This is a genomic window from Nocardioides baculatus (assembly GCF_016735675.1).
Taxonomy (GTDB): Bacteria; Actinomycetota; Actinomycetes; order Propionibacteriales; family Nocardioidaceae; genus Nocardioides; species Nocardioides baculatus.
The window spans coordinates 392720-449575 of sequence record NZ_JAERSG010000005.1 but is presented as its reverse complement, the minus strand read 5'-3'; the positions used below and the strand labels follow the sequence as shown (position 1 = coordinate 449575).

Sequence of the window (56856 nt, the reverse complement as noted above, 5' to 3'; positions counted from 1 at the left end):
GAGGTCGAGACCTTTGCGACCAACGTCCTCACGATCGTGGTGCCGAAGGGCAACCCGGCCGGCATCGAGTCCCTCGACGACCTCGAGGGCTCGACGTGGGTGCGCTGCGCCGACGAGGTCCCGTGCGGCAAGGTCGCGGTGGCCGTGCTCGACGCCAACGGCATCACCGCCGAGCCGGCGAGCCTCGAGGAGGACGTCCGCGCCACCCTCGACAAGGTCGTCTCGGGCGAGGCCGACGCGGGTCTGGTCTACGCGACCGACGCGGTCGCTGCGGGTGACGAGGTCGAGGCCATCGAGATCCCGGGTGCCGAGGACGAGCTCACCTCCTACTACGCCACGACCCTGGCGCAGTCCGAGGACGCCGACCTTGCAGCAGACTGGGTCGCGTGGGTGACGTCGGAGGAGGGCCGGGCGATCCTGCAGGACGCCGGCTTCGGCAGCCCGTGAGGGACAGGCTGGGCAGGCCGCCCGCGCTCCTGATGGTGCCCGCGGCCCTCGCCGCGCTGCTCCTCCTCGTGCCGCTGGTGGCGATGGTCGCCAGCACCAGCTGGACGGACCTCCCCGGACACCTCACCTCGCAGGTCGCGCTCGACGCCCTGCGGCTCTCCCTCGTCACGTCGACGGTCGCCATCGTCTTCTGCCTGCTGCTCGGCCTGCCGCTGGCGTGGCTGCTCGCGCGGGTCGACTTCCGCGGCCGCGGAGCTCTTCGCGCGCTGGTCACGGTGCCGCTCGTGCTCCCGCCGGTGGTCGCGGGCATCGCGCTGCGCAGCGCCTTCGGCCGCACCGGCCTCCTCGGTGAGCCGCTGCTCGACTGGACGGGCTTCGCCTTCCCCTTCACGACGTACGGCGTGGTGCTGGCGCACGTCTTCGTCTCGATGCCCTTCGTGGTGATCGCCATCGAGGGCGCGCTGCGCTCGGCCGACCCGAGGTACGACGACGCCGCCGCGACGCTCGGCGCCACCCGCTGGACGACGTTCCGCCGGGTCACCGTGCCGCTCGCGCTGCCCGGTGTCGTCGCCGGGACCGTGCTGGGGTGGGCGCGCTCGCTCGGCGAGTTCGGCGCGACGATCACCTTCAACGGCAACTACCCCGGCACGACGCAGACGATGCCGACGCTGATCTACGTCACCCGGCAGGCCGACCAGGACGCCGCGCTGTCGCTGAGCCTGGTGATGCTGGTCGTCTCGATCGGCGTGCTCATCGCGCTGCGCGACCACTGGCTCGGTACGCCGTGAGCGCGCAGCTGGTGGCTGACCTGCGGGTCGCCGACCGGGTGCAGGCCGCCTTCACTGCCGAGCCGGGTGAGGTCCTGGCGATCATCGGGCCCAACGGCGCCGGCAAGAGCAGCCTGCTCCACGCGATCGCCGGGCTCGTCGACGTCGAGGGCTCGGCCCACCTCGGTGGCACCGACCTGCTCGCCACTCCGGTCCGCGAGCGGCGCGTGGGTCTGGTCTTCCAGGGCCAGCTCCTCTTCCCCCACCTCACCGCACTCGACAACGTCGCCTTCGGGCGTCGGGCGCGCGGCGAGGACCGCCGGTCTGCCGAGTCGGTCGGCCGCGAGTGGCTGGAGCGGTTCGGGATCGCCGAGCTCGCCGACCGCCGGCCGCGTGAGCTGTCCGGTGGGCAGGCGCAGCGGGTGGCGATCGCCCGCGCCCTCGCGACCGACCCGGACGTGCTGCTCCTCGACGAGCCGTTCACCGGTCTCGACGTCTCCGTGCAGATGGCGCTGCGGATCGAGCTCGGCCAGCACCTGCGCGACTTCGCGGGCATCACGCTGCTCGTCACCCACGACGCGATCGACGCGCTCACCCTCGCCGACCGGGTGCTGGTCCTCGACCACGGCCAGGTCGCCCAGGTGGGCCGGCCGGCCGAGGTCGCCGCCGAGCCGCGCACGCCCCACGTCGCCCGGCTCGTCGGGCTCAACCTCGTGCCCGACGGCGACGACCTGATGGCCTTCACCCCGGACGCGGTGACCGTGTCGCTGGCCGAGCCCGAGGGTTCGTCACGGCTGCGCTGGAAGGGGCAGATCGCGACGCTGGCGCCGCACGGCGACGCCGTACGCCTGTTGGTGCACGCCTCCCCCGACCTGCTCGCCGACGTCACCCCGGCAGCCGCCACCGAGCTCCAGCTGGTGCCCGGCTGCGAGGTCTGGCTGTCGGCCAAGGCGACGGCCGTCAGCCGGTACGGAGCGCGCGAAGCCGGCCGATAACCTGTGCGCCATGACCGCCAGTGCGCCGCAGCCCGAACGCAACCTCGCCCTCGAGCTGGTGCGGGTCACCGAGGCGGCCGCCATGGCAGCCGGTCGCTGGGTGGGCCGCGGCGACAAGAACGACGCGGACGGCGTCGCGGTCGAGGCGATGCGCTACATGATCGCCACCGTCGAGATGCGCGGCACCGTCGTGATCGGCGAGGGCGAGAAGGACAACGCCCCGATGCTCTTCAACGGCGAGGAGGTCGGTGACGGCACCGGACCCGAGTGCGACGTCGCCGTGGACCCGATCGACGGCACGACGCTGACCGCCAAGGGCATGAGCAACGCGATCTCGGTGCTCGCTGTGTCGCCGCGCGGGTCGATGTACGACCCCAGCGCGGTCTTCTACATGGACAAGCTCGCGACCGGGCCCGAGGCCGCCGACCACGTCGACATCCGGCTGCCGGTGAAGGAGAACATCGCCCGCGTGGCGAAGGCCAAGGGGCTCTCGATCCACGACGTCACCGTCGTCGTCCTCGACCGGCCGCGCCACGCCAGGCTCGTGGAGGAGATCCGCGAGACCGGGGCGCGGATCAAGTACATCACCGACGGCGACGTCGCCGGCGCGATCATGGCGGCCCGCCCCGACACGGGCGTCGACCTGATGCTCGGCGTCGGCGGCACGCCCGAGGGCATCATCACGGCCTGCGCGATGAAGTGCATCGGCGGCAAGATCCAGGGCCAGCTGTGGCCGCAGGACGACGACGAGCGCCAGCGCGCGCTCGACGCCGGCCACAACCTCGACCGGGACTTCGTGCTGGGCACCGACGACCTGGTGACCGGCGACGACGCGTTCTTCGTGGCCACCGGCATCACCGACGGCGAGCTGATGCGGGGCGTGCGCTACCGCGGCGACCACGTCGTCACGGACTCGCTGGTGATGCGCTCGCGCAGCGGCACGGTCCGCTCGATCACGGCCGAGCACCAGCTCTCGAAGCTACGCAATCTCTCCACGATCGACTTCGACAACTGACGCGGCCACCGGGCGGAGCGCTGCCGACACGACCGCGATGACGGCGGGGTCGAACGCCATGCCCACGTGGGACGAGCGCACCTCGACCGCACGGGCAGCCGGGTCGATGCACGCACGCCAGTCGACGATCCCGTCGCGACGGGAGTAGATCGCGGTGAAGTCCACGTCGCCCGGCAGCGTGGCGCGGGCCTGCGTGAAGCTCTCGAGCGCACAGTTGCCCGCCACGCAGTCCTCAGCCATCACGTTGCGTACGCCGGCCCGGTTGAGGCGCACCAGCAGGTCGACGCTGCGCGCGAGGGACGAGTGGTGGGCACCGGGGGCCAGCATCGGGCTGCCCATCGTGACGATGCCGGCGACGAGGTCGGGGCGGCGCGCCGCGACACCGCGAGCAAGCATCCCGCCGAGGCTGTGCCCGACGATCCGCACCCGCGAGCCGCGCCGCTGGGTGATCTCCTCGAGCCGCTGCTCCAGCTGGGTCGCAGCGGCGAGCGTGCAGCCGACGTTGGCACGGATGTCGGCGCGGTAGGTGCGGAAGCCCTGGTGCCGCAGCGACCTGCTCATCGGGCCGAGCGAGGAGTCGCCGGCCAGGAAGCCGGGCACGAGCAGCACCGGCTCGGCGACCCGGACCGGCAGCGAGCCATAGGGCGTACGACGTCGCGCACCACGCGCGCCGAGGGCCTGGACGGCGTAGCGACCGGCCTCGGTGAGGACCGATCCCTCGCGCAGGACAGCCCCGACGGAGGGCTGCGAAAAGCCCTCCGGCGTCAGGAATGCCGCCATTGTGCGCTGGGTCACAGTCATCGAACCTAGCCCAGACCCCTTGTGGAATGGGGGACATCCCCCACATCCCGTTTTCCCCGAGGCCCTTGTCGTGTTCACTGGAGGCATGCCAACCCGTCGAGACACCACCGCGGCGCCCGTCGTCTCCGACGAGCTCGTCGCGCCCGTCGGCAACGAGGTCGAGCTCTGCTACCAGACCTTCGGCGACCCGGCGGACCAGCCGTTGCTGCTCGTGATGGGCCTCGGCGGACCGATGAACTGGTGGGACACCGAGCTCTGCCTGATGCTCGCCGACGCGGGCTTCTACGTCGTGCGCTACGACAACCGCGACACCGGGCGCTCGACCCGGATCCGGGCACGGGTCAAGCGCAGCCACCTGGTGCGGGCGTTCGGCGGCCGCAGGGTCAAGGCGCCCTACTCGATGTCGGACCTCGCCGGCGACGCCGTCGCGCTGATGGACCACCTCGGCCTGGAGTCCGCCCACGTGGCCGGAATCTCGATGGGCGGCATGATCGCGCAGACCGTGGCCGTCGAGCACCCGAAGCGCGTGCGGTCGCTGACCAGCATCATGTCGACCACCGGCAAGCGCTCGGTGGGCTGGCAGGACCCGCGCCTGATCCCCTCGCTCATCGCCCCGCGCAAGCCCGGCCGCGAGTCGTACGTCACCACGAGCGTCGCCTTCTGGGACGTCATCGGCTCCCCCGGCTACCCCGCCGACCGCGACCGGCTGACCGTCCGCGCCGGCGAGACCTTCGACCGCGGCTACAGCGCCAGCGGCGTGATGCGCCAGATGATGGCGATCCTCCAGCAGCCCGACCGCACCCAGCGGCTCCGCCGCCTCCGCGTCCCGGCCCTGGTCGTGCACGGGATGGCCGACAAGATGGTGCACGTGAGCGGCGGCAGGTCCACCGCGGCCGCGATCCCCGGCGCCGAGCTCGTGCTGATCGACGGGATGGGCCACGACCTGCCCCCCGCCCTCTTCGAGACCCTCGTCGAGGCGATCTCGCGGACCGCCGACCGGGCTTCCTGACCTCGGCTGACTGGCGTTGTCTGAGTCCCCGCACATGCGGGGACTCAGACACCTGTAGGCGGTTGCAACGGCCTACAAGTGTCGGACTCGCCCTCCCGGTCGACCTTGAGTCGCTCAGAGACTCACCGGCTAGACCCGGCGGGCGCCGGCTTCCGCGGTCGCGGTGAAGAGGGACGGCTCGCCGAACCCGGCGTCGGCGAACGCACGGCGTACGGCGTCGCCCGCCCCCTCGACGTCACCCTCGGGCAGCAGCCCGATGACGCAGCCGCCGAACCCGCCGCCCGTCATCCGCGCACCGAGCGCACCGGCCGACAGCAGCGCGTCGACCGCGGTGTCGACCTCCGGCACGGTGATCCGGAAGTCGTCGCGCATCGAGGCGTGCGAGGCGGTGAGTGCCTGGCCGATGTCGGGGAGGCGGCCCTCGTCGAGCAGACGGGCAACCGCGAGGACCCGCTCGTCCTCGGTCACCACGTGCCGGACGTAGCGGCGCAGCTCGTCCTCCTCGAGCAGCCCGAGTGCGTCGGCCAGGTCAGCGCCGGACACGTCACGGAGGGCCGGGACGCCCAGGATCCGCGCGGCCTCCTCGCAGCCGCGCCGCCGGGCGCCGTACTCCCCGTCGGAGTGCTTGTGCGGCGCCCTGGTGTCGGCGACCAGCACGGCGAGACCGCGGCCGGCGAGGTCGAGCGGGACGGGGCGCGTGTCGTGGCTCCGCATGTCGCACAGCAGGACGTGACCGGCCTCGCCGCGAAGGCTGACCAGCTGGTCCATGCCGCCGGTCGGCGCACCGACCGCGTCGTTCTCGACGTCGCGGGTCAGGGCGAAGACCGCGTCGTCGTCGAGGCCGAGGCCGAGGTGGTCGTCGACCGCCCGGACGACCGAGCAGACCAGGGCCGCCGACGACGAGAGTCCCGCCCCGGTGGGGACGTCGGAGTCGACTGTGATCTCCATCGGCGGTACGTCGACGCCGCGGTCGGTGAGCAGCCAGAGGGTGCCGAGCACGTAGCGCGTCCACTCCGGCACGTCTCCCGCGTCGGCCAGCCCCGACCGGCGTACGACGACCGGGTCGGGCTCCTGCGCGGAGCGGACCGACCAGTCGGAGGGCGCCTCGGCGACCGTCGCCGTGCACCCGACCGCGAGGGCGAAGGGCAGCACGAAACCGTCGTTGTAGTCGGTGTGCTCGCCGATCAGGTTGATGCGGCCGGGCGCGAACCAGCTCGTCACGGCAAGCCCGTCCCTTCGGAAGTCATGGGGGTGAGACGCGGTTGCCAAACCCTAGCGGCACGCACTAGACCAGTGGTTCAGGTCACAGAGGAGGAGAGCGCATGGCATCCCGATCATCGACCGGACCTCGGCACTCCCGACCCCGTCGAGCGGCAGGATCGGTGGCTGCGCTCGCGCTCGCCAGCAGCCTCCTCGCCGCATGCGGTGGGGACGGCGGCAAGCCCGAGCTCGTCTGGTACATCAACCCCGACAGCGGTGGGCAGGACGCCGTCGCCGAGAAGTGCTCGACGGACGAGTACACGATCTCGACGCAGGTCCTGCCCCAGGACGCCGGCCAGCAGCGCATCCAGCTCGCGCGCCGGCTCGCGGCCAAGGACCCCTCGATCGACCTGATGTCGATCGACCCGCCGTTCACCGCCGAGTTCGCCGACGCCGGCTTCCTCGCGGAGGTCCCGCAGGACGCGAAGGCCAAGCTGGAGGAGCAGGGCACCTTCAAGGGTGCGATGGACGCGGCGACGTGGAAGGACGATCTGGTCGTCTTCCCGTTCTGGTCCAACACCCAGGTCCTCTGGTACCGGAAGTCCTTCGTCGAGAAGGCGGGCATCGACATGTCGCAGCCCGTGACGTGGGACCAGATCATCGACGCGGCCAGCGAGAACGACGCGAAGATCGGCGTGCAGGCCAACAAGTACGAGGGCTACGTCGTGTGGATCAACGCCCTCGTCGAGGGCGCCGGCGGACACATCCTCGAGGACGCGGGCGAGGGCGTGGACGCGAAGATCACGCTCGCCGGCGAGGCGGGCCAGGACGCCGCGAGCGTCATCGAGAAGCTTGCGACCTCGGAGGCCGCGCCCGCCGACCTGAGCGTGTCCAACGAGGGCACGGCCGGATCCACGTTCGGCTCGGACCAGGGGTCGTTCCTGGTCAACTGGACCTACATCTGGCACAACTACGACGACACCGCGCCCGACGTCGCCAAGGACATCGGCTACACCCGCTACCCGCAGACGGTGGAGGGCGAGGAGTCGCGGCCGCCCTACGGCGGCATCGGCATCGGGGTGAGCGCCTACTCCGACGAGAAGGACTTCGCCCTCGAGGCGGCCCAGTGCCTGGTGAGCCCCGAGAGCCAGGGCATCAACGCCGAGATCACCGGCAACATGCCGGCCAGCACCCAGGGCTACGACTACCCGAAGCTCAAGGAGCAGTACCCCGCCGACCTCCTCGAGCTCTTCCAGACGAGCGTCGACGCCGCTGCTCCCCGCACGGTGACGCCCTACTGGAGCGACGTGTCGGGATCCATCCAGAACATCTGGCACCCGCCGCGGGCCGTCGACGAGGACACCCCCGAGCGGGCGACCGTCTTCATCGAGGACGTGCTGAAGGGCGGTGACCTGCTGTGACGGCGACCGTGGCACCCGAGAAGGACGCGACCAGGCCGGGCAGGTCGGGCAGGTCGGAGAAGAAGCCGGCCAGCGACCGCAGCACCGCGGAGAACCGCCTCGGTCTCAAGCTCGTCGCGCCGGCAGTGGTCCTGATGCTCCTGGTCACGGCGTGGCCGATGATCCAGGCGCTCTACCTCTCGCTCTTCCGCTACCGGCTCACCGCGCCGGACGACCGGGCGTTCGTGGGGGTCGACAACTACCTGACGATCCTCAGCGACGACCAGTTCTGGAAGAGCACGCTCACGACGTTGCTGATCATGGTCGTGACGGTGGCGGTCGAGCTGGTCATCGGGTTCGCGTTCGCGATGGTGATGCACCGCATCGTCTTCGCCCGCGGCCTGATGCGCACCTCGATCCTCATCCCCTACGGCATCATCACCGTGGTCTCCGCCTTCGCCTGGCAGTTCGCGTTCTCCCTCAACAACGGGTTCGTGAACTCCTGGTTCAACTGGCTGCCGTTCATCGCCGACGACACCAACTGGTTCGGCGACTACCCGCACGCGATGTTCGCCATCATGGTCTCGGAGATCTGGAAGACCACGCCGTTCATGGCGCTGCTCCTGCTGGCGGGCCTGGCCCAGGTCAGCGAGGACATGCTCGAGGCCGCCAAGGTCGACGGCGCCACGTGGACCCAGCGGCTGACGAAGGTGATCCTGCCCAACATGCGGGCCGCGATCATGGTGGCCGTGCTCTTCCGCGCACTCGACGCCTACCGGATCTTCGACAACATCTTCGTGATGACCAAGGGTGCGGAGGGGACGCAGTCGATCTCGTTCCTGACCTACCGGCAGGTGATCGAGCAGATGCAGCTCGGACTCGGCTCCGCGATGTCGGTGCTGCTGTTCCTGTCCGTGCTGCTGCTGGCGTGGCTGATCGTGAAGCTGTTCCGCGTCGACCTGGCGCAGGCGAGGGGTGAGGGCTGATGGCACAGCAGACCGGCAAGACCCAGGTCGGCACCTGGATCGGGTTCGTCCTGATCATGCTCTGGTGCCTGTTCCCGGTGGCGTGGATCATCTCGCTGTCGTTCAAGTCCGAGGGCGAGACGGGCGCAGGCAGCGCCCAGTTCCTGCCCAAGGAGCCGACGTTCGACAACTACAAGGCGATCATCGACAACCCCGACTTCACGCGGGCGCTGATCAACTCGTTCGGCATCTCGCTGATCGCGACGGTGCTGTCGGTGATCTTCGCGACGCTGGCGGCCTACGCCATCGCCCGGCTGGAGTTCACGGGCAAGCGGCTCGTGCTCTCGCTGGCGCTCGCGATCGCGATGTTCCCCGTCGTGGCGCTCGTCGGGCCGCTCTTCGACATGTGGACGACGTTCGGGCTGTTCAACACCTGGCCCGGCCTGATCATCCCCTACATGTCCTTCACGCTGCCGCTGGCGATCTGGACGCTCTCCGCCTTCTTCCGGGAGATCCCGTGGGAGATGGAGCAGGCCGCCCAGGTCGACGGCGCCACGTCGTGGCAGGCCTTCCGCAAGGTCATCGTCCCGCTCGCCGCACCCGGCGTGTTCACCGCGGCGATCCTGACCTTCTTCTTCGCGTGGAACGAGTTCGTGCTCGCGATCTCCCTGACCTCCACGACGTCCTCGCGGACGGTGCCGGCGCAGATGTCGTTCTTCGTCGGACCCGACCCGTTCAACCCGCCGTACGCGCAGCTCGCGACGGCGTCGGTCATCGTCACGTTGCCGGTGATCGTCATCGTCCTGCTGTTCCAGCGCAAGATCGTCGCCGGTCTCACCTCCGGCGCAGTGAAGGGGTGATCAGCTCATGGCTGCCATCGAGATGAAGAACATCGTCAAGCAGTACGGCGACGGCTTCCCCGCCGTCAACGACGTGAGCATCGACGTGGAGGACGGCGAGTTCCTGATCCTCGTCGGCCCGTCCGGGTGCGGGAAGTCGACGCTCCTGCGGATGATCGTGGGGCTCGAGGACATCACCGACGGCGACATGGTCATCGGGGGCAAGAAGGTCAACGACCTGGCCCCGCGCGACCGCAACCTGTCGATGGTGTTCCAGAACTACGCGCTCTACCCCCACCTCACCGTCTACGAGAACATCGCGTTCCCGCTGCGTCTGGCCAACAAGCCGGACTCCGAGGTCGACGAGAAGGTGCGCGAGGCGTCGAAGACGCTGGAGCTCGACGAGCACCTCGAGCGCAAGCCCGGGAACCTGTCGGGAGGCCAGCGCCAGCGCGTGGCGATGGGGCGCGCGATCGTCCGCGACGCGGAGGCGTTCCTCTTCGACGAGCCGCTGTCCAACCTCGATGCCAAGCTCCGCGGCCAGATGCGCACGGAGATCTCGCGGCTGCAGAAGCGCCTCGGCATCACCACCGTCTACGTCACGCACGACCAGACCGAGGCGATGACGCTGGGCGACCGCGTGGCCGTGCTGAAGCGTGGGGTGCTCCAGCAGCACGCGACGCCCCGCGAGCTCTACGAGAACCCCGCCAACCTGTTCGTGGCGGGCTTCATCGGCTCCCCGCCGATGAACTTCCTGCCCGCCAAGGTCGACGGCACCAAGGTCGAGCTCCCGTTCGGCACGCTGACCATCCCCGAGGACAAGGCCGCCAAGGCCCAGGGCAAGGGCCTGCTCATCGCCGGCATCCGGCCCGACCACTTCGAGGACGCCAGCGTCATGGACGCCGACAAGGTCTCGGACGAGGCGACCTTCAACGCCACGGTCGACGTCGTGGAGTGGCTCGGCAACGAGGCCTACGCCTACATCCCGTTCGAGGCCCCGCCGGAGGTGCGCGAGCAGCTCACCCAGCTCGAGAAGGACCTCGACGGGGAGTCGATGCGCACCCAGCTGGTGATCTCGCTCGACGGCGCGAGCCGGATCAAGGAGGGCGACGAAGCCACGATCTGGGTCGACGCCCGCAAGCTCCACCTCTTCGACCCGTCGACCGGCGAGAACCTCACGATGGACGCCGACAACGCCGGGATCGTCCCCGGCGCCGAGGCGCTCGCCAAGGCCGAGGAGGTCGGCAAGGAGCAGGACGCGGTCGACCCCCACGCGGCGACCACCTGAACGACTCCTAGCCGCCGTCGTACACCCACGCAGCGGCGTAGGGCTCCAGCGGGATCGCACCCTCGTGCAGCGAGGGGGCGGTCCCGCTGATCGCGTCACGGAGGCCGTCGGTGTGCAGGCCGAGCCAGTGCAGCACGTCGGCGTCGACCCACGCCTGCTCCCCCGTCATGTTGTGGGCCGCGAGAAGCGGACCGGACGGGTGCCGCCGCACGACGAGCAGCACGCCCGGGTCACGCGGGTCCCAGACCTCGGTGGGCGTCGCCGCGTGCAGCTGCGGCAGCGAACGGCGTACGTCGAGCAGGTGCCGCAGGCCGGACGTGAGCCCGAGCGGGTCCCGGCCCTCGTCGACGACCGCCCACGGCATCCGGGGCCGGTGCACCCAGCGGTTGTCGCCGGCGTGGGCGGGGTCGTCGGCCCAGCCGGGGTCGTTGAGGAGCCCGAGCTCGTCGCCCATCCAGATCAGCGGGAGCCCGCCGAAGGACAGGATCACGGCGTGCGCCAGCAGGATCCGGGCTGTCGATTGCCTGTCGCCGGCCCCGAGCCCGGCGAGCGAGGCCAGCGAGCCGGAGATGCGCCGGTCACCGGTCTGCTCGTTCTGCTGGAAGACCAGGCCGCGCGCCCACGACCCGGGGAAGGAGCCGGAGTACCAGTCCGAGAGGAACCTGCGGTGCGCCGCCGGGTCGGTGCCCACCGCCCACGCATCCTCGTCCGCAATGGCCCAGCCGATGTCGTCGTGGCACCGGACGTACGTCGTCCACGCGGTGGTCGACGGTGGCTGGGGCACCTGCTGGAGCGCGTGGGACGCGAGCCGGACGTCGCCGGAGGCGAGCATCGACCAGATCTGCACCATCAGCCCGTTGTGGTAGGCGAGGTCGCTCACCTTGCCGGCGTGCTCGCCGACGCCGAGGTAGGCCGGCAGGTCGGCCGGTCCGACGATCGCCTCGGCCTTGAACAGCACCGCCGGTGCGGCGATGCGGGCGACCGTGCGCAGCGCGCGGGTCAGCTCGTGGACCTCCGGCTCGTTCTGGCTGGCGGTGCCGAGGCGCTTCCAGATGAAGGCGATGGCGTCGAGCCGGAAGACCTCGACGCCGAGGTTCGCCAGCTCCAGGATGATGTCGGCGTACTCGCAGAGGACGGCGGGGTTCGACCAGTTGACGTCCCACTGGTAGTCGTTGAACGTCGTCCAGACCCAGCCCGCGAGCTCGTCGTCCCACGTGAAGTTGCCGGGCGCGAAGTCGGGGAAGACCTCGGGCAGGCTCGCCTCGTAGGCGTCGGGCATCTCGCGGTCGTCGAAGACGTGGAAGCAGGCCCGGCGCTCGGGATCACCCGCGCGGGCGGCGACCGCCCACTCGTGCTCGCGCGCCACGTGGTTGAGCACGAGGTCGAGGCACAGGCTGATGCCCTCGCCGCGCAGCGTCGTCGCGAGCGCCCGGAGGTCGTCGATGTCGCCGAGGTCGGGGCGCACGGAGCGGTAGTCCGCGACCGCGTAGCCGCCGTCGTTGGGCGCCGGACGCGGCGTCAGCAGCGGCATCAGGTGGAGGTAGCCGACACCGAGGTCGCGCAGGTAGGGCACGCGCTCCTCGACCCCGCGCAGGGTGCCGGCGAAGCGGTCGGCGTACGCCGCGTAGCCGAGCATGCCGGGCCGCTGGAACCAGTCGGGCTCGGCCAGCCGGCGCTCGTCGAGCGCACGCAGGTCGTCGGGCCTGGCCGCGTGCGCCGCATGCGCGATCGCCACCAGTCGGTCGGCGACCTCGGGAGCGGCATCGGCGCCGTAGACCCGCTCGAGGGTGCGGAGGAGATCGGGACCGAGCTCGTCGAGGCGGGCCTCGAAGGCGGTCCGGGACGAGTCGTGTGCCGTCACGGGAATCGGTGTCCGGGCGCTGGGTCGGGGCGTACGGGCACCGGGTGCCCGTACGCCTCGACCGTGGCGCTCAGTCGGACAGGCGCTCGCCCGACTCGGTGTCGAACACGTGGACGTGCTGGGGGTCGGTCGTGACGTGGAGCGTCTCGCCCTTGGCCGGGTGGTGGCGACCGGAGATCCGCACGATGACGTTGGACGGGGTGCCCTCCACGTCGCAGGTGCCGTAGACGAAGCTGTCGGCGCCGAGCTCCTCGACGACCGTGACCGTGACCGGCAGGCCGCCGTCCTCCGCGTTGACCATCCGCCAGTTCTCGGGACGGACACCGACGGTGACCTTGCCCGACATCTTCTTCTCGGCGGTCGGGTCCACCGGCACGGCGTAACCGCCCACCTTGACCGTCCCGTCCTCGGCCGCGATGCCCTCGAGGAGGTTCATCTGCGGGGAGCCGATGAAGCCGGCGACGAACAGGTTGGCGGGCTTGTCGTAGAGCTTGAGCGGGGTGTCGACCTGCTGGAGGACGCCCAGCTTCATGACGGCCACGCGGTCGCCCATCGTCATCGCCTCGACCTGGTCGTGGGTGACGTAGACCGTCGTGACGCCCAGGTCCTGCTGGAGCCGGGCGATGTCCGTGCGGGTGGCGACGCGCATCTTGGCGTCGAGGTTGGACAGCGGCTCGTCCATGCAGAAGACCTGCGGGTTGCGGACGATGGCGCGACCCATCGCGACGCGCTGGCGCTGACCACCGGAGAGCGCCTTCGGCTTGCGCTGGAGGTACTCGGTGAGCTGGAGGATCTCGGCCGCCTTGGCGACCCGCTCCTTGCGCTCCGCCGCCGGCACCTTGGCCATCTTGAGCGAGAACGCCATGTTCTCCTCGACCGACATGTGCGGGTAGAGCGCGTAGTTCTGGAAGACCATCGCGATGTCGCGGTCCTTCGGCGGGACGTTGGTGACGTCGCGGTCACCGATGTAGATCTTCCCGTCGTTGACCTCCTCGAGCCCTGCGAGCATCCGCAGGGTCGTGGACTTGCCGCAGCCCGAGGGCCCGACGAGGACCATGAACTCGCCGTCCTCGATCTCGAGGCTGATGCCGGGAACTGCTGGTTCGTCGGCCCCGGGATACCACCGCTGGGCCTTCTCGAACGTCACTGATGCCATGACTCATCTCTCCTTCACCGGCAGGAACGTGCCGGACGATCCGTAGTGGAAGGTGCGTGCGACGACCGTGAGCGGCGTCACACCCGGCCGACTGTACCTCCACCGTGGCCTGTGGCGCTGTTACGGAACCGTGACCTAGACCAGCGTTGACGAAACGGCATTGCAAACGTTTTCATCGTGACGTGACGCCGGTCACTCGGACCCCGGCCCAGCACCCATCGATCGTGGAAGCGGGGCACTCGCCCTCGCCATGGCCGCACCCAACGAGAGGTAACACGTCGAATGAAGAACCAACGGACCCGCAAGGGACTGGCCGCCGTCGCGGTGGTCGCCGTCTCGAGCCTCGGCCTGGCCGCCTGCGCCAGCGACGACGGCGGGAGCAGCAACGAGGTCAGCGGCGACGCGCCCGGCAAGGGCAAGCCCGAGTGCGCCCAGCTCGAGCAGTTCGGTGACCTGACCGGCAAGACCGTCTCGGTCTACACGTCCATCCTCCCGCCCGAGCAGGAGGCGCACGAGAACTCCTACAAGGTGTTCACCGAGTGCACCGGTGCCGAGGTCGACTACGAGGGGTCCGACCAGTTCGAGACCCAGCTGGTCGTGCGCGTGAAGGCGGGCAACGCCCCCGACATCGCCTACATCCCCCAGCCCGGCCTGCTCAAGACCGTGGTCAGCTCGGGCAGCGTGGTCGAGGCCCCGCAGCCGGTGTCCGACAACGTCGACGAGTTCTTCGGCGAGGACTGGAAGTCCTACGGCACGGTCGACGGCAAGTTCTACGCCGCCCCGCTCGGAGCGAGCGTGAAGTCCTTCGTCTGGTACTCCCCCAAGATGTTCGCCGACAACGGCTGGGAGGTGCCGCAGACCTGGGACGACATGCTCGCCCTCTCCGACGACATGGCCGCTGCGGGCACCAAGCCCTGGTGTGCCGGCATCGAGTCCGGCGAGGCCACCGGCTGGGTCGCCACCGACTGGCTCGAGGACGCCGTCCTGCGTGACGCCGGCGCGGACGTCTACGACCAGTGGGTCAACCACGAGATCGCCTTCGACGACCCCGCCGTCGCCGAGGCCCTCGACCGGGTCGGCGGCATCCTCAAGAACGACAAGTACGTCAACGGTGGCTTCGGCGACGTGAAGTCGATCGCCACCACCGCCTTCCAGGACGGCGGCCTGCCGATCCTCAAGGGCGAGTGCGGCCTGCACCGCCAGGCGTCGTTCTACGCCGCGCAGTGGCCCGAGGGCACGGACGTCAGCGAGGACGGCGACGTGTTCGCCTTCTACCTGCCCACGACCAACGAGGACAACGGCAAGCCCGTCCTCGGCGGTGGTGAGTTCGTGGCCGCGTTCGACGACCGGCCGGAGGTCCAGGCCTTCCAGACCTACCTGTCGTCCGACATCTGGGCCAACGAGAAGGCCAAGGCCACCCCGGGCGGCGGCTGGGTCAGCGCCAACACCGGGCTCGACCTCAACAACCTGACCAGCCCGATCGACAAGCTGTCGGCCGAGACGTTCCAGGACCCGGAGGCCGTCTTCCGGTTCGACGGCTCCGACCAGATGCCCAGCGCCGTCGGCGCGGGGTCGTTCTGGAAGGAAATGACCGCCTGGATCACCGGCGAGTCGACCTCCGACGCCCTCGGCAACATCGAGGAGTCCTGGCCCGCGTCGTGACGTGAGGAGGGTGGTCGGGCCGGGGACACCCGGCCCGGCCGCCCTCGCCGTCCTGCCCGTCCGGCCCCGACCCGACCCCGATCCGACCCGAAGGAGTGAGCACCACGTGACCACCTCCGACAAGTTCGTGCACATGGCCATCGCCGTGCTGCTCTTCTACGGCGTCATGGCCGGCATCCTGCTCCTCACCCAGCGGTTGCGCTCCCGGAGGGGCGAGCGGGTGCAGGCGGCGGCGTTCCTCGGCCCGTCGCTGCTGCTGATCGGCGTGGGCCTGCTCTACCCGGCCGGCGTGACGATTTACCAGTCGCTCTTCGGCGCGGCGACCTTCGACCCGCCGTTCGTCGGGCTCGACAACTACGCCGACCTGTTCACCAACTCCCAGCAGCTCACGGTGCTGCGCAACACCCTCCTGTGGGTGCTGCTCACCCCGACGATCTCGACCGTGATCGGACTCGTCTACGCCGTCCTGGTCGACCGGGCCGCGTTCGAGAAGTTCGCCAAGGCCCTGCTCTTCCTGCCCATGGCGATCTCGATGGTGGGCGCGTCGATCATCTGGAAGTTCGTCTACGACTACAAGTCGGGCGACAGCACGCAGATCGGCCTGCTCAACCAGATCCTCACCTGGCTGGGGATCGACACCTACAACTTCCTGCTCGAGCCGCCGTGGAACACCCTGTTCCTCATCGTCATCCTGATCTGGGTGCAGGCCGGGTTCGCGATGACGATCCTGTCGGCGTCCATCAAGGGGATCCCCGAGGAGATGACCGAGGCCGCCCGTCTCGACGGCGTCGGCGCCTGGCAGATGTTCCGCCACATCACCGTGCCCAGCATCCGTCCGTCGCTGATCGTGGTGCTGACCACGATCACCATCGCCACGCTGAAGGTCTTCGACATCGTCCAGACCGCCACCGGCGGCAACTTCGACACCAGTGTGCTGGCCTACGAGTTCTACCGGCAGAACTTCGTGGCGGGCAACCAGGGCCTGTCCGCGACCATCGCGGTGGTCATCTTCATCCTGGTGATCCCGATCGTCGTCTACAACATCCGTCAGATGCGCAAGCTGGAGGCACGATGAGCACGAGCACGCCGACCGCTGCACAGGTCCCTGTCGGCACCGCACCCGCGGTCCCCGCCTCCACCGCCGCGAAGAAGGGCCTCACCAACCGGTGGGCGTCCGCGGTCGCGCTGATAGTCGCGGTCGTGTGGACGATCCCCACCTTCGGCCTGCTGATCTCCTCGTTCCGCCCGGAGGCGGACGTGAAGTCCAACGGCTGGTGGAACTTCTTCACCGACCCCTCGCTCACCCTGCAGAACTACCGCGACGTGCTGAGCGGCGGTTCCACCGGCGAGTCCCTGACCACCAACCTCATCAACACGATCGTCATCACGGTGCCGGCGGTGCTGATCCCGATCAGCCTCGCCACCCTGGCGGCCTACGCCTTTGCGTGGATCGACTTCAAGGGCCGCGACACCCTCTTCGTCGCGGTGTTCGCGCTGCAGATCGTGCCGATCCAGGTGACGCTGGTACCGCTGCTCCAGCTCTACGTCGACCCGCCGTTCAACCTGATGCCGCTGGCCGGCCGGGACGCCCCGGCCGGAGGGCTCTACGAGCTGTGGCTCTCGCACACGATCTTCGCGCTGCCGCTGGCGATCTTCCTGCTGCACAACTTCATGCGCGAGATCCCGGGCGAGCTCATCGAGTCCGCGCGCGTCGACGGAGCCGGCCACGTGGCGATCTTCACCCGCATCATGCTGCCGCTGATGATGCCGGCGATCGCCGCCTTCGGCATCTTCCAGTTCCTGTGGGTCTGGAACGACCTGCTGGTCGCCCTCGTCTTCAGCAGCCCGCAGGTCTCGCCGATGACGGTCAAGCTGGTGAGCCTCGTGGGCCAGCGCGGCGAGGACTGGCAGCTGCTCGCCTCGGGTGCGTTCGTGTCGCTGGCGATCCCGCTGATCGTGTTCCTCGCGCTCCAGCGCTACTTCGTGCGCGGGCTCCTGGCCGGCAGCGTCAAGGGCTGACCACGGGGGAGGTCATGGCCTCAGCAGGCCAGCAGCCCGGCCGCGACCCCGCTCCGGGGTCACTCGGTCGGCGAACCACGTGTAGGAGGCCTTGGGAGTCCTCGTGAGCATCTGGGAGGAGCGGTCGACGTGCACCAGACCGAAGGTCTTCGCGTAGCCCTCGGCCCACTCGAAGTTGTCCATGAGGGTCCAGGCGAAGTAGCCCCGCACGTCCGCCCCCGCCGCCCGGGCGCGCTCCACCGCGGCGAGGTGGCCGTCGAGGTAGTCGATGCGGTCCCGGTCGTCCACGACGCCGTCGACCACGTCCGCGTCGGCCATCGCGGCACCGTTCTCGGTGATCACCAGCGGCACCCCGGTGCGGAGGTGGGTGTCGACGAGCAGCTCCTCCAGCCCACGCGGCTCGATCTCCCAGCCGATGTCGGTCCGCGGCTCGCGGACGACCAGGTCGAGCTCGGGCGCTCCCGGGTAGGCACCCTGCTCGGGATGCGGCTCGCCCCGCCCGTCGGGGACCGCCGGGCGGATCGGCGTGTAGTAGTTGATGCCCAGCCAGTCGATCGAGCCCCGCATCGACTCGAGGTCGCCGGGCCGCACCAGCTCGGGGTCCGCCAGGACGGGTGCGACCCGCAGCAGCCCGTCGTCGTAGGCCCCGTCGACGATCGGGTCGAGCCACACGCGGTTGCGGATGGCGTCGACGCCGTCCGCGATGTCCGCGGCGTCCCGCGACTCCGCCCACACCGGCGCGAGGTTGAGCACGATGCCGAGGTGGGCGTCGGGAAGCGCCTGACGGACCAGGGCGTGCCCCAGGAGCAGGTGGTGGGCCGCGCGGTGACCCGCCTCGCCCTCGCGTCGACCGGGGGCGTGCACCCCGGCGGCGTACCCGAGGTAGGCCGCGCACCACGGCTCGTTGTGGGTCGCCCACGACGTGACGCGGTCGCCGAGGCGGTCGTGCACCACTGCGGCGTAGTCGGCGAAGGCCTCCGCCGTCGCACGCACCGGCCAGCCCCCGGCGTCCTCGAGCGGCTGGGGAAGGTCCCAGTGGTAGAGCGTCGCGACCGGCTCGAGGTCGGCCTCGAGCAGTGCGTCCACCAGGCGTTCGTAGTAGTCGAGCCCGCGCGGCTCGACACGCCCGCGGCCCTCCGGGACCACGCGCGGCCACGCGATCGAGAACCGGTACGCGTCGACGCCGAGGCCGCGCACGAGCGCGACGTCGTCGTCGAGCCGGTGGTAGGAGTCGCACGCGAGCGTGCCGTCGTCTCCACCGCGGACCCGGCCGGGCTCGGCGCTGAACGTGTCCCAGATGGAGACACCACGGCCGTCCTCGGCCACGGCTCCCTCGATCTGGTACGACGCGCTCGCGACGCCGTAGGCGAGTGGAGGCAGGGAGGACGGGTCTGCGGGGGTGCTCACCCGCTCATCGTAGTGACGCCCACGCGCGGAGCGCCGCGATGACCATCAGCGACGGACAGTCGGGACAGGTCAACATGGCCGACGTGGCGCAGCGCGCGGGGGTCTCGATCGCCACGGTGTCGCGGGCGCTGCGTGGCCTGCCGGGAGTGAACCCGGTGACGCGGAGCAAGGTGCTGTCCGCGGTGGCCGAGCTCGACTACGTCGTCTCCCCCGCCGCGGCCTCGCTGCGTGGTGCGACGCGCAGCGTCGCGGTCGTGCTCCCGCGGCTGGACAGCTGGTTCTCCTCCACCATGCTCGCCACCATCGAGACCTCCCTGCGGGAGTCCGACCTCGACGTGCTGGTCTACCAGGTCGGCACGCAGGAGCAGCGCGCCCACTTCTTCCGCGACCTGCCCACCCGTCGCAAGGTCGATGCGGTCGTCCTGATCACGCTCCCCATCGGCCACGAGGAGGAGGAGCGGCTCGACCTCATGGGCGTCGAGGTCGTGGTGGCGGGCTCGCGCCTGCGCGACTTCCCATCGGTCAGCGTCGACGACGTCGCCATCGGCACCACCGCCGTGGACCACCTGGTCGGACTCGGGCACACCCGCATCGCGATGATCCGCACGAGCGACACGGACGGGGCCAAGTGGGCCAGCGACCTCCACCGCCGCACCGGCTACGTCGAGGGACTCCTGCGTCACGGGCTGGAGCACGACCCGGAGCTGGTGGTGACCACGCCGTACGGCGTCAACGCGGGCGCCGTGGGCATCGAGAAGCTGCTCGCACTGGACGACCCGCCGACCGCGGTCTTCTGCTACAGCGACGACATCGCCGTCGCGGCGATCGTGGCGCTGACCCGCCACGGGCTCAGCGTCCCGGACGACGTGTCGATCGTGGGCGTCGACGGCCACGACCTGGGCGAGCTGTTCGACATCACGACCATCGACCAGCACGTGGAGGACCAGGCGCGAGCAGCGAGCCTGATGGTGGTCGACCTGCTCGCCGGCCGTCCGCTCGGGGTGACCCGGTTGACCCTGCCGACCCACCTGCGCGTGCGAGGGTCCACCGGACCGCCCCACGACCGTCCGCGTGCTCGTCGCGGACGGTAGGCGCTGGACGTCTGCCAGCCGCCACCGCGATGCTGGCCACCGTGCCCACCCACGTCCTCCGAAGGCCGACGATGCTCTTCCCTCCCCGCAGCCTCGACGGCTCGCCCCAGCTGACCCTCGAGCTCGACGAACGGGGTGACCTCCTCCCGCGGATCCTCTGGGCGGGCGTCGCGACCCCTGCGGCCGCGGCTCCCGGCGGCTACCCGTCGCTGTTCCGCGGTCCCGGCGTGCCACTGCTCGGCGAGCACGCCCACGAGCTCTTCACCCGGCCGCACCTGGTCGGGCACCGTGTCGGCGCCCCCGGCTCGGACGCCGCGTGGTCGACCCGCTTCGTGGTGTCCGGGACCGACGCCACGGACGATCGGTTGGTCGTGCGCGCGAGCGACGCGGCGGCCGGGCTCGACCTGGTCGCCGAGATCGAGGCCCTGCCCGGCGGCCTGCTGCGTGCGCGGCACACGGTCACCAGCACGGGTGACGGCAGCTACCACCTGACGGCGCTGGACGTCGTGCTGCCCGCGGCTGACGACCACGTCGAGGTCCTCGACCTCACCGGGCGCCACGAGGGCGAGCGCACGCCCCAGCGGCACGTCGTCACCGACGGGCTGTGGCTGCGCGAGGGCCGTGAGGGCAGGCCCGGACTGAGCGCCGCGACGCTCGCGGTGATCGGCACGGCCGGCTTCGGCACCCGCACCGGCACCGTCCTCGGTGCCCACGTGGCCTGGAGCGGCAACGGCGTGCTCCGGGTCGAGCGCTCGCCCGACCTCGGCCCCACGATCGGCGGCGGCGAGCTGCTCCAGCCCGGCGAGGTGGTGCTGGAGCAGGGCGAGCAGTACGCCAGCCCGTGGGTGGTCTTCGGCGCGTCCACCGACGGCCTGGACGGACTGGCCGCCGCCTTCCACACCTACCAGCGCTCGTGGCCGGCGCACCCCGCGCACCAGCCGGTCGTGCTCAACGTCTGGGAGGCCGTCTGGTTCGACCACGACCTCACCCGGCTCAAGGAGATCGCCGACCGCGCGGCCCGCGTCGGCATCGAGCGGTTCGTGCTCGACGACGGCTGGTTCCACGCGCGGCGCGACGACACCGCCGGGCTCGGCGACTGGTGGGTCGACCCCGACGTGTGGCCCGAGGGGCTGACGCCGCTCGCCGAGCACGTGCGCTCGCTCGGCATGCAGTTCGGCCTGTGGTTCGAGCCGGAGATGGTCAACCCCGACTCCGACCTCTACCGCGACCACCCCGACTGGATCCTCGCGACCGGCGCGCGCGTGCCGCAGCTGCACCGCAGCCAGCTGGTCCTCGACCTGTCGCGCCCCGAGGTGTGGCAGCACGTCCACGACCACGTGCACCAGGTGCTGTCCTCCGCGCCGATCGACTACGTCAAGTGGGACCACAACCGCGAGCTGCTCGAGGCCGGATCGGCCGCGCGCGGCGGAGCGCCAGCGATCCACGCCCAGACCGAGGCGTTCAACCGCCTGCTCGACTCGCTCCGCGAGCTGCACCCCGACATCGACTGGGAGTCGTGTGCCTCCGGCGGTGGGCGCATCGACCTCGGTGTCCTCGAGCGCACCCAGCGCGTGTGGACCTCGGACAACACCGACGCACTGGCCCGCCAGCACATCCAGCGGTGGACCGGTCAGCTCGTGGCACCCGAGTACCTCGGCGCCCACGTCAGCTCGCCCACCAACCACTCCACCGGCCGGACGCTGCCGCTCGACTTCCGCGCGGCCACTGCGATGTTCGGCGCGTTCGGCGTCGAGTGGGACCTCAGCACCGCCTCGGACGACGAGCTCGACGTCCTCGCGGAGTGGGTCGCGCTCCACCAGCAGCACCGCCCGCTCCTCCACTCCGGACGGCTGGTCCGTCCACAGTCGTCGGACCGTGCCGTGCTTCTCCACGGGGTCGTGTCGGCCGCCGGCGACGAGGCCCTGCTGGCGCACGTCCAGCTCGACGAGTCGGCGAGCAACCGCGGCACGGTGGTCCGGGTTCCCGGCCTCGTGGACGAGGCGACGTACGCCCTCCGGTGGGTGGGTCCGGTCGACCGCAGGGCGGTGAGCCGATCGGTCGAGCTGCCCGAGGGCGGTCCGACCGAGGGGGTCGAGGTGCCGGGTGCGGTGCTCGCCACCCGCGGCTACTGGATCCCGCGCCGGCGTCCGGAGACGGTGACCCTCGTGCATCTTGGGAGGATCACCTGATGGCCATCACGAGCACCGACGAGGACTGGTGGCGCACCGCCGTCGTCTACCAGGTCTACCCCCGCAGCTTCGCCGACTCCGACGGCGACGGCATCGGTGACCTGCGTGGCCTGATCGACCGGCTCGACCACCTCGCCCTGCTGGGCGTCGACGTGGTGTGGCTGTCGCCGGTCTACCGATCGCCGCAGGACGACAACGGTTACGACATCAGCGACTACCAGGACATCGACCCGACGTTCGGCACGCTGGCCGACATCGACGACCTGGTCGCGGCGCTGCACGAGCGCGGGATGCGGCTGATGATGGACCTCGTCGTCAACCACACCAGCGACGAGCACCCGTGGTTCGTGGAGTCGCGGTCCTCGACCGACAACCCGAAGCGCGACTGGTACTGGTGGCGCGCGCCCCGCGAGGGGATGGCCGGCGGCATGCCGGGCGCGGAGCCCACCAACTGGGAGAGCTTCTTCTCCGGTCCCGCATGGGAGTACGACGAGGCGAGCGGCGAGTACTTCCTCCACCTCTTCTCGCGCAAGCAGCCCGACCTCAACTGGGAGAACCCCGAGGTCCGCCAGGCCGTGCACGCGATGATGCGATGGTGGCTCGACCGCGGGGTCGACGGCTTCCGGATGGACGTCATCAACCTGATCTCCAAGGCCCCCGGGCTGCCCGACGGGGTCGTGCAGGCCAGCGGGCTCGGGGACGGCACGCCCCACTTCATGAACGGACCGCGCATCCACGAGTTCCTCGCCGAGATGAACCGCGAGGTCTTCCAGGGACGAGACAGCAAGGTCCTCACCGTCGGCGAGATGCCGGGCGCCACGATCGACGACGCCGTTCTCTACACCGACCCCGAACGCGCCGAGGTGGACATGGTCTTCACCTTCGAGCACATGGACGTCGACCACGCGCAGACCAAGTGGGACCTCGTCCCGCTCCGGCTCCCCGCCCTCAAGGCCGTCCTCGGGCGGTGGCAGGCGGGGCTGGCCGACGTCGGCTGGAACTCGCTCTACTGGAACAACCACGACCAGGCCCGTGCCGTGTCGCGGTTCGGCGACGACGGTGCCTGGCGGGTGCGCTCCGCCACGCTGCTCGGCACGGTGCTGCACCTCCACCGCGGGACGCCGTACGTCTACCAGGGCGAGGAGCTCGGGATGACGAACCACCCCTTCGGCGGCATCGACACGTTCCGCGACATCGAGTCGCTCAACCACCACGCCCAGGCCGTCGGGCTCGGCGCCGACCCCGAGCACGTGCTGACGTCGCTGCGCTCACGCGGCCGTGACAACGCCAGGACGCCGGTGCAGTGGGACGACTCGCCGCACGCCGGCTTCACGACCGGCGAGCCGTGGCTCCCGGTGAACCCGAACCACAATGAGGTCAACGCCGCTGCGGCGATCGCCGACGAGCACTCGGTGTTCCACCACTACCGCCGGTTGATCGAGCTCCGCCACACCGTGCCGGTCGTGGCGCACGGCGACTTCACCATGCTGCTGCCCGACGACGAGGTGGTCTACGCCTTCACCCGCTCGCTCGACGACGTCGAGCTCCTGGTGCTCGCCAACTTCTCGGGCCGTGCGGTGCAGCCCGACCTCGACGTCACCGGGTGGACCGACGCGGAGGTGCTGCTCGACAACGTCGCGCCGGGCAGCGCAGCGTTCACCGGGCGTCTCGAGCCGTGGCAGGCGCTGGTGCTGCGTCGGTCTCAGTAGGTCCCGAGGAACTTCTTCGGCGTGCCGGGCTCGGGCAGCCGCTGCACGTTGACCGAGCCCATGAGCGCCATCCCCCGGACGCGGACCGTGGGCGAGTCGGGCCCGACCTCGGCGGGCACCTTGTCCTTGCCCTGCGTGTAGTCGCCCATGATCGGCGTCCCGTCGACGACGACGTGCATGTGGGCCGGGACGATGATCTTGACCTCGCCCATGATCGAGCTGGCGTTGATGTGCGTCTCGCGGGCCGACAGCTGGGCCTGGCGCAGGTCGATGACAACCGAGCCCATCAGCGCGAAGGCGCTGTGGTGCTCGGGGACGGCCCACACGCCCTGGCGCTTGGTCTCACCCATGATCGCGGTCGACGAGTTGTGGCCGACGGCAGGCACCCCGGCAGGCGTACGACGCACGGGCGACGCGGCCGGCGGGGTGACCGGTCCCGTGGCCTGGAGGTCGAGGGTGATCGGCACGAGCTCGCCGTAGGTCTTCGCCGCGAAGGTCAGCTCGAGGCGCTCCTCGAGCTCGTCGAGGTCGAGGCGCCCCTCGCCGGCGGCATCGCGCAGCACGTCGGCGACGCGCTGGCGGTCCGCGTCGGAGATGCGCATCTGCGACGGGTCGTGCGGGCGGTTCTCGATCTCCCCCATGGCCGTCAGGATAGCGATCCGGCGCAGTGCGCGCCCGTGACGGGCGTCAGGCACCTAGGCGAGCAGACGCTCGAGGACCAGCGCGACGCCGTCGTCCTCGTTGCCGGCGGTGACCTCGTCGGCGACCTCGCGCGCCTCGGGCACCGCGTTCGCGACGGCGACCCCGTGCCCCGCCCAGGCGAGCAGCTCGACGTCGTTGGGTGCGTCGCCGAAGGCGACGACCTCGTCGCGGTCGATGCCCAGCCGCTCGCACAGCCGTGCGACGCCCCACGCCTTGTCGACACCGGCGGCCATCACCTCGAGGAACGGCGCGCCGGAGTGGGTCACGGCGACGTCGTCGTGGCCGAGGGCCCGGGCCGCCTCGAGCAGCTCGGGGACGCCGATCTCGGGGTGCCGCACGACGAGCTTGAGGCTGGGCTCGGCCAGGACCTCGGCCAGCGCGACGCCGCCCATCGTCGACACGTCCCGCTTGTGGTCCTCGAAGCTGGCGAGGGCGGCGTACCCCTCCTGGGCGACGAAGCCCTCCCCGCCGTCGCGGACGCTCACGTGCAGCAGACCCGGCACCCGCTCCGCGAGGGCCGCGACCAGGCGCTGCTGCGCGCCGACGGCGATCGGCTCCTCGAAGAGCACCTCGCCGGTCGTCAGGTGGATGCCGAGCGACCCGTTGGAGCAGATCGCCCACTCGTCGAAGCCCGCGTCCTCGGCGATGTGACGCACCCCGATCGGCTGGCGGGCCGTCACCGGTACGACGAGCACGCCGGCCCGGCGGGCGGCGTCGAGCGCCGCCCGGGTGCGCGGACTGGTGGTGAGGTCGCCGCGCAGCAGCGTGCCGTCGAGGTCGGTGGCCACCAGGCGCAGCGTCATGGGCGTCAGGCTACGGCCGCCGCCGCGAGGTGGCGGGAGACCGCCAGCGCGGCCTGGCGCCCGGCCCGCGAGGCGCCGATCGTGCTGGCCGAAGGGCCGTAGCCGACGAGCTGGACGCGCGGGTCGACCACCGACGTCGTCGCACCCTGCACGTTGCCCCGCACCGGCACGAGCGCGATGCCGCCCTCGGGGGTGCGCAGGCCGAGCGGGGCGAGGTGGTCGACGGCGGGCCGGAAGCCCGTCGCCCAGAGGATCGCGCCGACCTTCTCGACCCGACCGTCCGCCCAGACCACGCCGTCACGCTCGATCCGCTCGAACATCGGCAACCGCTCGTAGGCGCCGAGCCGGGCGGCCTCCTGCTCCTGCGGTCGCAGCCCCAGTCCGGTGACGCTGACGACGCTCGCGGGCGGCAGACCACGGCGTACGCGCTCCTCGACGGCGGTCACCGCTGCGAGCCCGGCGGCCGCGTCGAAGTCGTCACGCCAGACCGGCGGCGTCCGGGTCACCCAGAGGGTGTCGGTGACGGGGGCGAGCTCGCCGAGGAACTGCACCGCCGACGCCCCTCCCCCGACGACCAGCACGCGCGTTCCGCGGAAGTGCTCGGCGCCCGGGTAGTGCGCGGTGTGCACCTGCTCGCCCGCGAAGGACGCGACGCCCGGGTAGTAGGGCACGAACGGGCGCGTCCAGGTGCCGGTGGCGTTGACGAGTGTCCGCGTCCGCCAGCTGTGCTCACCGGCGTGGACCACGAGGAGGTCGCCCTCGCTCTCCACCCGACCGACCCGCACCGGGCGCAGCACCGGGAGGCCCTGGTCGCGCTCGTAGTCGCCGAAGTAGTCCGGCACGACGAGGTTGGCCGCGCGTCGTGAGTGGCTCGGCGCCGCCGAGCCCGGCAGGTCCGCGACGCCGTGGACGTCGTCCATGCTGAGCGACGACCAGCGGTGCTGCCACGCCCCGCCCGGTTCGGGGTTGGCGTCGAGGACGACGTGGTCGATGCGTCGCTGCCGCAGGAAGTACGACGCCGCGAGGCCGGCCTGACCGGCACCGATCACGACGGAATCGAGCACGGGGTGGGGAGCGTTCACGTCGGGTGGAACGCCACAGGGGTCGCGGCTATGCCCATCCGCGTGGCAGCCTCGGGTGCATGGACAACGCCGCCACCGCCAAGGCCACACGACTCCTCGAGCTCCACCACACCGGCACGACGCTGGTCCTCCCCAACGTCTGGGACGCCTGGTCCGCCCGCGCCGTCGCCGAGGCCGGCTTCGGCGCCCTGAGCATCGGCAGCCACCCGCTCGCCGACTCGCGCGGGCAGGGCGACAACGAGGACATGTCGATCGACGACGCCCTCGACGGCGTACGACGCATCTGCTCCGCCGTTCCCGACGTGCCGGTGACCGCCGACATGGAGGCCGGCTACGGCGCCACGCCCGCCGAGCTGATCGAGCGGCTGCTCGAGGCCGGAGCCGTCGGTCTCAACATCGAGGACACCGTGCACTCCGAGGGCGGCCGGATGCGATCGGTCGCCGAGCACGCCGACTACATCGGCGGACTCCGGCAGGCCGCCGACGCCGCGGGTGTCGACGTCGTGATCAACGCACGCACCGACGCCTTCATCAAGAAGGACCAGTTCGAGGACCCGGCCGCGGAGGCGATCACCCGCCTGCTCGCGTGCGAGAAAGCGGGTGCCCGCTGCGTCTACCCGGTCGGCGCCCCGGACGCCGACACCCTCCAGCGCCTGCTCGACGCGCTGGCCGGTCCGGTCAACGTGATCGCCAACCCCCGCAAGGGTTCGGCCGCCGGTTCGCTGGAGGACCTGCAGGCCATGGGCGTGCACCGCGTGACGTTCGGCCCGCTGCTCCAGAAGGAGCTCGCGCCGGACCTCGCTGCGCTCGTGGCTCCCTGGCGCTGAGCCGTCAGCCGGCGACGACCAGCACGGGCGACGGCTCCACCTCGAGGCGTACGGCGTCGCCGGGCGTGAGCCGCAGCGCGTCCGAGCTGGCGAGCTGGGCGACGACGTCGCTGCCGTCGGCGAGCGTGCAGGTGACCCTCGACAGCGGGCCGAGGAACTGCACGGTCGTGACGGTGGCCGGTCCGGCCGCGTCGGCGACCACGGACAGCGCCTCGGGCCGCACGAGCGCGACGCCGGAGCCGCTCGTCGATCCGTCGAGGGCCGGGACGTCGCGGCCGAGCACCGACGCCGTACCGCCCTGCACGGTGGCCGGGAGCCGGTTGCTGAGGCCGACGAACTCTCCGACGAACTGCGTCGCGGGCGCGGAGTAGAGCTCGGCCGGGGGTGCGAGCTGCTCGAGCCGGCCGGCGTTCATCACGCCCACCCGGTCGGCGACCGCGAGGGCCTCCTCCTGGTCGTGGGTCACGAACAGCGTCGTGGTGCCGACCTCGAGCTGGACGCGGCGGATCTCGTCGCGCAGCTGCACGCGGACCTTGGCGTCGAGCGCGGACAGCGGCTCGTCGAGCAGGAGGACCGATGGCTCGATCGCGAGCGCGCGGGCGAGGGCGACGCGCTGCTGCTGGCCGCCGGAGAGCTGGTGGGCGTAGCGGTCCGCGTGCTGTCCCAACCCGACGAGGTCGAGCATGTCGCCGGCGCGCGTGCGCCGCGACGACCCGTCGCTCCCGCGCAGCTTGAGGCCGAAGGCGACGTTGTCGATGACGGTCATGTGCGGGAAGAGGCTGTAGGCCTGGAAGACCATCCCCATGTCGCGCTTGTTGGCCGGCACCTTCGTCAGGTCCTTGCCGCCCACCGACACCGAGCCGGACGTGGGTTGGTCGAGCCCGGCCAGGATCCGCAGCGCTGTGGTCTTGCCGCAGCCCGACGGCCCGAGCAGGGCGACGAGCTCGCCCGGCGCGAGGTGGAGGGTGAGGCCGTCGAGCGCCTTGACCGCGCCGTAGACCCGGGTGAGGTCGGACAGCTCGACGGCGAGACCACGCTCCGTGCCGGAACGGGTGGAGACGTCAGTCATGAGGAGGCTCCTTGCTTGTGCCGGTCGCGGCTGAGGAAGGTGAGGCCGACGAGCAGCACGGCCACCAGGATCATCGAGGCGAGTGCGGCCGCCATGGCGGCGGGGCCGTTGCTCTTGTAGAGCGCGGCCATCGCCACTGGCAGGGTGTCGAAGTGCAGCAGGGAGGCGAAGACGTACTCGCCGAGAACGAGGGCCACCGCGATGAAGGCCGCACCGAGGATGCCGCCGGTGATGTTGGGCATGATGATCCGAACGATCACGGTGAACCATCCGGCGCCCAGCGAACGCGCCGCCTCGGAGAGGGTCGCCGCATCGATCCCCGACAGGGAGGCGTCGATGGCGCGGTAGGAGTAGGGCAGGACGAGCACGACGTAGGCGAAGGTCAGCACCAATGCGCTGTCGCCCAGCAGGTAGGTCACCCACGAGTAGACGTTGGTGATGCCGACCACGATCACCAGCGCTGGGATGGTGAGCGGCAGCAGGCACAGGAACTCGATGAGCGCTCTGGCCCGTGGCACGCGCAGTCGTACCCAGACCATCGTCGGGACGAGCAGCACCACCATCAGCACGACGGTGAAGACCGCCAGGAGCAGCGAGGCGACGATGGACGAGCGAAGGTCCTCGTCGGTGACCATGAAGGCCCAGTTGTCCCACGTGCGCCCCTCGGCGCTGCCGCGGACCTGGGTCGAGAAGTCGAACATCGCCAGCAGGGGGATGAAGAAGTAGGCCGCGAAGACGAGCAGGCCGATCGCACGGAAGGCCCGGAACCCGGAGGAGTGCCTCATCGCATCCACCTCGCGGTCCGTCGCAGCAGGACGTTGTAGGCGACCATCACGAGGGTCACCACGACGATCATCTCGAGGGCCAGCGCGAAGCCGACGTTGGCCTGGCCGAGCAGCACCTCGCTGGTGATCGCCTGGCGGATCATCAGCGGGACGATCGGCTGGCCCTGGCTGACCAGGACCGCCGCGGTGGCGTACGCCGCGAAAGCGTTGGCGAAGAGCAGCAGGAGCGCGCCGAGGAAGGCCGGTAGGAGCAGCGGCAACGCGACGTGGCGCCAGTAGTCCCACGTACTCGCGCCCAGGTTGACCGCAGCCTCGCGCCACTGCGGACGAAGGCCCTCGAAGGCCGGCGCGAAGACGATCACCATCAGCGGGATCTGGAAGTAGCAGTAGACGACGACCAGTCCGGGCAGGCCGAAGAGCCAGCCGGAGCCGTAGATGTTGGCGCCGACCAGGTCGTCCATCGCCTTGGTCAGCACGCCGACCGGGCCGATGGTGGCGATCCAAGCGAAGGCGAGCACGACGCCACCGAACTGGGCGAGCACGCCACTGACGGCCAGCGTCGATCGGCGCATGAGGCTCTGGGGCGGCATCGAGACGATCAGGTAGGCCAGCAGCGCCCCGAGGAGCGCGCCGATGATCGCGGTGGAGGCCGAGAGGATCAGGGATCCCTTCAGCGCGGTCAGCGCCGCCTCGCTCGTGAGCGCGTCGAGGTTGCCGAGCGTCAGGGCGCCGTTCTCGTCCTGGAACGCGCCCACCACGACCGTGAGGGTCGGAGCGACGAGGAAGACCAGGACGAAGACGAGGAAGGGAAGGAGAGGGAGGGCCGGGCCGACGGCGAACCGCCGGCCCGAGCCCTCACTCGCGGTGGTCGTGCTCAGCGGATGGCCTTGGACCAGTTCGCCGCGAGGTACTCGCCGGCCGTCACCGTCTGGTCGTCGGTCGGGATGACCGGGTCCCCGCTGACCTCGGGCAGCGCGCCCCACAGGTCGGCGTCGATCGTGCCGGCCTCGGCCATCGCGTCGCCACGGACCGGGCGGGCGCCACCCTTGAGCCAGAGGTTCTGACCCTCGTCGCTGTAGAGGAACTCCTGCCAGAGCCGGGCGGCCGCGGGGTGCGGAGCATCGGCGTTGATGGCCTGGAAGTAGTAGCCGGCCACGACGGCCTCCTCCGGGACGACCGTCTTCCACGTGTCGACGTTGGCCGCGGCCGCGGAGCCGAGGTAGTCCCAGTCGATGACGACCGGGGTCGTGCCCTGCTCGATGGTGGTCGAGTCGGGGTCGACGGTGAGGAAGTTGCCGGCCTTCTTGAGGTCGGCGAAGAAGTCGACGCCCGGGGCGATGTCGTCGGCGGAGCCGCCGTTGGCGATCGCCGCCATCATCACGCCACTGAACGCGGCGCCGGCCTGCGTCGGGTCGCCGTTGAGCGCGACCTTGCCCTTGAACTCCGGCTTCATCAGGTCGGCCACCGAGGTGACGTCCGGCACCACGGAGGAGTCGTAACCGATGGACATGTAGCCGCCGTAGTCGTTGACCCAGGTGCCGTCGGCGTCCTTGAACTCGTCAGGGATGTCGTCCCAGGTCTCGACCTGGTAGGGCGCGAACATGTCGGTGTTGGCGAGAGCCACTGACTGGCCGAGGTCGAAGACGTCGGGCGCCCGGTCGGTGCCGGCGAGGTCGTTGGCGGCGTTGATCTCGTCCTGCGAGGCCGCGTCGGGCTGGTCGGAGTTGACCTTGATGTCGTACTTGTCCTCGAACGTGGAGATCATCTCGCCGTAGTTGGCCCAGTCGGGCGGCAGCGCGATCACGTTGAGCTCGCCCTCGTCCTGCGCGGCCTTGATCAGGTCGTCCATGGTGCCGAAGTCGTCGACGGACGTGGCCGTGGCGGCGTCCACACCGCTCTCGGTGGTGGTGTCGGCCTCCTTCTCGGGAGCAGCACAGCCGGCTGCCGCCGCGAGGGTCGCCAGCACGGCGAGCGATGCGAATGTCTTGCGGGTCTTCACAGGGATCCTCCAAGGAGCTCGACCGAGATCAGGACGTGGTGCAAGGCGGAGCCTCTCGGGTCCCGTCGGATCGGAGGCTACTCCCGAATGACGCGTGTGCGGCGTAACGATGAACCAACGGTTTGGGCAAGAAATCCCGCTGCGTAAACTCGACGGTCGTGACGACCGCTGCCGCTGGCCCCGAGTTCCACTACTCCGACATCCTCCCGACCGCCGGTTCCAACGGTGAGGTGGAGACGCCCTACCGGTTGATCACCACCGAGGGCGTGTCCACCGTGGAGGTCGAGGGACGCACCTTCCTGAAGGTCGAACCCGAGGCCATCCGGCGGCTCACCGAGGAGGCGATGCACGACATCAGCCACTACCTCCGGCCCGGCCACCTCGCGCAGCTGCGCAAGATCATCGACGACCCCGAGGCGTCCGGCAACGACCGCTTCGTCGCGCTCGACCTGCTCAAGAACGTCAACATCTCCGCCGGCGGCGTGCTCCCGATGTGCCAGGACACGGGCACGGCCATCGTGATGGGCAAGAAGTCCGAGGGCGTGCTCACCGGCTCCGACGACGGCGAGGCGATCAGCAAGGGCGTGTACGACGCGTACACCCGGCTCAACCTCCGCTACTCCCAGCTCGCGCCGCTGACGACGTTCGAGGAGAAGAACACCGGCACCAACCTGCCTGCCCAGATCGAGCTCTACTCCACCCCCGCCCAGGACAAGCCGGAGTACAAGTTCCTCTTCATGGCCAAGGGCGGCGGCTCGGCCAACAAGTCGTTCCTCTTCCAGGAGACCAAGGCCGTCCTCAACCCGACGCGGCTGATGGAGTTCCTCGACGAGAAGATCCGCTCGCTCGGCACCGCCGCGTGCCCGCCGTACCACCTCGCCGTCGTCATCGGCGGCACCAGCGCGGAGTACGCGCTGAAGACCGCCAAGTACGCCTCCGCGCACTACCTCGACGACCTCCCGACCGAGGGTTCGATGGCCGCTCACGGCATCCGCGACACCGAGCTGGAGGAGAAGGTCTTCGAGCTCACGCAGTCGTTCGGGATCGGCGCGCAGTTCGGCGGGAAGTACTTCTGCCACGACGTCCGCGTCGTCCGGCTCCCCCGCCACGGCGCCTCGTGCCCGGTGGCGATCGCGGTGTCGTGCTCGGCCGACCGCCAGGCGCTCGGCAAGATCACGCCCGAGGGGGTCTTCCTCGAGCAGCTCGAGACCGACCCGGCCCACTACATGCCGACCGACGGCGTCTCCGACGACATCTCGGGTGGCGAGGTCGTCCCGATCGACCTCAACCAGCCGATGGCCGACATCCTCGCCGAGCTCTCGAAGCACCCGGTGAAGACCCGGCTCTCGCTGACCGGTCCGCTCGTCGTGGCGCGCGACATCGCGCACGCCAAGATCAAGGAGCGCCTCGACGCCGGCGAGGAGATGCCGTCGTACATGAAGGACCACCCGGTCTACTACGCCGGTCCGGCGAAGACGCCCACGGGGATGGCCTCCGGATCCTTCGGTCCCACCACGGCGGGACGGATGGACTCCTACGTCGAGCAGTTCCAGGCGGCCGGCGGCTCGATGGTTATGCTCGCCAAGGGCAACCGGTCCAAGCAGGTCACCGAGGCGTGCGACACCCACGGCGGCTTCTACCTCGGCTCGATCGGCGGCCCCGCCGCCCGCCTCGCGCAGGACTGCATCAAGGAGGTGTCGGTCCTCGAGTACGAGGAGCTCGGCATGGAGGCGGTCTGGAAGATCGAGGTCGAGGACTTCCCCGCCTTCATCGTGGTCGACGACAAGGGCAACGACTTCTTCACCGACCCGTCCGGTGCCGTCACGGTGCCGCTGAGCTCGTTGACGGGGGCCGGGATCCGGGTCCGCTCCGCCGAGTAGCCGCTCCGGACGTCATACGGACGGGGCAGGCGGATGCCCCTTCCGTATGACGTCACGCGGCTCGGCACCAGCCACCGGCGACCAGGCCCTCCTCGATCTGCTCGAAGAAGGCGTCCGGCTCCAACCGCAGACCGAGCAAGGGCAGACGAAGGACCCGATCGCCGTCGATGACGAGCGAGTTCTGCCGCAGCGCATCGCCCACGACGTTCGTCGCCCAGGCGTGGTGGATGCCGTCGACCTCGACCACGAGCCGGTAGTCCTCCCAGTAGAGGTCGAGGTAGTAGCGATTGGCCTTGTCGCGCCGCAGGACCTGTCTGGTCGGAGACGGCAAGCCCCGCTTGCGGAGCTCGCGCACGACGTCGAGCTCCCCCAGCGATCGAGCACCATCGAGCAGGTCGAGGATCGTGTCGTGCACGAGGCGCCGACGGCGGTCACGCTTGATGCGCAGCGCCTGCTGACCCAGCAGCTCAGCCGTGGTGAGGCCTTGCTGCACCACGAGGGTCAGGGCGTAGACCGCCTGCCGATCCGATGCAGCCCACAACGCCGTGCGTACGCCGGCGACGTCCGGCCGCGAACGCGGGATGCCCGAGGCGGCTAGGTCCTCAGCCGACCACCGGCGCGTCTGCCGGATGTCGTACAGCCGCGACCGGCGCACGCGTGCTCCGCGGGGGACGGAAACCCGCTGTCGGTCGACGGTGAAGTGCTCGAGCCCACCCGCGATCAGTGCGGACGCGCCGTCGAGGTGGGCGCGCGGGCCACCCTGGAAGACGGCCGCCCACTGGTGGCCGAGATCGGAGATCTCGCCGTTGTGCAGGCACACGGACTGGTCCCCCACGAGCTGCCAGCGGTGCGCCCGCACCTGACCGCGCACCTCCGAGCGTGTGATGCCCAGGGCGTACAGCTGCGGCCGGGACAGGACGCCGCCCTGCTGCGCCGCGTCCCGCCGCGCGCGGACGAGTCGTGGGTCGTCATGTGATGTCTGCTTCGGCACACGCCCGAGGGTGCGTCCGCCGCCGCGACACGTCGCCCCGCCACCGGCGTACGTGAGGACAACCCGGCCAGCGGACCTGCTGTGGACGCTTGGTGGCCCACCTCCGGTCCCCGGGACGTCATACGGACGGGGCAGGCGGATGCCCCTTCCGTATGACGTTCGGAAGAGGACCGGGTCACGCGCTGCGGGTGAGCCGGTGCGCCAACGCAGCGGCCGCCTCGCCGGCCCGGTGTCCGAGCGGCTCGGCTCCCTCGACCCGGTGCTGGTGCGCCCCGCCGAGGAGGACCGGTGCCATCGCGGAGATCGACTGCACCGCCTCGCGCACGGCCGGCAGGTCCTCGATCGTGGGGACGCCGAGCACGACCGCGTCCGGTCGCACGGCGCGAGCAGTGTCGATCCACGCCTCGATCGGCAGGTCGGCCCCGAGGTAGGTGACCGCGACGCCTCGGCTGCGCAGCACCATCGCGAAGGCCATCACGCCGAGCTCGTGGCGTGAGCCGCGGGCCAGGCCGACCATCACCATCGGGGCGCCGGCACCGGGGTGCGGGAGCTGGTGGAACTCCTGGGAGAGCCGGCGCAGGACGGCGGCGCTGACGAAGTGCTCGCCCGCGATGCTGATGTCACCGCGCTGCCAGGCCTCGCCCAACCGCACGAGCGACGGGAGCAGCCAGTCGTCCACCACGACCGGCAGCTCGGCCTGGGCGAACGCCTTGTCGACGAGGCTCTCGAGGCGCACGACGTCGAAGTCCAGCGCGCACGAGATCAGCTCGTCGAGGTGGGACAGCGGCGAGCCCTCCTCCGCCGGCGGCAGCGCCGAGGCCGAGCCGGTCGGCTCCTCGAGCACCTTGCGGGCCGCGATGCGCGGCGCCCACCCGGCGTCGACGAGGTCGCGCATCACCGACAGGCGACGCACCGCCTCGTCGTCGTAGAGGCGGTAGTTGCCCTCGCTGCGCACCGGGGCCACGACGCCGTAGCGGATCTCCCACTTGCGGAGCGTCTCGCGCGGGACGCCGGTGAGCTGCGCAGTGCGGCCGGCGGTGTACACGCCCCAAAGGGTAGCAGCAGGGTGGACAAACTATGGACAAGTTGTCTACGTTCCTCTCGTCCACAACGGTGGACAGACTGTGGACAAACCCGTGGGAGGGACCGTGGAGCAGGTGTACGACATGGACGAGACCGGTCCCGGCTCGTGGCGGCAGGCAGTGGGGATCTCCGCCCTCGTCGCGGCGGCCCTGGGCACCGTCCTCTTCACGACCCCCACGATGCCCGAGCCCCCGTCGACCGACAGCTCGTGCCGGCTCGACCTGGTCCGCCAGGAGTGGACCGGCAGCTCGTGCGACGACGTCGAGGTCGAGTCCGCCGGCACCCGCTGAGCAGCCCCGTCGCGGTCAGTCCTCCGACAGGTCGCGCACCGTGGTGAGCACGTCGGGCCAGTGCGCGACGAGGGTGGCGAGGTGCGTGCTGCGAGGGCGTACGACGACCTCGACGGCGTCGAAGCCGGCGAGCAGCTCGGCAGCCGCATCCGTCGTGGAGCGCTCGTCGAGCTCGCCGAACCAGGCCAGCACCGGGCAGCGCACCTCGACCGGCGCGTGTCCCCACGGCCGGTGGAGCAGGGCGGCGTCGCGGAGGTAGCCGTCCGGCTCGGCCAGCGCCTCCCGCACCGATGCCGCGATCTCGGCCGGTCCGAGCGCACGGACGAGCTCGGCGTCCCCCGGCGGCAGCATCGTGAGCCAGCGGGCGGCGAGTGCGTCGTCGGACGGGTCGCCCGGATCGACCGTCTCGCGCCAGGCGAGGAACTCGGGCGCGAGCTCCTCGACCAGCTCCTCGACCGACTCCGTCCGCACGCCCGGCGCCTGGGTCGCCACCAGTCCCAGGGCGGTGACGCGGTCGGGGTGCCGCGCCGCGGTCGCGACGGCGTACCCGCCTCCGACGGACATGCCGACGACCGCGAACCGGGCGTGGCCGAGCTCGGTCGCCACACCGGCGAGGTCGTCGGCGACGCTGCCGTGGCTGCTGTCGTGGGCGGCGGACCGGCCGTAGCCGGGTCGGTTCACCCCCAGGAGCCGTACGCCGACCGCACGGGCCGCCGCGTCGCCGGTCATCGCGACGTGGCGGGTGTCCGGGCAGCCGTGGAGCACCGCGACGAGCGGACCGTCGGGGTCGCCACCGACCCAGCCCTCGAGGACCCGGCCGTCGGCAGCGTGCCAGAGCACCTCAGCCGGCCGCCGCGAGCCGGTCGGCCAGGGCGGACGCGGCCGCGCCGGCCAGGTGACCGAGGCGCTCCGGGCCGTCCACCTGGTCCTGGTGCGCGCCGCCGAGCAGGACGGTCGTCATCGGCGTCAGCGCCTCCACCGCCTCCCGGACGGCCGGGAGGTCCTCGATGGTCGGTGCGGCGAGGACGACGGCGGCGGGTGCGAGCAGCCGGACCGTGCCGACCCAGGCCTCCAGCGGCAGGTCGCCACCGAGGTAGGTGACCGCGACCCCGCGCGAGCGCAGCACGAGGGAGAACGCCAGGACGCCGAGCTCGTGGCGCGCGCCGCGCGTCAGCCCGGTCACGACCCGCGGTCCGCCCGGGGTCACCACGGGCACGGACTGGAAGGCCTGCGCGAGCCGGCGGTGCACGGTGGCGGACACGAAGTGCTCGCCGGCCACGGACACCTCGCCGCGCTGCCAGGCCTTGCCGAGCTCGACCATCGACGGGAGCAGCCACTCGTCGACGGTGGTCGCGTGGTCACCGTCGGCGAACGCGTCCGCGAGCAACCGCTCCAGGGCGGGCACGTCGAAGTCGACCGCGCACCGCACCAGCTCCCGGGCCCGCGTGTCGGGGCAGGGCAGCTCGGGCCGGGCGACCTCGGCCTCGGCGGCCGCCACGTCGTGCACGACGTGCTGCGCCGCCTCGTGGGCGGACCAGCCCGCGTCGACCAGGGTGCGCATCACGCTGAGCCGGCGGACGGCCTCGTCGTCGTAGAGGCGGTAGTTGCCGGCGGAGCGCTGCGGGACGACCACGCTGTAGCGCTGCTCCCACTTGCGCAGCGTCGTGCTCGGCACGCCTGTGAGCTCGGCTGCCCGACCGACGGTGTACATCTGTTCAAGGTAGGCCGTCGAGGCCGGTCAGGGCAGCCCTTTCGGCCACTCTCCCCACCTGCGGGTGGTCGACCCGGACGAGGGTCGGACCACGCGCGGTGGGGCAGGATGGACGTGTGACCACCGACAGCATCGCGGAGATCGCCCGCGCGGAGACCGAGCGGGGCGAGCTCGTGCTCCGTCGCCGCGCGTCCGAGACCGCGGCCGACGTCCTCGAGCTGCGGGTCAACGGCGTCTTCGTGATGGACACCCTCGAGACCACGAGCGAGATCGAGCTCGCCGCGCAGGCCCTCGCCCTGGTCGACGAGCCGACCGCCGTGCTGATCGGCGGGCTGGGACTGGGCTTCACCCTCCAGCGCGTCCTCGCCGACGTACGCGTCGAGCGGGCGGTCGTGGTCGAGATCGAGGAGCCGCTCATCGAGTGGATGCGCAACGGCACCGTCCCGCACGGTCCCGGGATCCTGGCCGACGCGCGGGCGACGGTCGTCAACGCCGACATCGCGATGGCCATCGCCGAGGCGCGGTCGGCCTACGACCTGGTGCTCCTCGACGTCGACAACGGACCCGGCTACCTCGTCCACGAGGGCAACGAACAGGTCTACCAGGCCGAGTTCCTCGGCCGCTGCCACGACCTGCTGAGCCCGGGCGGGGTCCTCGTCGTCTGGTCGGCCAACGCCGCGCCCGACCTGCTGGCCGCCATGCGGGAGGTCTTCGGCGCCGCCGAGGAGCAGGCGCACGACGTGCTGCTCCAGGACCGGCCGGAGGAGTACTTCCTCTACCTCGCGCGCCGGTCCTAGCGAGCACGACTCAGCGCAGGAACGCCTCCAGCACCGGTCCCGCGGTCTGCGACCCGGAGACGCCCGTCTCCACGAAGACCGCCACGGCCAGGTCGCCACGGGTGGCGATCATCCAGGCATGGGTCTCCAGCTCGCCGGACGCGTCGGGCTCGCCGTACTCGGCCGTCCCGGTCTTGGCACCGGTGACGCCGGGTACGTCGAGCAGGAACCGCCCCGACCCGGTGTCCACCACGCCCCGCATCAGGCCGCGCAGGGTGGTCGCCTCCGCCTGGGTCAGCGGCTGCTCGGGCGGCACCTGCTCGACCTGGTGGTCCGGGAGCAGCACGGGCAGCACGGCCCGACCGGCCTGCACCGACGCGGCGACGGTCGCCATCGCGAACGGGCTGGCGAGCACGGTGCCCTGGCCGATCAGGTCGGCGGCGGCACCGGTCTCGGTCTCGGGCGGCGGCACCTGGCCGAAGTAGACCGGGAACCCGAGGTCGTGGTCGGTGCCGAGCCCGAGCGCCTGCGCGGCCTTCGTGGCGTCGCCCGGGGCGAGCCGGTCGGCGTTGCCGACGAAGGCGGTGTTGCACGACTGGGCGACCGCCTGCGCGAGGGTGATCTCGCCGATCGAGGACGACGGGTAGTCGTCGTAGTTCTTGAAGGTGCGGCCGTCGACCACCGTGGTCGCCGGGCACGCCACGCGGTCGGACGGGCCGAGCCCGCTGCGCAGCAGCGCGAGCGAGGAGACGACCTTGAAGGTCGAGCCGGGGGCGTACTGGCCGGTGTCGGCGAGGTCGGCGCCGTCGGCTCCCGCGCCGTTGGCCGTGGCGAGGATCGCGCCGTCCGACGGCCGGATCGCGACCAGGGCGCTGGCGGGTGCGCCGTCGCCCAGCGTGGCGAGCGCCGCCTCGGCGCGCTCCTGGAGCCCGACGTCGAGGGTGGTCGCCAGCGGCGCTCCGTCCACGGCCGGGACCTCGAAGGCCGTCCGGAGCTGGTCCTGCGCGTCGCGGATGACGACCGACCGGCCGGCCGTGCCGCGGAGCTGGTCGTCGTAGCGCGCCTGGAGGCCGGACAGGCCGACCTCGTCGCCGGCGACGACGGCGCCGTCGGACTCCTCGACGACCTCCTCGGTGGCGGCGCCGACCCGACCCAGCAGGGCGGCCGCGAACTCGCGGCTCGGCGCCAGCGGGAGGGTGTCGTTGACGGCCAACGCGCCCGGCACCTTCCGGAAGGCGGGCAGCACCTCGCGTGCGTCCTCCTCGCGCAGCACCACCGCCTCGACGAAGGCCTCCGCCCCCATCGCCTCCGCGCGGTCGACGTAGGGCCCGGGGTCGAGGTCGAGGATCCGCGCGATCCTCCGGGCGCTGCGGGCCACCTGCGCACCCTCGACCTTGGTCTTGTCGAGCCCGTAGCGCAGGACCGGGCGCTCGGTGACGAGCACCGTCCCGTCGGCGCCGGTGATGTCGCCGCGGTCCGGGGTGATGGTGCGCAGGCCGAGCGTCTCGCCCTCGGCCAGGTCAGGGGCGAGGTCGTCGGGTGCCCAGGCGACCGCCCAGCTGCTCCCGTCGCCACCCCGGGTAAGCGCCACCGTGGTCTCGTACGTCCAGAGGTCCGGGCCGCCGAGGTCCCACTGCCACGCGAGGGTCGCGTCAGCGCGCCCCTCCTCCTCGACCGTCACGACGTCGACGACGTCGACGGCGACGGGCACCTCGTCGAGCGGCGCGACGAGCTCGGCGAGGGCGTCGCGGGCCGCCTCGTCGACGAGCGGCACGTCGCCGAGCGAGTGCCCGGACAGCGCGGCCGCGAGGTCGTCCGCCAGGTCGGCCGCCGGATCGGAGTCGTCGTCACTGCCGGCGAAGGAGCAGGCGGAGCCCACCCCCATGAGCACGACAGCGATCCCGAGAGGAAGTGATCGCATGCGCTCCATCGTCCCCAACCCGGTGGGGCAGATCCACCCGACCCTCCGGTCGAGGCCGACCGGTCAGGCGAAGTGCTCGCGGTACCAGGCCGACCCACCGGCGTAGGACTCCCAGTCCACCGCGGCCACGTCGTCCCCGGAGAGGTGGGCCGTCAGCCGGTCGAGGTAGTAGTCCCAGCCCGGGCCGACGCTCGCGACCATGGCGCGTCCCGTGTCACCCGGCGCGAGCACCCGGGTGAACCTCAGCAGGGTGGTGCCGTCGGCCTCGGTGAGCTCGACCCCCATCTCCCAGTGCACCTTCTCCCCCGAACCGTCCTCGGTGAAGGACTCGGGCTGGCGACCCCGGACGACGAAGCGGCGCGGCGGCTCGCAGGCGAGGACGTCCATCTCCTCCGGCTTCGCGTCCTCGCCCTCGGCCGTCATCCGGAAGGTGATCGTCCCGGAGTCGGGGTCCCCGCTCCACGTGCCGACCCACCGCTCCATCCGGCCGGGCTCGGTGCACGCCGCCCAGACGTCCTCCAGCGGTGCGCGGTAGGAGCGCTCGATCACGAGCAGGGTGCGACCGTCGGTGGTCTCGCGGCGGCCGGTCATGAGGTCGGTGGGGCTGGTCATGCGGTGTCCTCCTGGGATGGGTGGGCGGCGCGGGCGTCGGGCGCCGTACGCCGGTCGCGGCCCGTGCGCCGGACCTCGAGGTCGAGACCGTCGAGCACGGACTCGTCGAAGCGGGGACGCTGCTCGAGCGTCGCCAGCCAGTCCGTGACGACCGCCAGGCCGTCCCGCTCGAGCCGGTAGTGCCGCTCGCGCCCGCGGTCCTCCGCGGTCACCAGCCCCGCCTCGGACAGCACGCGCAGGTGCCGGCTGACCGCCGGGCGGCTGATGGACTGCTCGGCCGTGAGGTCGACGACCCGTGCCGAGCCGCGCGCGAGCCGCACGAGGAGTCCGCGACGCACCGGGTCTGCCAGCGCGACGAACGGATCCATGCCCTATTGGTAACCTCTCGGTTACCTGTTCGTCAAGGACTACGGTCGGATCCATGAGCGACGACGGCGCACCCACCCGCACCGAGCACGACTCCATGGGAGACGTCGAGGTGCCTCGCGACGCCCTCTGGCGGGCCCAGACCCAGCGGGCCGTCGAGAACTTCCCGATCAGCGGTCTCCGGCTCCAGCCGCGGCACGTCCAGGCGCTCGCGCACGTCAAGGCCGCGGCCGCGACCGCCAACGGTGCCCTCGGCGTGATCACCCACGAGCAGGCGCAGGCCGTGGTCGCGGCCGCCGACGCGATCGTGGCCGGCGAGCACGACGGCGAGTTCCCGATCGACGTCTTCCAGACCGGCTCGGGCACCAGCTCCAACATGAACGCCAACGAGGTGATCGCCAGCCTCGCCGACCGGGCCGGCGTCACCGTCCACCCCAACGACCACGTCAACGCCTCGCAGAGCAGCAACGACACCTTCCCCACCAGCATCCACGTCGCCGCGACGCTCGCCGTCGTCGACGACCTGCTGCCCGCCCTCGACCGCCTGGCGACGTCGTTCGAGGCCAAGGCCGTCGAGTTCGCCGACACGGTCAAGGCCGGCCGCACCCACCTGATGGACGCCACCCCGGTCACGCTGGGCCAGGAGATCGGGGCGTACGCCGCCACGTTGCGGCTGGCGGCCGAGCGACTCGACGCGGTGCTCCCCCGCGTGCGGGAGCTGCCGCTCGGTGGCACGGCCGTCGGCACGGGCATCAACACGCCGGCCGCCTTCGCCGGACGAGCGATCGCAGCACTCGTCGAGCGCACCGGCCAGCCCTTCACCGAGGCCCGCGACCACTTCGAGGCGCAGGGCACCCGCGACTCCCTCGTCGAGCTCTCCGGCGTGCTGCGGACCATCGCGGTCGGGCTGACCAAGATCTGCAACGACCTCCGCTGGATGTCGTCCGGCCCGACCACCGGCCTCGCCGAGATCCACCTTCCCGACCTGCAGCCCGGGTCGAGCATCATGCCCGGCAAGGTCAACCCGGTGCTGCCCGAGGCGACGCTGATGGTGTGCGCGCGGGTCGTCGGCAACGACGCGACGATCGCCTGGGCCGGCGCCGCCGGCAGCTTCGAGCTCAACGTGATGATGCCGGTGATGGCCCACGCGCTCCTCGAGTCGGTGCACGTCCTCTCCACCTCGACCGTGCTGCTCGCCGAGCGGTGCGTCGACGGGATCACCGCCGACGCCGAGCGGATGCGGCGCTACGCCGAGTCCTCCCCGTCCGTCGTGACGCCGCTCAACGCCCACCTCGGCTACGAGGAGGCGGCGAAGGTCGCCAAGAAGGCGCTGGCCGAGGGCGCCACGATCCGCGAGACGGTGATCGCGATGGGCTACGTCGAGCGGGGCGACCTCACCGAGGAGCAGCTCGACGCCGCGCTCGACGTCGACTCGATGACGGGACGGTGAGGGCCGGTGACCGACGCGCTGCGTGAGGCCTTCAAGGCGATCGACCGCGCCATGACCGGGGACTCGCGCGTCCTCGAGGTGGGCTGCGGCTCCGGTGAGATGGCGGAGCGGATCGACGCCCTCCCCGGCGTCACCCTCGTCGCCACCGACTACTCCGACGACCTCGTCGAGCTCGCTGCGGCGCGCGGCGTGGACGCGCGCCAGGCGGACATCTGCTACCTCCCGTTCGACCCCGAGGGCTTCGACGTGGTCTACGCAGGGTGGGTGCTCGACCACGTCCGCGACATCGACCGCGCGCTGGCCGAGGTCCGCCGCGTGCTGCGACCGGGCGGCACGCTCGTCGCCGTGACCGGCGGCGACGGAGCGACCGAGCGACCGCGCCACCGCTTCTCGGGCGAGACCGGCCAGCGGATGCTGTCGCGTCGCTTCAGCGACGTGCGTCGCCTGGACCTCGAGACCGACACCGGCGACGTGACCGTCTTCGAGGCGCGCTGAGGATGCGGCAGCCGCTCGTCCGGAACTCGGCCTAGCGTGGGCGCATGACCACGACGATCACGACGGGCACCGGGACGGCGTACGAGATCCGGGCGCTGACGCCCGAGACCTGGGACCTGTTCGTCGGCCTCAACGAGCGGATGGGTGGCCTCTTCGGCGGCTGCTGGTGCGTCGCGTTCCACGCCGACCGTGACGACCGCCAGCCCGGCCCGGAGGGCAACAAGGCGTTCAAGAAGGCGATGGTCGACGAGGGCGTCGCGCACGCTGCGCTGGTGATCGACGGCGACCTCGCCGTGGCGTGGGCGGAGTACGGCTCGCCGGCCGAGCTGCCCGACATCCACCACCGCAAGCAGTACGACGCGGAGAAGGACGCCGACCCGGACTACCGGATCACGTGCATCCGCGTCGACAAGGGGCGACGCCGCGAGGGCCTCGCCGAGGTGGCCCTGCGCGGCGCCCTCGAGCTGATCGCCGCGGAGGGCGGCGGCACCGTGGAGGGCTACCCCCACGACCTCACCGAGGTCATCAAGAAGACCTCGTCGTCATGGCTCTACAACGGCACCCGGAGCATGTACGAACGCGTCGGGTTCGCCTACGACCGCCCCAAGGGGATGAAGAACTGCGTGATGTCGCTCGAGGTGGCCGCGCGCTGATCTGGCGCCACACACAACGAGGCGCGGCTCGCTCGCCCCCGTGGAACGTGCGTGCCGCGCCTCTCCCGACCCCCCTGGTCGTGTAGGTGTGAGGCGCACCCCCCGGGTGCACCTCACAACGGCAGGATGGCGCGTCGGGAGGACCGGCGTGAGCCGATCCGGCCTTGACTAGGCCGATCGGTTGGACCAGTGGTCCAGCCCGTGCGGGCGGGTCGCTCAGTACCAGCCGTGGCTGGACTTGAAGCTCCACGCGCTGCACGGCGAGCCGTAGGTGTCCTGGATGTACTCCAGCCCCCACCGGATCTGCGACTCGGCCGAGGTCATGTAGTCGGCCGGGAGGTCGTGCAGTTGCGTCAGCGCCTGCGGGATGCCGTACGCCGACGAGCTCGGGTTGTCCGCGTCGATCCGCCACCCGGACTCGCTCATGTAGAGGGAGTCGAGGCAGGAGAACTGGTCGGACGAGAAGCCGTAGAGCGGCAGGAGGGCCTGGGCGATCTCGCGGGGGTCGCCCTGGGAGAGGGACTGCGACTTCGTGACGACGGGGCCGGCCGACATCGTCAGGGCCGTCGCCTTGGTGGCGTCGCGGCGCGAGGAGCGGGAGGTGACCTGGCGCTGCGAGCGCTGGGCGAGCGCCTCGGACTCGGCGGCCGCGGTCTCGCCGGACTCGACCGGCGCGGAGGCGGTGGTCGGCGCGACGTCGGCGGCGGCCGGCGTCAGGCCGGTGTCGCTCGTGAACATCCCGCCGGTGACGCTGACCCCGGTCACGGCGGCGGCCAGCCCGGTCAGCGCGACCCCGGTGCGGAGCGCTCGGCGCGGGCCGCGCACGGCCTTGTGCTTGCCGGGGGCGCGGTGCGTGGGGACGTATCTGTCAGGACGGGGCACGGAGGAGTCTCACGGGGGTGGGGTACGGGGGACGTGCGGCTCGAGAGGCACCACGGGATCGTCACGCAGCACGGTCGGGACGCGGGTTCTCGGGGGGTGTCCCTGGCCTGATCTCCCACCGGCATCTGGTGGTTGATCACGAAACGATCACGACCACCATGCATGAGGTCGTGGAGGCGTGCAAACCGAACGCCCGAATTGACTAGAGCCCTTGTGCCACACGGGTTTTGTTGCGTCTCGTGAGTCACACGAGCCCCAGAAACCCCTCACTCCCCTTGACCCCCGGCCGTCCCCGTGCTCCCGCTGCAACGCCGGGTTGGGGTGACGATCCACTGGGTTGCCACACAGTGGGTGGTGCTCGTGACCCGGCGTCACAGCGGACGGGGCGGGCGGGTCAGAGGGTGACGTCCTCCAGCATCTCGGTCACGAGGGCCGCGATGGGCGAGCGCTCGGAGCGGGTGAGGGTGACGTGGGCGAAGAGCGGGTGGCCCTTCAGCTTCTCCACCACCGCGACGATGCCGTCGTGGCGCCCGACGCGCAGGTTGTCGCGCTGCGCGACGTCGTGGGTCAGGACGACCTTGGAGTTGGCGCCGATCCGGGAGAGGACCGTCAGCAGCACGTTGCGCTCGAGCGACTGGGCCTCGTCGACGATGACGAACGCGTCGTGGAGCGAGCGGCCGCGGATGTGGGTCAGCGGGAGCACCTCGAGCATCCCGCGGTCCATCACCTCGTCGATGACGTGGTTGCCGGTGAGCGAACCGAGGGTGTCGAAGACCGCCTGCGCCCAGGGCGACATCTTCTCGTTCTCCGAGCCGGGCAGGTAGCCGAGCTCCTGGCCGCCGACGGCGAAGAGCGGACGGAAGACGACGACCTTCTTGTGCTGGCGCCGCTCCATCACGGCCTCCAGGCCGGCGCACAGCGCCATCGCCGACTTGCCGGTGCCGGCACGACCACCGAGCGAGACGATGCCGACCTCGGGGTCGAGCAGCATCTCGAGCGCGACGCGCTGCTCGGCGGAGCGGCCGTGGATGCCGAAGGCGTCGCGGTCGCCGCGGACGAGGTGCACCCGCTTGTCCGCACCGACGCGACCCAGCGCCGTACCCCTCCCGGACAGCAGGACGAGGCCGTTGTGGCACGGCAGGTCGCGCGCCTCCGCGAGGTCGAGGGTGCCGTCCTCGTAGAGCTCGTCGAGGTCGGTGGCCGCCACCTCGAGCTCGGTCATGCCGGTGTAGCCGGAGTCGCTGATCGCCTCGGCGCGGTACTCCTGGGCGTCGAGCCCGACGGCGGAGGCCTTGATCCGCAGCGGCAGGTCCTTGGAGACCAGCGTGACGCGGTGGCCCTCGTCGGCGAGGTTGCGCGCGACCGCGAGGATCCGGGTGTCGTTGTCGCCGAGCCGGAAGCCGGACGGCAGCGCCTGCGGGTCGGTGTGGTTGAGCTCCACGCGGAGCGTGCCGCCCTCGGTGCCGATGGCGACCGGCTGGTCGAGGCGTCCGTGGACGACCCGCAGGTCGTCGAGCGAGCGCAGTGCGGAGCGGGCGAAGAACCCGAGCTCCGGGTGGTGCCGCTTGCCCTCGAGCTCGGTGATCACGACCACGGGGAGCACGACCTCGTGCTCGGCGAACCGTGTCAGCGCGCCCGGATCGGCGAGGAGGACGCTGGTGTCGAGGACGTACGTCCGGAGGCTGGGCGATGCAGATGAGGTCTTGCTGCTGGCCACGACTAACCCCTAGCTGCGGGCCGGCGCGCACACTCCTCGCCCGGCCCGATGTCATTCAACGGACCGGAGAGCTCCCATTCGAGTGCTCAAGACAACCTCCCGGTTCAGCAGGCTTCCCCACCTGCCGATGTCGCGAAAGTACGCCCGCGATCACGCCGATCCGCGACGACACGCCCGAACGTGGGGTGACGGGAAGATGACGATTGGTCACCCGCCGAAGCGGCGCTCGCGGGCGGCGTACGCGCGGATCGCCCGCAGGAAGTCGACGCGGCGGAAGTCGGGCCACAGCGCCTCGCAGAAGTAGAACTCCGAGTTGGCCGACTGCCAGAGCAGGAAGCCACCGAGCCGCTGCTCGCCGGAGGTGCGGATCACCAGGTCCGGGTCGGGCTGGCCCTTGGTGTAGAGGTGCTCGGCGATGTGCTCGACGTCGATGAGGTCGGCCAGCTCCTCCAGCGAGGTGCCCCTGGCGGCGTGGTCGGCGAGCAGGGCGCGTACGGCGTCGGCGATCTCGCGTCGCCCGCCGTAGCCGACGGCCACGTTGACCAGGATCCCGTCGAGGTGACGGGTGGACTCCTCGGCCGCCTTGAGCCGCTCGGCGGTCTCCGGCGGCAGCAGGTCGAGCGCGCCCACCGGGTGGATCCGCCAGCGTTGCGCCTCGGCGAGGGACTCCACCGCGCCCTCGATGATCGTCAGCAGGCCGGTGAGCTGCTCGGGCGGCCGGTTCGTGAGGTTGTCGCTGGAGAGCAGCCACAGCGTGACGACCCCGACGCCGACCTCCTCGCACCAGCCGAGCAGCGGCCGGATGTTGTCGGCGCCGGCCTGGTAGCCCTCGGCGGTGTTGAGGCCGACCGCCTTCGCCCATCGCCGGTTGCCGTCGAGCATGACGCCGACGTGCTGGGGGATGCGGTCCTGCGGGAGGAACTTCACCACCCGGGACTCGTACGCCGGGTAGAGCACCCGTCGCACAGCGTCCTTCACCTTGACCACCGACCGATCGTAACGCCGCGTGTGACCGAGTCCTCGCCTTCGTTCGTGTGCGCGCGCCATGGCGCGCCCGCTACTTTGGTAGGTATGGAGCCCTGCCGATGACCCCGCGCGACCGCGTCGACCAGGCGGTCGACCGCGTGGAGCAGGCCGTCGAGCTCATGACGGACAAGATGGCCGAGGTCAAGCCCAAGCTCCGCGGCTGGCTGCACGCCGGTACGGCACCGCTGGCCCTCGCCGCCGGCATCGTCCTGGTCGCCCTGTCGCCGACCGCGTCGACCCGCATCGGGTCCACCGCGTTCGCCCTGTCGGCGCTGCTCGTCTTCACCGTGTCGGCGATCTACCACCGCGGCACCTGGTCGCCGCGCACGTGGGCGTTCCTGCGTCGCTTCGACCACGCCAACATCTTCGTGCTCATCGCCGGCACCTACACGCCCTACGCCCTGCTCTTCCTCGACGGCACCGCACGTACGACCCTCCTCCTGGTCGTGTGGGGGGCTGCGATCGCGGGCGTGGTGTTCCGGGTCTTCTGGACCGACGCGCCCCGCTGGCTCTACACGCCGATGTACCTCGCCCTCGGCTGGGCGGCGGTCTTCTTCATCCCGCAGTTCCTCGAGGGCGCCGACAAGTTCAGCACCGAGATCGCGATCGCCACGCTCGTGCTGGTCGCGGTCGGTGGCGTCCTCTACACGGTCGGCGGGGTCGTCTACGGGCTCAAGCGGCCCGACCCATCGCCCCGGTGGTTCGGGTTCCACGAGGTCTTCCACTCGTTCACGGTGCTGGCCTTCGCGGCGCACTACGTCGGCGTCTCGCTGGCGACGTACTCGCTGCGCTGACGGCCCACCGCCGCCGGTGAGCCTGGTCACGTCGGGAAACGATCGGCGACCCGCGGTCGTCCTACTGGGGACGCCCTGTCCCCGATCCCCCTCGCGAGATGTCTGACAACCCGCAGAACACACCACAGCCCGACCGCCAGCCCTTCCTCGACCTCAGCCTCCCCCAGCTCGTCGCCGGCGCCACCGCCGCGGCGACGTCGGCGATCCTGATCAGCCGCCTCGACCTCCTCGGCACCGTGATCGGTGCCGCCGTCGCCAGCATCGTCTCCGCGATCGTCACCGCCGGCCTGGTCGGCGGCTGGCACCGCGTCCGCACCGTGCCGAGCCGCTTCCCACGCAACGTCAACGGGATGCTCGTGACGGCCGTCGCCGTCGGCCTCGTCGTGCTCGCCGCCCGCACCGGGATCGACCTGGTCAGCCAGGACGTCCCGGACACGGGCTTCACCGGTCGCTGGCTCGCGCAGGTGGGCCGGGCCTAGAGGGTGAACAACGCGAAGGTGACCAGCGCGGCCACGACGACCGCGGCCGCGAGCGTCCACGCCAGCACGGCCGAGCGACGCGCGAGCCGCTCCAGCGCGAGGTAGGTCGTGCCGATCGCGGCCAGCCCGACCGTGACGTGGAGCAGGACCGCGAGCAGCACCCCGGCGATCGCGCCGGCCATCCGGAGCCGGCCCCAGAGCAGGCTCAGCGCGAGCGGCAGCACGATCGCTCCCGACAGGCCGCCCGCGACCTCGGCCCACCACGACCGGTCGCCCATCCAGGGCACGTCGACCGCCCCGACCCACGACCGGTCGAACAGGTCGCTCGTCGAGGAGTAGCCGAGCCAGAGGATCGTCACGATCGTGACGGCGGCCGCGACCCGGTAGGACCAGTGCCGGGCGGGTGTCCACGGGACCGCGCGGCCCACGAAGACCGTCGCCACCGTCACCGCCGTCCAGACGATCCAGCGGCGGATCACCCCGGTGCCGGTGTCGGCCATCGCGTCGCGGAAGATCCGGTCGGCCTCGACCCGGTCGACCTCGTGCCCGTCCGTGGAGACGTACGACGTCCGGTCGTCGCGACCGGCCACGAGCGCGTCATGGAGCAGCGCCGCCGGCAGGTGGGCGCCGGTCTTGGGGACCAGCCAGGTGAAGAGCGCCGGCACCGAGGTCAGGTCGGTGCGGAACCCGGCGTCGGCGGGGACGAGCAGCTCGCCGAGGTGCCGGTCGAGGTAGGCCAGGCGGCGCTCGAGCGCGAAGGTCTCGACGCCCTCCTCGGTGTGCCGCTCGAGGACGATCCGCGGGTCGGCGCCCGGGTCGGGCGGCTCGCCCGGGACGCCGTCGCGCGCGAGCGTGCCGCCGTCGTAGAACCGGCGTGGCTCCTGCGCCACCTGCCGCGTCATCCCCGCCAAGCGTTCCCGAGCCTGCATGCCTCCAGTGTGGCGCTCCGGACCGACACCTAGGGTCGAGCCATGCGGATCCTCTGCACGTTCGTCGGTGGGCTGGGCCACCTCACGCCGCTGCTCCCGCTGGCACGTGCGGCACAGGCGGCGGGCCACGAGGTGTCGGTCGCCGGGTCGGGCGGCCTGGTCCCGGCGATCGAGGCGGCCGGCTTCCCGGCGTTCGCGACCAGTCCGCGGCCCCACCACTCCGGTGCGCCGGCGGAGCGCGACCGCACCCCGCTCGAGGTCACCGACGCGCGGGCCGCCGAGGTCGAGTTCGCCGCGAACTTCGCCTCGCGCGGAGCCCGCCGGATGGCCGCCGCCGTCGCCGACCTGCTCGAGGAGCAGCGCCCCGACCTCGTGCTCCGCGACGAGACCGACCTCGGCAGCACGATCGCCGCCGAGCTCCACGGCGTCCCCGTCGCCACCCACCTCGTGCTCGCGTCCGGGCTCCTCGTCAGGCCCGAGCTGGTCGCACCCGAGCTGGACGCCGTACGGGCCGAGCACGGACTGGCCCCCGACCCCTCCCTGGCACGACTGACCACGGGGCTGGTGCTGTCGGACTTCCCGCCGGGCTTCCGCAGCCCGGACGCGCCGCTGACCGTGCACCCGCTCCACTATCGGTCGGCGGAGCGGGTGCGCGGACGTCGTACGACGACGAGGCCGACGGTCTACGCCACCCTCGGGACGATCTTCAACAAGACCTCCGGCGACCTGTTCGAGCGGCTGGTCGACGGGCTGGGCGGTCTCGACGCCGACGTCGTCGTCACGATCGGGCGCGAGCTCGACCCGGCCGACCTCGGCCCGCGACCCGCGCACGTCCGGATCGAGCGGTTCGTCCCCCAGGACGAGCTCCTCGCCGGCGCCGACCTGGTCGTGAGCCACGGCGGATCCGGCAGCCTGATGGCCGCGTTGGCGCACGGACTCCCGTCGGTGCTCCTGCCCCTCGGGGCCGACCAGCCGCACAACGCACGGCGCGCCGGGGAGCTCGGCCTCGCGTCGACCCTCGACGCCGCGACCGCCACGCCGGACGAGATCCGGGATGCCGCACAGGCGGCCCTCGCCGATGACGCGATGGCGCGCAGGTGCCGGCAGGTGGCCGCCGAGCTCGCGTCGCTCCCGTCCGTCGGCACGGCCGTTGCCGCGCTCGAGGAAGCCGCCTCCGGGACACGCCCTTAGGGTGCGGCCATGACGACCGCGCGCACCGTCCCCGTGACGACCGAGATGGACGGTGACGAGCTCGACGCGCTCGACGCGTGGCACCTCGCCCGGCGGCACGGTCTGAGGAAGATCGCGGTCGAGTCGTTCGTGCGGTTCCGCTACGGCGACGGCTTCACCAACTCGCGCGCGCTCGCGCTGCAGGCCTGCCTCGCCGTCGTACCGTTCCTCCTCGCCCTCACCGGGCTCGCGGCCGACCTCGACGAGGAGCGCCCGGCTGCCGTCGTCGCCCAGGTCGTCGACTCGCTCTCCCCCGGCTCCGGCGACGGCGACGCCCTGGCGTCGGCGGTCAAGGACCCCGACGAGTCGGAGAAGGCCGGTGAGGTCGCCCTCGTGCTCGGCCTCGGCTTCGCGCTCCTGTCCATGACCACCGCGATGGCGCAGGTCGAGCGCGGCGCCAACCGCATCTACGGCATCCGGCGCGACCGCAAGGCGCTCGCGAAGTACGGTCGCGCGGCCGTCCTGACGGCCGTGCTGGCGGTGCCCGTCGGCATCGGCTTCGTGATGATCGTCGGCGGCGGCGCACTCGGCGAGGCCATGGTCGACAACTACGGCTGGTCCGACACCACCGAGGACTGGTGGAACGCCCTGCGCTGGCCGATCGGGCTGGGCCTGCTCGTCCTCACGATCGCGGTCCTCCTCGACCACGCACCGCGTCGGCGGCAGCCCGCACTGTCGTGGCTCGCCCTGGGGTCGGGGATCGCGGTCGTGCTCAGCGCGGTCGCGACGCTCGGGCTGGCGGCGTACGTCTCCTTCAGCGGCTCCTTCGGCAGCGTGTACGGACCGCTGGCGGGCGTCTTCGCGCTGCTGCTGTGGGCGCTGCTGTCGTCCATCGCCTTCTTCTACGGCACCGCGGTCTGCGCCCAGCTCGAGGCACTGCGGGCGAGCGAGCCCTCGCCGGCGCTCGACGACCCGGGTCGACCCCACGCCCGCACCGTCGGTGACCGACCGGCCGAGGACGGGTAGTCACTACGGGTGGTCCGGGGCCGTTTCGACTGCGTCGGGGGTGAGGCGTCCCTAGCGTTCCCCTGACCGCCGAGGAGCTTCCATGCGTCGTCTGGCCGTGCGTGCCGCCCTGCCTGCCCTGTCCGTCCTGCTCGGGGTCGGAGCCGGCCTCCCGGCCACCGCCCAGACCGGCGGCGACCGGTCCACGACCGACGTCCGGCTCGACCACCCCGCCCGGGGCGCCCGGGCCGTACGCCTGCTCGGCAGCGATCTCGACGAGGCCGCCGCGCGCAACGAGATGTCCGCGGCAGCGCTGACCGACCTGCTGACGTCCGACCCGTCGGCCTGGGTCGACAACACGGGCACGGTCTTCTTCACCGACACCACCACTCCGGCGCCGGCCGACGAGCCCGTCGTCGCCGAGGCGCCGCTGGACCAGACCTTCGAACTGCACAGCAAGCCCGGCTCGACGAAGACGATCTACCTGGACTTCGACGGCGGCTCCGCCAGCGCCACCGGGTGGCACGCCAGCTACCCGACGACGCCGATCACGCAACCCGCGTGGGACCCCGCCGGCAACGGAGCGCCCTTCACCAGCGCCGAGCTCGCCGCGGTCCAGACGGTCTGGGAGTACGTCGCCGAGGACTACGCGCCGTTCGACGTGGACGTGACAACGGCCGACCCCGGCCCGGCCGGCATCCACCGCTCGGGCGTCCTCGACGCGGCGTACGGCTCCCACGTCCTCATCACCCCGAGCGTCGGCGCGCAGGAGGCGATCTGCCCGACCGGCTGCGGCGGCGTCGCCTACATCGGCGTCTTCGGCACGACCAGTGGAGGCGCGGGCGGCGACGGCTACGGCTACCGGCAGCCCGCCTGGGTGTTCCCGCAGAAGCTCGGCAACTCGCCCAAGAACATCGCCGAGGCGGCCACCCACGAGGTCGGGCACAACCTCGGCCTGAGGCACGACGGCAACTCCATGCAGTCCTACGACCGCGGCCACGGGGCGTGGGCGCCGATCATGGGCGTCGGCTACGACCACCCGATCACCCAGTGGAGCAAGGGCGACTACGCCGGCGCCACCACCACCGAGGACGACGTCGCGATCATCCGCTCGGTCGTCGGCGAGCGGGTCGACGAGGCCCCGTCCGGGATCCTCGGGGCGCCGTCCTTGCCGGCGTCGACGTCGTACGTCTCGAGCCGCACGGACGTCGACACCTTCCTCCTCGGCACCTGCAGCGGCAGCGTCACGGTTGCGGCCGACCCCCTGCCGGCACAGGCCAACCTCGACATCGAGCTGACCCTCATCGATGCCCTCGGGCAGGTCGTCGCCACCGCAGACCCCACGTCGACGCAGACCTCCCTGACCACGGCGTCAGGGATGGGGGCGTCCCTCACCCGCACCGTCGACCCCGGCCTCTACTACGTCTCGGTCGACGGCGTCGGCAACGGACCGTGGAGCACGGGGTACGACGACTACGGCTCCCTCGGCGCCTACACGATGGCCCTGTCCGGCTGCCTGCCGACGCCCACGCCGACGCCGACGCTGACCGGGCTCGACCTCGCGGCCAGCGGCCGGTCCGTCACGCTGACCGCCACGCCCACCACGACGCTGGGATCACTGGTCGGTGACGTCGTCTTCACGGAGGGCGCCACCGAGGTCGGCCGCGCGACCCTGGGCGTGCTCCCGCCCGCCGTGACCCTGACGTCCGTGGAGCCCGGCATGCACACCTACACCGCGACGTTCGTGCCGCTGGGCACCACCCACGTCGGCTCGGTGTCGCCTGCGCGGTCGGTCACGGTCCAGGTCTGGTCCACCACCGGGCTGACCGCGACGGCCTCCGGCCGGGACGTGACGCTCGACGTCCGGGTCGCCACCGACGGCGGCGCGCCCGCCGGGACCGTCGAGCTCCGGGACGGAGGTGCGCTGGTCGGCACCCGCGACATCGTCGCCGGAGCGGCCTCGATGACGCTGGCCTCGGTGACCCCGGGTGAGCACGCCTACCGGGCGACGTTCGTGCCCAGCGAGCCCGCGTCCTACGTCGGCTCGACGTCCCCGGTGCGCGAGCTGACCATCGCCGCCGACCCGGTGCCGACCACCACCGCTCCGGTCGCGCCGGTGCCCCCGCCGGCAACCCCGACGGCAACCCCGACAGCAGCCCCGACAGCAGCCCCGACGGCAGGGATGCTCTCGACGAGCACCACGACGATCAGGGCGCCGAGGAAGGCCGGGGTCGGATCGCGGCCGAGGATCACCGTGAGCGTCGTGCGCGGCGCGGCACCCGCCCGCGGGACCGTGGTCGTCAAGGTCGGCAGGCGGAGGACGACGCTGACCCTGGTTTCCGGAACCGCCAGGCTCCGGCTGCCCAGGCTGGAGGGGACGAAGGTGAAGCTCGTCGCCCGCTACCGCGGCGACGCGACCACGTCGGCCTCGTCGGCGACGCGGTCGATCAGGGTCGTCGCGGACTGACGGTCGGGACCAGCCGACGCAGGTCGTCTGCGACGGCGGCTGCCGGATCGCCCCCCAGCCGCTCACTGACGGGTCCACCCACGGCGGTCCGGCGGACGTCACGATCGCCAGCGGCACCGCCGACGAACGCGCTCATGCGCGGTTCTTCTCGTCGAACTCGGTGGACGTGACCTTCTCGAGGCCGCGGGGGTTGTCGGGGTCGAGGCCCATGCGCAGGGCCATCTGCTCGATCATCACCTGCGCGGGCACGATCGAGGCGATGGGCTCCACGGTCTCGGGCAGGTCCGGGCCGGCGAGGTGGAGGTCGCAGCGCTCGGCGAACGCCGCCGTGCCCCCGATGCCCAGCACCCGCGCGCCGCGGCCCCTGAGGTCGCCGACGAGGTCGGCCATCGGCTCGGCCAGTGGGCCGTGGGCAGCTCCGACCAGCACGGCGACCAGGCCGTCGGACACGACGGAGATCGGGCCGTGGCGCAGGTCGGCGTATGAGTAGCCGCGCACCGGTCGCAGGCACGTCTCCTCCATCTTGAGCGCCGTCTCGAGGGCGGTGCCGAGGAGCAGCCCGCGCCCCGAGACGACGACGCGGTCCGCCCCCGCGAGCACCTCGGCGGCGTCGGACACGTCCGTGGTGAGCAGGCCCTCGACCGCGTCGGGAACACGCTCCAGGTTGGCGGCGAGGCCTCCGTCCGACAGGGCGTCGGCCAGGACCGCGAGGGCGACCTGCTGGGTGAGGTAGGTCTTCGTGGCCGGTACGGCGACCTCCGGACCGGCTTGCGTCACCAGCGCGACGTCGGCCGCCGACGCGAGCGGGGAGCCCTCGACGTTGGTGACCCCGACGGTCACGGCACCGCAGTCGCGCGCCCACGCCTGGGTCTCGACGATCTCCGTGGTCGAACCGGACTGCGAGACCGAGACGACGACAGTGTCGGCGAGGTCGAGGCGGGCGCGGTAGTGGGTCGCGACGCTCGGCGCCGCGAGCGCGGCGGAGACGCCGGCGACGACCTCGAGGAGGTAGCGGCCGTAGATCGCGGCGTTGTCGCTCGACCCGCGGGCCACCAGCAGCACCCGCCGCCGGCCGTCGGCGACCTCGCGCAACCGGTCGCGCTCGGGCAGCAGGTGGTCGAGGGTCCGTCGGGCGGCCGCGGGCTGCTCGGCGATCTCGGCGGCCATCCGGGTGCTGGCGGCGGTGCTGTTCATCGTGGTCCCTTGACAACGTCGCGGCGGCAGAGCCATGCTCTCCAACTGGTACGTACCAGACCATACCTGTGGATCGCTCGGACGTCGAGAGGACGACATGGCCACCAAGCTCGAGGCGGGGCCCCGCCCCAAGCACGTCCAGCTGAGCGACGTGCTGGCCGAGCTGGCGACGCGCGACCTCGGCCCGGGCGCCGCGATCCCGTCGGAGCGCGAGCTGATGGCGACCTACGACGTCTCACGCGCGACCGTCCGCAAGTCCATCGACAGCCTCGTGGCCGGTGGGCTGCTGGAGAAGATCCACGGCAAGGGCACGTTCGTCGCCCGACCGCGCGTCGAGACCCACCTCCACCTCGCCTCGTTCTCCGACGACATGCGGCGGCGCGGGCTCGTGCCGTCGACCCGGCTGATGCGGGTCGACGAGGAGCGCCCGCCGCCGGAGGTCGTGAAGTCCCTCCGGCTCGGCGCCCGCGGCACGGCGTGGCGGATCGACCGCGTGCGCCTCGCGGACGGTCAGCCGATGGCGATCGAGCAGGGGTGGTACCCGCGCTCGCTCCTGCCCGACCTCGACACCGAGGACCTCACCGGCTCGCTGTACACGCTCTTCGCCGAGCGCTACGACCTGCTCATCGACGGTGCCGAGCAGACGCTCTGGGGCGAGTCCGCCGAGGGTGCGACCGCGCGTCGCCTCGAGGCGTCGGCCCACACCCCCCTCCTCGTCTTCCGCCGCGTCTCGAGTGCCGCCGGCCGACCGGTCGAGCACGTCGTCTCGCGCTACCGCGGAGACCGCTACCAGGTCCACATGACCCTCAGTGCAGGCTCGCCGTGATCGTGACCGCCTCCCACGTGGTCACCCCGGCGCGGATCCTCGCGCCGGGGTGGCTGCTCCTCGACGGCGACCGCATCGCCGGGGTCGGTGAGGGCGCGCCACCGCGCACCCTCGATGTCGAGCCCACCCTCGACCTGGGTGACGTCACCGTCGTCCCCGGGTTCGTCGACCTCCACGTGCACGGCGGGGGTGGCGCGTCCTTCGACAGCGGTACGGCCGACGCGGCCGCCGTGGTCGCCGCCACCCACCTCGCCCACGGCACCACGTCGATGGCGGCGAGCCTGGTCACCGACACCCGCGACCGGATGGTCGCCGCCGTCCGTGAGCTCGCGCTCCTCGTCCAGGACGGCCGGATCGCCGGCGTCCACCTCGAGGGCCCGTGGCTGAGCCCGCGGCGCTCCGGCGCCCACCAGCCCGGTTCGCTCACGACCCCGGACCCGGCGTCCGTCGAGGCCCTGCTCGCAGCCGGCGACGGAGCAGTGCGGATGGTGACGCTCGCCCCGGAGCTGCCCGGCGGCATCGACGCCGTACGCCGTCTCGTGGACGCGGGCGTGCTCGCCGCGATCGGCCACACCGACGCGACCTACGACGAGGCGCGCGCCGCCCTCGACGCCGGCGCCCGGCTCGGCACCCACCTCTTCAACGCGATGCGCCCGCTCCACCACCGCGACCCCGGGCCGGTCGGGGCGCTGCTCGACTCCCCCGTCGACGTCGAGCTGATCGCCGACGGCGTGCACCTGCACCCGGCCCTGCTGCGCACCGTCTTCGCGGCCAAGCCCGGCCGCTGCATCCTCGTCACCGACGCCATGGCGGCTGCGGGTGCGCCCGACGGCGACTACGCGCTCGGCCAGATGGCCGTCGAGGTGCGTGACGGCGTCGCGCGCCTCGCCGATCCGACGGGCGAGGGCGCGATCGCCGGGTCGACCCTCACCATGGACGCGGCGGTCCGGTTCGCCGTACGCACGGCGGGGCTGCCGCTGCTCGACGTCGTCCACGCCGCCAGCACCGCGCCGGCGCGCGCCTTCGGCCTCGCCGACGTCGGCGCGCTCGAG

At 71.7% G+C, this 56856-nt stretch carries 53 protein-coding genes (2 of these 53 only partly in view); 29 read left to right on the top strand and 24 right to left on the bottom strand.

Annotated features, from left to right (window positions below; all coding sequences use genetic code 11):
* The 4 genes in view from modA to glpX are tightly spaced (at most 10 nt apart) and all read left to right on the top strand, a layout consistent with a single transcriptional unit that may run on beyond the window.
* On the top strand, positions 1-447 hold the 3' portion of the coding sequence (gene modA, locus JI751_RS17760; RefSeq protein ID WP_201939543.1) for a molybdate ABC transporter substrate-binding protein. The gene continues 306 nt to the left of window position 1, outside the view; the window shows 447 of its 753 coding nt (coding positions 307-753); its start codon lies beyond the left edge, outside the window; its stop codon occupies positions 445-447.
* A complete protein-coding gene (gene modB / locus JI751_RS17755) occupies positions 444-1235 on the top strand; it encodes a molybdate ABC transporter permease subunit (RefSeq protein ID WP_307814351.1) in 792 nt (263 codons plus the stop codon). Before modA ends, modB begins: the two co-directional genes overlap by 4 nt.
* On the top strand, positions 1232-2209 hold the full coding sequence (locus JI751_RS17750; RefSeq protein ID WP_201939539.1) for a sulfate/molybdate ABC transporter ATP-binding protein: 978 nt from the start codon (positions 1232-1234) through the stop codon (positions 2207-2209). The genes modB and JI751_RS17750 overlap by 4 nt, the downstream gene beginning before the upstream one ends.
* Before the next feature lie 10 nt (positions 2210-2219).
* The gene (glpX, locus tag JI751_RS17745) at positions 2220-3224 is read left to right on the top strand and encodes a class II fructose-bisphosphatase (RefSeq protein ID WP_201939536.1); all 1005 of its coding nucleotides are present in this window, start codon (positions 2220-2222) and stop codon (positions 3222-3224) included.
* Here the strand turns inward: glpX and JI751_RS17740 are convergent.
* On the bottom strand, positions 3189-4019 hold the full coding sequence (locus JI751_RS17740; RefSeq protein ID WP_201939522.1) for an alpha/beta hydrolase: 831 nt from the start codon (positions 4017-4019) through the stop codon (positions 3189-3191). The genes glpX and JI751_RS17740 overlap by 36 nt on opposite strands.
* A 91-nt stretch (positions 4020-4110) precedes the next feature.
* Between JI751_RS17740 and JI751_RS17735 the strand changes: the two genes are divergently transcribed.
* Positions 4111-5034, top strand: coding sequence for an alpha/beta fold hydrolase (locus JI751_RS17735; protein ID WP_201939505.1), 924 nt, complete (start codon positions 4111-4113; stop codon positions 5032-5034).
* A gap of 129 nt (positions 5035-5163) precedes the next feature.
* Here JI751_RS17735 and galK read toward each other — a convergent pair whose 3' ends face one another.
* Positions 5164-6255 carry a galactokinase gene (gene galK, locus JI751_RS17730; RefSeq protein ID WP_201939494.1) on the bottom strand — a complete coding sequence of 364 codons (1092 nt, stop codon included), beginning with the start codon at positions 6253-6255 and terminating at the stop codon, positions 5164-5166.
* Positions 6256-6416: 161 nt separating this feature from the next.
* Here galK and JI751_RS17725 point away from each other — a divergent pair, with 161 nt between their 5' ends.
* Genes JI751_RS17725 through JI751_RS17710 form a run of 4 tightly spaced genes read left to right on the top strand, consistent with a single transcriptional unit; the run spans position 6417 to position 10726 of the window.
* A complete protein-coding gene (locus JI751_RS17725; protein WP_201939491.1) occupies positions 6417-7655 on the top strand; it encodes an extracellular solute-binding protein in 1239 nt (412 codons plus the stop codon).
* An 8-nt stretch (positions 7656-7663) separates the two neighbouring features.
* On the top strand, positions 7664-8620 hold the full coding sequence (locus tag JI751_RS17720; RefSeq protein WP_307814349.1) for a carbohydrate ABC transporter permease: 957 nt from the start codon (positions 7664-7666) through the stop codon (positions 8618-8620).
* A complete protein-coding gene (locus tag JI751_RS17715; RefSeq protein ID WP_201939485.1) occupies positions 8620-9459 on the top strand; it encodes a carbohydrate ABC transporter permease in 840 nt (279 codons plus the stop codon). The genes JI751_RS17720 and JI751_RS17715 overlap by 1 nt, the downstream gene beginning before the upstream one ends.
* A gap of 7 nt (positions 9460-9466) precedes the next feature.
* Positions 9467-10726 (top strand): ABC transporter ATP-binding protein, encoded by a 1260-nt coding sequence (locus JI751_RS17710; protein WP_201939481.1) that lies wholly within the window; start codon positions 9467-9469, stop codon positions 10724-10726.
* 7 nt (positions 10727-10733) lie between these two features.
* Here the strand turns inward: JI751_RS17710 and JI751_RS17705 are convergent, their stop codons facing one another.
* Together JI751_RS17705 and JI751_RS17700 are read right to left on the bottom strand one after the other, a co-directional pair.
* A complete protein-coding gene (locus tag JI751_RS17705) occupies positions 10734-12362 on the bottom strand; it encodes an alpha-amylase family protein (RefSeq protein WP_236666510.1) in 1629 nt (542 codons plus the stop codon).
* 295 nt (positions 12363-12657) lie between these two features.
* Positions 12658-13743: an ABC transporter ATP-binding protein gene (locus tag JI751_RS17700; RefSeq protein ID WP_201939478.1), complete on the bottom strand. Its 1086-nt coding sequence runs from the start codon at positions 13741-13743 to the stop codon at positions 12658-12660.
* A 282-nt stretch (positions 13744-14025) separates the two neighbouring features.
* On the opposite strand from JI751_RS17700, the gene JI751_RS17695 reads away from it, so the two are divergent.
* The 3 genes from JI751_RS17695 to JI751_RS17685 all read left to right on the top strand — a co-directional run bounded on the left by JI751_RS17695 (position 14026) and on the right by JI751_RS17685 (position 17424).
* On the top strand, positions 14026-15405 hold the full coding sequence (locus JI751_RS17695) for an ABC transporter substrate-binding protein (RefSeq protein ID WP_201939475.1): 1380 nt from the start codon (positions 14026-14028) through the stop codon (positions 15403-15405).
* A 106-nt stretch (positions 15406-15511) separates the two neighbouring features.
* The gene (locus JI751_RS17690) at positions 15512-16480 is read left to right on the top strand and encodes a carbohydrate ABC transporter permease (RefSeq protein WP_201939472.1); all 969 of its coding nucleotides are present in this window, start codon (positions 15512-15514) and stop codon (positions 16478-16480) included.
* Complete coding sequence (locus tag JI751_RS17685) at positions 16477-17424, top strand: carbohydrate ABC transporter permease (RefSeq protein WP_201939469.1); 948 nt, start codon at positions 16477-16479, stop codon at positions 17422-17424. Before JI751_RS17690 ends, JI751_RS17685 begins: the two co-directional genes overlap by 4 nt.
* A gap of 12 nt (positions 17425-17436) precedes the next feature.
* On the opposite strand, the gene JI751_RS17680 is transcribed toward JI751_RS17685, so the two are convergent.
* On the bottom strand, positions 17437-18831 hold the full coding sequence (locus JI751_RS17680) for a GH1 family beta-glucosidase (protein WP_201939466.1): 1395 nt from the start codon (positions 18829-18831) through the stop codon (positions 17437-17439).
* A gap of 38 nt (positions 18832-18869) precedes the next feature.
* On the opposite strand from JI751_RS17680, the gene JI751_RS17675 reads away from it, so the two are divergent.
* The 3 genes from JI751_RS17675 to JI751_RS17665 are packed head-to-tail and all read left to right on the top strand — an operon-like array spanning position 18870 to position 23820.
* On the top strand, positions 18870-19922 hold the full coding sequence (locus JI751_RS17675) for a LacI family DNA-binding transcriptional regulator (RefSeq protein WP_201939463.1): 1053 nt from the start codon (positions 18870-18872) through the stop codon (positions 19920-19922).
* A 41-nt stretch (positions 19923-19963) separates the two neighbouring features.
* Entirely contained in the window at positions 19964-22111 is a 2148-nt protein-coding gene (locus tag JI751_RS17670) for an alpha-galactosidase (RefSeq protein WP_307814347.1), read from the top strand.
* Positions 22111-23820: an alpha-glucosidase gene (locus tag JI751_RS17665; RefSeq protein ID WP_201939452.1), complete on the top strand. Its 1710-nt coding sequence runs from the start codon at positions 22111-22113 to the stop codon at positions 23818-23820. The genes JI751_RS17670 and JI751_RS17665 overlap by 1 nt, the downstream gene beginning before the upstream one ends.
* On the opposite strand, the gene JI751_RS17660 is transcribed toward JI751_RS17665, so the two are convergent.
* The 3 genes from JI751_RS17660 to JI751_RS17650 are packed head-to-tail and all read right to left on the bottom strand — an operon-like array spanning position 23814 to position 26389.
* The gene (locus tag JI751_RS17660) at positions 23814-24461 is read right to left on the bottom strand and encodes a DUF1707 SHOCT-like domain-containing protein (protein WP_201939450.1); all 648 of its coding nucleotides are present in this window, start codon (positions 24459-24461) and stop codon (positions 23814-23816) included. The two genes, JI751_RS17665 and JI751_RS17660, sit on opposite strands and share 7 nt — an antisense overlap.
* Before the next feature lie 54 nt (positions 24462-24515).
* Positions 24516-25325: a Cof-type HAD-IIB family hydrolase gene (locus JI751_RS17655; protein WP_201939448.1), complete on the bottom strand. Its 810-nt coding sequence runs from the start codon at positions 25323-25325 to the stop codon at positions 24516-24518.
* Positions 25326-25330: 5 nt separating this feature from the next.
* Positions 25331-26389: a flavin-containing monooxygenase gene (locus JI751_RS17650; RefSeq protein WP_201939446.1), complete on the bottom strand. Its 1059-nt coding sequence runs from the start codon at positions 26387-26389 to the stop codon at positions 25331-25333.
* A gap of 77 nt (positions 26390-26466) precedes the next feature.
* Between JI751_RS17650 and JI751_RS17645 the strand changes: the two genes are divergently transcribed.
* Positions 26467-27234: an isocitrate lyase/PEP mutase family protein gene (locus JI751_RS17645; protein WP_201939444.1), complete on the top strand. Its 768-nt coding sequence runs from the start codon at positions 26467-26469 to the stop codon at positions 27232-27234.
* A 4-nt stretch (positions 27235-27238) separates the two neighbouring features.
* Here the strand turns inward: JI751_RS17645 and JI751_RS17640 are convergent, their stop codons facing one another.
* The 4 genes from JI751_RS17640 to JI751_RS17625 form a co-directional block, all read right to left on the bottom strand.
* Entirely contained in the window at positions 27239-28303 is a 1065-nt protein-coding gene (locus JI751_RS17640; protein ID WP_201939441.1) for an ABC transporter ATP-binding protein, read from the bottom strand.
* Positions 28300-29088 (bottom strand): ABC transporter permease, encoded by a 789-nt coding sequence (locus tag JI751_RS17635; RefSeq protein ID WP_201939433.1) that lies wholly within the window; start codon positions 29086-29088, stop codon positions 28300-28302. Before JI751_RS17635 ends, JI751_RS17640 begins: the two co-directional genes overlap by 4 nt.
* The gene (locus JI751_RS22010; protein WP_307814346.1) at positions 29085-29846 is read right to left on the bottom strand and encodes an ABC transporter permease; all 762 of its coding nucleotides are present in this window, start codon (positions 29844-29846) and stop codon (positions 29085-29087) included. The genes JI751_RS17635 and JI751_RS22010 overlap by 4 nt, the downstream gene beginning before the upstream one ends.
* A 116-nt stretch (positions 29847-29962) precedes the next feature.
* Positions 29963-31087 carry an ABC transporter substrate-binding protein gene (locus JI751_RS17625; protein WP_307814345.1) on the bottom strand — a complete coding sequence of 375 codons (1125 nt, stop codon included), beginning with the start codon at positions 31085-31087 and terminating at the stop codon, positions 29963-29965.
* 158 nt (positions 31088-31245) lie between these two features.
* Here JI751_RS17625 and JI751_RS17620 point away from each other — a divergent pair, with 158 nt between their 5' ends.
* Positions 31246-32967, top strand: a complete 1722-nt coding sequence (locus JI751_RS17620; protein WP_307814344.1) for a fumarate hydratase — start codon at positions 31246-31248, stop codon at positions 32965-32967.
* Positions 32968-33019: 52 nt separating this feature from the next.
* On the opposite strand, the gene JI751_RS22005 is transcribed toward JI751_RS17620, so the two are convergent.
* Positions 33020-33958 (bottom strand): DUF559 domain-containing protein, encoded by a 939-nt coding sequence (locus tag JI751_RS22005; protein ID WP_201939429.1) that lies wholly within the window; start codon positions 33956-33958, stop codon positions 33020-33022.
* A 175-nt stretch (positions 33959-34133) separates the two neighbouring features.
* On the bottom strand, positions 34134-35003 hold the full coding sequence (locus JI751_RS22000) for a MerR family transcriptional regulator (protein WP_201939426.1): 870 nt from the start codon (positions 35001-35003) through the stop codon (positions 34134-34136).
* A gap of 121 nt (positions 35004-35124) precedes the next feature.
* Between JI751_RS22000 and JI751_RS17605 the strand changes: the two genes are divergently transcribed.
* Entirely contained in the window at positions 35125-35331 is a 207-nt protein-coding gene (locus JI751_RS17605) for a hypothetical protein (RefSeq protein ID WP_201939422.1), read from the top strand.
* A 15-nt stretch (positions 35332-35346) separates the two neighbouring features.
* On the opposite strand, the gene JI751_RS17600 is transcribed toward JI751_RS17605, so the two are convergent.
* Entirely contained in the window at positions 35347-36171 is an 825-nt protein-coding gene (locus tag JI751_RS17600) for an alpha/beta fold hydrolase (protein ID WP_201939420.1), read from the bottom strand.
* A gap of 1 nt (position 36172) precedes the next feature.
* Positions 36173-37042 (bottom strand): MerR family transcriptional regulator, encoded by an 870-nt coding sequence (locus tag JI751_RS17595; RefSeq protein WP_201939418.1) that lies wholly within the window; start codon positions 37040-37042, stop codon positions 36173-36175.
* 116 nt (positions 37043-37158) lie between these two features.
* On the opposite strand from JI751_RS17595, the gene JI751_RS17590 reads away from it, so the two are divergent.
* On the top strand, positions 37159-37839 hold the full coding sequence (locus JI751_RS17590; RefSeq protein WP_307814343.1) for a spermidine synthase: 681 nt from the start codon (positions 37159-37161) through the stop codon (positions 37837-37839).
* A 10-nt stretch (positions 37840-37849) separates the two neighbouring features.
* Here the strand turns inward: JI751_RS17590 and JI751_RS17585 are convergent, their stop codons facing one another.
* From JI751_RS17585 to JI751_RS17575, 3 genes are all read right to left on the bottom strand, one after another.
* On the bottom strand, positions 37850-39739 hold the full coding sequence (locus JI751_RS17585; RefSeq protein ID WP_201939415.1) for a penicillin-binding transpeptidase domain-containing protein: 1890 nt from the start codon (positions 39737-39739) through the stop codon (positions 37850-37852).
* A gap of 63 nt (positions 39740-39802) precedes the next feature.
* Positions 39803-40351 carry an SRPBCC family protein gene (locus tag JI751_RS17580; RefSeq protein ID WP_201939412.1) on the bottom strand — a complete coding sequence of 183 codons (549 nt, stop codon included), beginning with the start codon at positions 40349-40351 and terminating at the stop codon, positions 39803-39805.
* Positions 40348-40719: an ArsR/SmtB family transcription factor gene (locus JI751_RS17575; RefSeq protein WP_201939409.1), complete on the bottom strand. Its 372-nt coding sequence runs from the start codon at positions 40717-40719 to the stop codon at positions 40348-40350. The genes JI751_RS17580 and JI751_RS17575 overlap by 4 nt, the downstream gene beginning before the upstream one ends.
* Positions 40720-40772: 53 nt before the next feature.
* Between JI751_RS17575 and JI751_RS17570 the strand changes: the two genes are divergently transcribed.
* The 3 genes from JI751_RS17570 to JI751_RS17560 are packed head-to-tail and all read left to right on the top strand — an operon-like array spanning position 40773 to position 43315.
* A complete protein-coding gene (locus tag JI751_RS17570) occupies positions 40773-42167 on the top strand; it encodes a class II fumarate hydratase (RefSeq protein ID WP_201939406.1) in 1395 nt (464 codons plus the stop codon).
* 6 nt (positions 42168-42173) lie between these two features.
* Positions 42174-42662, top strand: coding sequence for a class I SAM-dependent methyltransferase (locus JI751_RS17565; protein ID WP_201939403.1), 489 nt, complete (start codon positions 42174-42176; stop codon positions 42660-42662).
* Positions 42663-42706: 44 nt separating this feature from the next.
* A complete protein-coding gene (locus tag JI751_RS17560; protein WP_201939401.1) occupies positions 42707-43315 on the top strand; it encodes a GNAT family N-acetyltransferase in 609 nt (202 codons plus the stop codon).
* 216 nt (positions 43316-43531) lie between these two features.
* Here the strand turns inward: JI751_RS17560 and JI751_RS17555 are convergent, their stop codons facing one another.
* The 3 genes from JI751_RS17555 to JI751_RS17545 form a co-directional block, all read right to left on the bottom strand.
* Positions 43532-44197, bottom strand: coding sequence for an aggregation-promoting factor C-terminal-like domain-containing protein (locus JI751_RS17555; protein ID WP_201939400.1), 666 nt, complete (start codon positions 44195-44197; stop codon positions 43532-43534).
* Between the two features lie 394 nt (positions 44198-44591).
* Entirely contained in the window at positions 44592-45914 is a 1323-nt protein-coding gene (gene phoH2 / locus JI751_RS17550; protein WP_201939399.1) for an RNA 5'-3' helicase PhoH2, read from the bottom strand.
* A 207-nt stretch (positions 45915-46121) separates the two neighbouring features.
* Positions 46122-46961, bottom strand: coding sequence for an isoprenyl transferase (locus JI751_RS17545; protein ID WP_201939398.1), 840 nt, complete (start codon positions 46959-46961; stop codon positions 46122-46124).
* Between the two features lie 38 nt (positions 46962-46999).
* Here JI751_RS17545 and trhA point away from each other — a divergent pair, with 38 nt between their 5' ends.
* Together trhA and JI751_RS17535 are read left to right on the top strand one after the other, a co-directional pair.
* Positions 47000-47734 carry a PAQR family membrane homeostasis protein TrhA gene (trhA, locus tag JI751_RS17540; protein ID WP_201939397.1) on the top strand — a complete coding sequence of 245 codons (735 nt, stop codon included), beginning with the start codon at positions 47000-47002 and terminating at the stop codon, positions 47732-47734.
* A gap of 98 nt (positions 47735-47832) precedes the next feature.
* Positions 47833-48213 carry a hypothetical protein gene (locus JI751_RS17535; protein WP_201939396.1) on the top strand — a complete coding sequence of 127 codons (381 nt, stop codon included), beginning with the start codon at positions 47833-47835 and terminating at the stop codon, positions 48211-48213.
* Here the strand turns inward: JI751_RS17535 and JI751_RS17530 are convergent.
* Entirely contained in the window at positions 48210-49142 is a 933-nt protein-coding gene (locus tag JI751_RS17530) for a DUF1353 domain-containing protein (RefSeq protein WP_201939395.1), read from the bottom strand. The two genes, JI751_RS17535 and JI751_RS17530, sit on opposite strands and share 4 nt — an antisense overlap.
* Positions 49143-49184: 42 nt before the next feature.
* Here JI751_RS17530 and JI751_RS17525 point away from each other — a divergent pair, with 42 nt between their 5' ends.
* From JI751_RS17525 to JI751_RS17515, 3 genes are all read left to right on the top strand, one after another.
* Positions 49185-50333 carry a glycosyltransferase gene (locus JI751_RS17525; RefSeq protein WP_201939393.1) on the top strand — a complete coding sequence of 383 codons (1149 nt, stop codon included), beginning with the start codon at positions 49185-49187 and terminating at the stop codon, positions 50331-50333.
* Positions 50334-50342: 9 nt separating this feature from the next.
* On the top strand, positions 50343-51338 hold the full coding sequence (locus JI751_RS17520; RefSeq protein ID WP_201939392.1) for a YihY/virulence factor BrkB family protein: 996 nt from the start codon (positions 50343-50345) through the stop codon (positions 51336-51338).
* Positions 51339-51420: 82 nt separating this feature from the next.
* Positions 51421-53784 (top strand): Ig-like domain repeat protein, encoded by a 2364-nt coding sequence (locus JI751_RS17515; protein WP_201939383.1) that lies wholly within the window; start codon positions 51421-51423, stop codon positions 53782-53784.
* A gap of 132 nt (positions 53785-53916) precedes the next feature.
* On the opposite strand, the gene JI751_RS17510 is transcribed toward JI751_RS17515, so the two are convergent.
* Positions 53917-54978 carry an SIS domain-containing protein gene (locus tag JI751_RS17510; RefSeq protein WP_236666418.1) on the bottom strand — a complete coding sequence of 354 codons (1062 nt, stop codon included), beginning with the start codon at positions 54976-54978 and terminating at the stop codon, positions 53917-53919.
* 97 nt (positions 54979-55075) lie between these two features.
* Between JI751_RS17510 and JI751_RS17505 the strand changes: the two genes are divergently transcribed.
* Positions 55076-55804 (top strand): GntR family transcriptional regulator, encoded by a 729-nt coding sequence (locus JI751_RS17505; protein ID WP_201939380.1) that lies wholly within the window; start codon positions 55076-55078, stop codon positions 55802-55804.
* A gap of 2 nt (positions 55805-55806) precedes the next feature.
* Positions 55807-56856 carry the 5' portion of an N-acetylglucosamine-6-phosphate deacetylase gene (gene nagA / locus JI751_RS17500; RefSeq protein ID WP_307814339.1) on the top strand. 84 nt of this gene lie beyond the right edge of the window, so only the first 1050 of its 1134 coding nucleotides appear in the window; it begins with the start codon at positions 55807-55809; its stop codon lies beyond the right edge, outside the window.

Bases quoted from the DNA above. Each gene is read 5' to 3' on its own strand.
- glpX (WP_201939536.1), top strand. From the start codon at position 2,220: ATGACCGCCAGTGCGCCGCAGCCCGAACGCAACCTCGCCCTCGAGCTG.
- JI751_RS17735 (WP_201939505.1), top strand. From the start codon at position 4,111: ATGCCAACCCGTCGAGACACCACCGCGGCGCCCGTCGTCTCCGACGAG.
- JI751_RS17715 (WP_201939485.1), top strand. From the start codon at position 8,620: ATGGCACAGCAGACCGGCAAGACCCAGGTCGGCACCTGGATCGGGTTC.
- JI751_RS17710 (WP_201939481.1), top strand. From the start codon at position 9,467: ATGGCTGCCATCGAGATGAAGAACATCGTCAAGCAGTACGGCGACGGC.
- JI751_RS17705 (WP_236666510.1), bottom strand. From the start codon at position 12,362: ATGCTCGGCTACGCGGCGTACGCCGACCGCTTCGCCGGCACCCTGCGC.
- JI751_RS17700 (WP_201939478.1), bottom strand. From the start codon at position 13,743: ATGGCATCAGTGACGTTCGAGAAGGCCCAGCGGTGGTATCCCGGGGCC.
- JI751_RS17695 (WP_201939475.1), top strand. From the start codon at position 14,026: ATGAAGAACCAACGGACCCGCAAGGGACTGGCCGCCGTCGCGGTGGTC.
- JI751_RS17685 (WP_201939469.1), top strand. From the start codon at position 16,477: ATGAGCACGAGCACGCCGACCGCTGCACAGGTCCCTGTCGGCACCGCA.
- JI751_RS17675 (WP_201939463.1), top strand. From the start codon at position 18,870: ATGACCATCAGCGACGGACAGTCGGGACAGGTCAACATGGCCGACGTG.
- JI751_RS17665 (WP_201939452.1), top strand. From the start codon at position 22,111: ATGGCCATCACGAGCACCGACGAGGACTGGTGGCGCACCGCCGTCGTC.
- JI751_RS17660 (WP_201939450.1), bottom strand. From the start codon at position 24,461: ATGGGGGAGATCGAGAACCGCCCGCACGACCCGTCGCAGATGCGCATC.
- JI751_RS17655 (WP_201939448.1), bottom strand. From the start codon at position 25,325: ATGACGCTGCGCCTGGTGGCCACCGACCTCGACGGCACGCTGCTGCGC.
- JI751_RS17645 (WP_201939444.1), top strand. From the start codon at position 26,467: ATGGACAACGCCGCCACCGCCAAGGCCACACGACTCCTCGAGCTCCAC.
- JI751_RS17640 (WP_201939441.1), bottom strand. From the start codon at position 28,303: ATGACTGACGTCTCCACCCGTTCCGGCACGGAGCGTGGTCTCGCCGTC.
- JI751_RS17635 (WP_201939433.1), bottom strand. From the start codon at position 29,088: ATGAGGCACTCCTCCGGGTTCCGGGCCTTCCGTGCGATCGGCCTGCTC.
- JI751_RS17605 (WP_201939422.1), top strand. From the start codon at position 35,125: ATGGACGAGACCGGTCCCGGCTCGTGGCGGCAGGCAGTGGGGATCTCC.
- JI751_RS17595 (WP_201939418.1), bottom strand. From the start codon at position 37,042: ATGTACACCGTCGGTCGGGCAGCCGAGCTCACAGGCGTGCCGAGCACG.
- JI751_RS17585 (WP_201939415.1), bottom strand. From the start codon at position 39,739: ATGCGATCACTTCCTCTCGGGATCGCTGTCGTGCTCATGGGGGTGGGC.
- JI751_RS17580 (WP_201939412.1), bottom strand. From the start codon at position 40,351: ATGACCAGCCCCACCGACCTCATGACCGGCCGCCGCGAGACCACCGAC.
- JI751_RS17575 (WP_201939409.1), bottom strand. From the start codon at position 40,719: ATGGATCCGTTCGTCGCGCTGGCAGACCCGGTGCGTCGCGGACTCCTC.
- JI751_RS17570 (WP_201939406.1), top strand. From the start codon at position 40,773: ATGAGCGACGACGGCGCACCCACCCGCACCGAGCACGACTCCATGGGA.
- JI751_RS17560 (WP_201939401.1), top strand. From the start codon at position 42,707: ATGACCACGACGATCACGACGGGCACCGGGACGGCGTACGAGATCCGG.
- JI751_RS17545 (WP_201939398.1), bottom strand. From the start codon at position 46,961: ATGGCGCGCGCACACGAACGAAGGCGAGGACTCGGTCACACGCGGCGT.
- trhA (WP_201939397.1), top strand. From the start codon at position 47,000: ATGACCCCGCGCGACCGCGTCGACCAGGCGGTCGACCGCGTGGAGCAG.
- JI751_RS17535 (WP_201939396.1), top strand. From the start codon at position 47,833: ATGTCTGACAACCCGCAGAACACACCACAGCCCGACCGCCAGCCCTTC.
- JI751_RS17530 (WP_201939395.1), bottom strand. From the start codon at position 49,142: ATGCAGGCTCGGGAACGCTTGGCGGGGATGACGCGGCAGGTGGCGCAG.
- JI751_RS17525 (WP_201939393.1), top strand. From the start codon at position 49,185: ATGCGGATCCTCTGCACGTTCGTCGGTGGGCTGGGCCACCTCACGCCG.
- JI751_RS17520 (WP_201939392.1), top strand. From the start codon at position 50,343: ATGACGACCGCGCGCACCGTCCCCGTGACGACCGAGATGGACGGTGAC.
- JI751_RS17515 (WP_201939383.1), top strand. From the start codon at position 51,421: ATGCGTCGTCTGGCCGTGCGTGCCGCCCTGCCTGCCCTGTCCGTCCTG.
- JI751_RS17510 (WP_236666418.1), bottom strand. From the start codon at position 54,978: ATGAACAGCACCGCCGCCAGCACCCGGATGGCCGCCGAGATCGCCGAG.
- JI751_RS17505 (WP_201939380.1), top strand. From the start codon at position 55,076: ATGGCCACCAAGCTCGAGGCGGGGCCCCGCCCCAAGCACGTCCAGCTG.